The organism is Paenibacillus endophyticus, from assembly GCF_014192395.1.
GTDB lineage: Bacteria > Bacillota > Bacilli > Paenibacillales > Paenibacillaceae > Pristimantibacillus > Pristimantibacillus endophyticus.
The window spans coordinates 57,672-115,342 of the sequence record NZ_JACHXW010000021.1 but is presented as its reverse complement, the minus strand read 5'-3'; the positions used below and the strand labels follow the sequence as shown (position 1 = coordinate 115,342).

The following is a 57,671-nucleotide window of genomic DNA, read 5'->3' as shown; positions in this document are numbered from 1 at the left end:
TCACTTCTTCGTACCAAGACTTCGAATTTACATCCTCTTTCGTATACTTCAACAGTGCGCCGGTAGAGATACGATTTCCTTCGAAATCGTAAATCGTCAATTCCCTGACGGATTGGGTCGGCCCTATGGCTGCTACCATAATCTCGCTCAACTCCTTAATGTCCGCAATTTGATCGGCCGAATAAGAGGCTGGCTCCGTCATATCCCGACTTCCCGACAGCTGCAAGAGACGATCCTTGATGAGATTCGAATAAGCAACACTGAGCGTCACATCATCTATCTTCTGTATTTCGAGATCTAATTTATTCGACAAGCTAAGGGAGAGCTCATTAATAGACATCAGCGAACGTAGCGTAATCTGCTTTGATTCATAGAAAAAGAAAGCGCCTACATAAATAGCAGTTACAAGTACGATGATGAGGGCATATGTCATGTATAGCTGGTATCGAATAGAGCCTGTCAGTTTCCAGATCATAAGTCACCCAATCTCCAGTGGAATTACTTCCATATTAACATGGCAGATAATCGAATGACGACTGCTGTCGGAATTGTGCTAAGGAATGTTCGTTTCCATCCAGAGTTCAGCGAAAGTGCAACGCTAGCCCAACCCCCTGGCTAGCGTTACTCCTGCTATTTTCGTTTAAAAAGCAATCTCATGTTTTTTCCCAACATAATTAACTGGTTTGTCAGCAAGCGTTATGGAATGCCCATCGGCACCCGGTTCATGCAGAAGAATGGTTATGTCTAATTGAATAGGCATACCCGGATAGCTGCCCTTCCGGTCTCCAAGCGTGAACATACGCGTCTCTTCGTTCCAATCCATCGAAATGGTAGCGTACTCACCGCTCTCATAGCGGTAGTTGTCACCCTCGTCTTCATAATAGTCAAATGATGCGCTTTGGCCTCCATAGATGCGGACATACAGTCGCCCGTCCGAACGATCGTCAGCAAATTGCATTCCATTCTTCATCGGAAGAATGGAGCCTGACCGAACGAATAACGGAATACGTTCCAAGGGTGCCTCAGCTTCCAGAGTCTGGCCGCCTTCATAGACACGGTTCTCCCAAAAGTCGATCCACTTACTCCCTAGAGGCAAATAAACGCTTCTCGTCTTAAGCGATCCTTCAATGGGCTTAGAGTTGACATCATAGTACATAGGCCGAGTGACGGGATTAACGAGCAGAGCAGGACCAAACATAAATTGATCGTCAACATCGTATGTGGCGGCATCCATCCGGAAATCAAACGGCAGCGCTCGCATTATCGTGTAATCGTCCCGATAAATACGGGAGACTAAGGAGTACATATAAGGCATCAGTTTATAGCGCAGCTCAAGGAACGTCAAGAGCGCATCGTGGAAAGGCTCTCCAGGATTCCCAAATTGCCAAATTTCCCGCGGCGTATCCGTGCCGTGGGAACGGAACATCGGCAGGAATGCGGCATACTGGAACCACCGGACATAAAGTTCTCTATAACCGAGATCATTGACGCCATCGTCATAATCCCCGCTCCAAAACCATAGATCAGGCTTATTTTGAACGAAAAACCCTCCGATATCCAGAGTCCAATAGGGAGAACCCGTCGCGCAGAAATTTAGGCCGTCCGGAATTTGCTTGCGCATTGTATCCCAGTTCGCCGAGATGTCGCCGGACCAAGTGACAGTTCCATAACGATGCTGCCCGGCATACGCGGAACGTGTCAAATTAACAACTCGCTTATCTTCCGACTCCGCCCGCTGGCCTTCATAGATACCTTGGGAATGCAGCAGCGAATACGCGTTGATTAGTTCTGGATCCAGATACAACTTAGCCTCATCCGAATTAATAATCATGCGCTCCTCAGGTCCCGGCTTGACAGCTCCTTTCCAGTCAGCCTCAAACGGTTCCGTGCAATCGCACCACCAGGCATCAACGCCATTCGAAAATAAACCTTCGTTTGCCTGCTTCCAATAGATTCTCCTCGCCTTTTCCTGGAATGCGTCATAGGTGGCGCGATTGCCTAGAAGCCCGTCATGCTGCAGCATCTCCTTATGATTATCGCTTTCCGGATTCATAATGGGCCAAATCGATACCATGAGACGTGAATTCATCGCGTGCAATTGCTCCGTCATGGCAACAGGCTCTGGGAACCTGTCCGGATCCAGCGTCTTTTGGCCCCAAAGTTCCCCCGTCCAAGATTTCCAATCCAGGACAATGCAATCGAGCGGCAAGCGTCTTTCCCGATATTCCCGGACGGTGGCCACCAATTCCTCTTGCGAGGTATATCTCTCCTTGGACTGTACATATCCGAGCGCCCACTTGGGAAGCATCGGCGCTTTCCCGGTCAGGAAACGAACGCCGCTCACGATCTCATCCATTTCCGGGCCGCAGATGAAATAATAGTCAAGTTCATCATCAACCTCGGAAGACAGATAGGAGCCGAACGCGTCATCATGGAACATGATCAGTGAGTAACTATCGAGGAAAATACCGTACCCTCTCGTCGAAACTAGAATGGGTACAACTGCTTTCATATTCTGTTGATACAAATATTGATGCTGACCTCGCAAATTAAACATGCCTTCCTCGTGAGAGCCCAATCCGTACAACGCTTCTCCATCCGCCCATTCGAATTCAAGCTTCGTGCGGTATGCCTTGCGATCGAACGTCTTCCGGATATTCTCAGCTCTAACCCTCAGTCCGTCTGCTCCCTGCCCTGTATCCAAATTCGACGACTCGTCGAACACTGACTTGAAGACGTCTACCGACTCCAGCGTCTTACCGCCTCGCGCAGGCTCACTCGTCAACAAGCAGCCGCCCGCGTCGTAATAAGAAAATGAACCTGATTGTTTATTTATTCGAATATTCAGCTGAGCCGTAAGAAAAACAAGCTCATCTCCACGATCCTCCAGATTGTAAGAGGTTTCGGCATCCGGCTCCCCCACTACCGCCATGCTTGCTTTGGTGCTGAAATCTGCTTCCTTCGTATACTGAATTCGAATGACTTTGTCGTTGTATGGCATGATCCTCATTCTTCCGTCACCCATTTCAATTACCAGAGCTTCAGGCAACTGCTTGTAATCCAAGATTGGCATTTCAAACCCTCCCGTTATATAATTTCAGACAATTATAATGATATTGATTTTTTGAATTAACTTCTAACTCAATTTTGCTTATAATTGACTCAATATTGATATGGAGGCGATTTACTTTGCTGGAATACCGTCTTTTGGAAAAAGTGCCGCACGGCTCCTCAGGCTTTCCTTTCGCCGTCTATAACGTGGATTACTGTTTGGGTAATCAGCAAATCCTTCCGATGCATTGGCACAAAGAGATTGAACTGATTCATATAAGAGCGGGACAAGCCGTTTTCTCCGTGAATCATTCCGAGATTCCCGTGCAAGCTGGAGATTGCCTAATCATTAATTCGGGAGAGCCCCACAGCGGCTATAGCGATGCCGAAACGGGTTGCTCCTATACAGCCATCGTATTCAAGCTGTCTTGGCTATCCGCCCTACATCCCGATTTATGTCAGGAGCAGTACTTGAATCCGCTTCTTAGGGGGGAGATGCTGTTCCCTCCACTGCTATCGGGACAACGAGCTCAGGATCGACCCGTGATCAATAAAATTGAAGATCTGCTTATGGAATACCATAACGGGCATGACGGATTTCAGCTTTGCGTAAAGGGGCGGCTTTATATGCTTCTCGCGGCTCTCTACCCGAAATTGATTCCAAAACACCTTTACGAACGCTCCAATCCGTTAAACGCGCACAAGTGGAAGAATATGCTTCAAGTGTTGGAGTACATCGACGAAAACTACAAGTCTCCGCTCACGCTCAACGACCTGACGGCCATCGGCTCCATATCGTCGTCCCATCTGTGTCGGTTATTCAAAGAACTGACAGACATGAGGCCTATGGAATACATTAATCTGCTCCGCGTCAACAGTGCCGCGCTCATGATACAATCCGGCTCCTGCAGCATGTTAGAAGCAGCGCTCGAGAACGGCTTTCAGCATCTGAGCTATTTCTCAAAACAATTTAGGAAATATAAAGGGATCTCTCCGTCGAGATTCAAACGACTGAAAGGGAACGCTACTTCCCCGTACTGACTGCATGAGTGGGAGCATCAAACGCTGTCAATTGACTTAAGCAGCTATCCCAATTCTCTTTTGCTCAGCAAGCCTTCAATCTCAGTGGGGGATCTAGCCCTGCTAAAAGTATAAGTTCTGAAGACTTTATCCGGCTTTTACTCCTATTCCTTATTATCCGTTATTATCCGTACCCTGATTGGTTGTACCTAATACCTAGCTACAAATAATTTCGTCCCTCTGAAAACATTAATAAACCTATATATAAATACTAAAAAGCCAGTCAGATCAGAGAACTGATCTAACTGGCTCGAAAATAAAGTCTCATTCTTCGTAACTATTACTCCCACACAAATCGTCCAAAATCCCACTAAATCTTATAAGCCTTCATCGCCTTGCGAAGCTCCTTAAACGTAGGTCGCTTGCCGTACATCAGTACACCTGTGCGATAAATTTTCGCCGAAACCCATACCGATGCGTAAATCGTTACGAGCAGCAGCCCGATCGAGCCCAGCACCTGCCACATTGGCGGATCGGTCAAGCCCAATCTTAGCAGCATAACGAATGGCGAGAAGAATGGAATGAACGACGAAATCTTAACCAGCATGCTGTCCGGACTTGAGATACTGAAGATGGCGATGTAGAAGCCAGCCAGCGAGAGCATCGTGATGGGCAATACCGCTTGACCCAGATCCTCGGTGCGGCTGACGATTGAACCTACCGCAGCGAACAAGGTTGCAAACAGGAAGTAACCTGTCAAATAGAACAGGACGGAATACATGAGAAGCATCGGATCGATCTGAGACAGATCGATATTGAATTTCACAAGCATTTCGTTATTGTGCGGCAATTTTATATTAATGATGATAACAAGTACATAAACCGTGATTTGGATCAATCCGACTAAAAACATGCCGACGATTTTGCCGAACATTTGCTTAAGCGGGGAAACGCTTGTAATGAGCAGCTCCATTACGCGCGAGCTTTTTTCTGCCGTAATCTCAGATGCAATCATTTGACCCGTAATCATAATGGCCATGAACAATAGAATGACGATAAAGTACACAAGTCCCATATTAACGGCTTGCTCTTCCGGCGTTTTGCCTTCACCGAGGTTGCCTGCGCCTTCCGTAGCCGAGATCTGCACCGATGCAATTTCAATCGGCGCATTCAACAACGCCAACTGCTCGGAGCTCAAACCTGCATCCTTTAGGACGGTTCCCTGGCGAATGACTTGCAAGCCATTTTGGATAGAGCTCGTAAGCTCGAATGCAAGCATTTTTTCGGATTTATATGTCATTTCCGGGAAACCGCTATCTGTCATTTCACCAAAAGCTAGATAGCCTTTAATGTCTTTATCCGTAATAGCCTGCTTCAGCTGCTTCTCATTCTCGGCTTCTGAGCCTTTGTCTTCATAAGATACCAGCTTTACGCCTGGCTTCTCCTGTGCTTCGAAATAAGCTTTGAGCTGGTCGCCTGTCGCCGAGCCTTCTGATTGCGCCGATTGAACATAACCGATGCTCGTGACCTTATCGCCGCTGTTGAATTGCGAGAATATATAAGGCAGGTTAATACCGATCGTAATAATGAGAGCAATGATAAGCGTTGTAATCAAAAATGCTTTGCCTCTGAATTTATTCTTTAACGTAAAGCCAACTACGGTCCAAAAACTATTCATGGCTGTCACCACCTACTGTTTTAATGAAAATTTCGTTTAATGTCGGTTCTTTGATCTCAAACCTCGAAATATTTGTTTGTTTGAGCGCATGATGGAGGATGTCCATGCCTGCCGCTTCGCTTGCGATGCCTACCTCGTAGCCATTCTCATGGCGAGTCACCTGCGTAACTCCCTTCAGGCTCTCAAGCCCGGACACTTCCTTATCAGTGCTAAGAATAACGCGCTCTTTAGGAAACTGTTTTTTGATGTCTTTCAAATTGCCTTTCAGCACGACATTTGAACGGTGCAGGATCGTAATATTTCGGCACAGCTCCTCTACATGCTCCATCCGATGCGTCGAGAACAAGATGCTGCTGCCTGAATCCCGCAGCTCTTTGACCGTCGATTTCAACAATTCCACGTTGACCGGATCGAGACCGCTGAAGGCTTCGTCCAAAATGACAATTTTCGGAGAGTGGATAACGCTTGCGATGAATCCAATCTTCTGCTGATTTCCTTTAGACAGCTCCTCGACCCGTTTGTTGTAATACTCGGGTACATCAAAGCGATCTAACCATTTCTTCAAGCTTTGATCGGCATCCTTCTTGGACATGCCCCGCAGCTGACCCAAGTAGATTAGCTGGTCGCTAATGCGCACCTTTGGATACAAGCCTCTCTCCTCCGGCAAGTAGCCTAGATTGCGAAGCTGCTCCTTGCTGTAGGCTTTCCCGTTGTACAGGATATTTCCTTCGTCCGGGTAAATTAGGCCAAGCACCATCCGCATCGTAGTCGTCTTGCCGGCTCCGTTCGCGCCAAGCAAGCCATAGATTTCTCCTTCGCTTACCTCGAAGCTGATTCCGTTGACGGCTGTTTTATCCCCGTATTGTTTGACGACTTTTTCTACTCTTAATGGATGCATTGTATTGTTCCTCCTCTATTAGTTCCTTCTTGAATGCAATCGGTCCTGCTGCAGTAACGCGCTCATGATTTCATCAAGCTCCAGCGCCTGTCTGCTGACAATCTGGTATCCCTCTGCGGCGCACCATTCCTCTGCTTCGGCAGCTTTGTTCGTCGTAATCCGGAAGGTTGTCGCCCCAGCATGCTCGACTCCGCATTGTCCAGGCAGCTCGGCTGCTTTCTTCGCCGTTAGCTCCGCCCCGCTAACGAACAACGTGAACCAGCTGCTGAACAGCTCATCCTTCTCATACATCCCAAGCACCCTGCCCTGCGCCATAAAAACAATGTAATCGGCAAGCCGCTTTACTTCTTCAATGATATGGGAAGTCATCAGAATCGTACGATCTCCTCGATCCATGTAACGGTGAAGCACCTCAATCATCGTTTTCCAGGCAAGCGGATCAAGTCCTGACGAAGGCTCATCCAGAAGGAGCAGCTCCGGTCCATGCGCCAGCGCCAGCGCAAATTCGAATTTGCGCCGCATTCCTTTTGACATTTTGCCTAGCATAAGATGATCCTCCACCTCAAGGATATGCAGCAGCTCCCGGTAACGATTAATATCCCAGTCATCGTACCAGAACCGGTGAAACTCCGCTTTGGCGGCACCAATCATATTGTTCTCATGGGAGGAGGATTGATCATGCAAGTATCCGATCCGTTTCTTCAGCTCAGTGTCCATTCCTTGATTGACATTGCAGCCAAGCAGCTCGATTGTCCCTTTATCCGCTTTATCCAGATCAAGCATCAGTCGGAACGTCGAGCTTTTGCCGCAGCCATTTGGTCCAACAATAGCTGTAATATATCCTTTTGGAATACTCATATGAAGCGGACCAAGCTTGAAATTCGAACGGCTCTGCTCTACGCCGTCTAGTTGAATAGCCAACGTCTCGTTCATCATCATGTCCCTCCGTTAATCATAATGTTTCGACAAAGCTTCCTGGAATATCGCCTTCAGCTCTTCCTCCGTACACTGCACGCGCTTTGCGGCAACGACAGCCTGCTCCAATGCCTCAACGACTGCAGCAAGCCGGTGCCGGTCTCTCTCTTGATCGCCTACCTGCGCTACGTAGGTCCCCGTCCCTTGCCTCGTCCGAAGCAAGCCTTCAGCTTCCAAATCGTTATATACGCGCTTCACTGTAATAACACTGCATTTGACTGTTTGCGCAAGCTCTCGTATGGACGGAAGCAGCATCCCTTCCGCCAACTGACCGCTGACAATTAAAGCTCTTAGTTGAACTTCAATTTGATGGTAAAGCGGCTCAGCACTTTGTTCATTGATCTGTATCGGCAGCCGCATAAACCTCACCTTCTTCCATTCCCAATTAACTATGCCCGATAGCTACGGCTCTCCAGTCGATTCTCAATCCGATTGACCCCAATCAATATGGCTGCCACACAAACGACAAGGGCTATGATCGGCAACCACCAGCTTCCGTCCTCAATTGCGTGTAGGGAAGAAGCAACCATAGTCCCGCCATTAAATGTAGCAAAGCATACGGTGACGATCAGCAGTAAGGCGATATAAATGAGATTGGAGAAAAAATAGATTTTACCCGAATGACCGATCTCCCAGTATACATAGATAATGGCTATTGTAAGCGAGTAACCGAACCAAAACACTGCGTATTGAATAAAGGTTACAACCGATAGATCCGCTCCCATGCTTCGCACTAGTACGAACTGCAAAATAAAATAGACGAGATGGGCACAGAACAGAACGACGCTCAACTGTATAATTCGGCCAAGTGCGATTTGCCTCGATGAGATCGGCAATATGCGCCATAATGCCATTTTTCTTGTATACGAATCTTCTTTCCAGTAACGCATCATCGTTTGATTAATAACAAAACCAAGAATAGGCAAGAAAGTAAGATATAAAAAGTCCGTCGCCCAATTCATCATTTGGTTGCTATCTCCAATAAGAACGCTATTCATCATTGGAACCGTAAATAACAATAAGTATCCGACAAACAATAACGTGAACAGGCTCTTCCATCCATCTCTCGCAAGCTCATGCTTCGCCAAATACCATGCGCCTTTCCATAATCCCATAGCACTCGCTCCCTTCAATGCTTACTCTCTATACTGTATATATCCTTATACACAGTATATTCACTGTATACACAGTTGTCAACCCTTACCATAAAAAAGAAACGGCTTCGCCGTCCTCTGCTAGAGGATGGTATCCGTTTTTCTCGTAGACATAGAAGATTACTTTATCGCCTGAAACGCATAAGTCTTAGCTTAAAAAAAAGAGCTATGCACTCGAAAGATTGCTCTTTCGCATGCATAGCTTCTAAGGTGTATCCATTCATGCTTATCCAAAAATCGCATCAATAACCGGCTTCGTATGGCCGCCTGGGTACATGAGATACAGCAACACATAAACCATTGTGCCTGTAATCGCAGTAACAAACCAAATCATCGATGTTACCTTGCCCCACTTGCGATGCTTCGCAAACTTTTTCTTATAACCAAGCGTTAGCGTCGTAATGCCGAATACGGCAGCTACCGTAGCAAGGACGATATGGAATAAAAGGAAAACGAGGTAATAAGGCTTCAAGCCGTCTGGCCCGCCCCATGATGTATTGCCGACGAATATCGTCCGCGACACATACACGATGAAGAAGATCGTAGCAGATACCGCTGCATAGAACATCACCTTCTGATGCTCTTCCAGCCTGCGCTTAATTGCAAGACTCCAGCCTACCCCTACTAGAACGGCACTCAGCACGATGAAGAAGGTACTGATCGTCGGCATAATATTATAACTGTTCAACGTTACCCCACCTATGATTAACAAAATGATAAGTACGTCCTAAGCCGTACCGGTATTCGTATTCGGCATATCATCTTCTGTATGCTCACGTTTAAACCATTGCTTGAAAATATAGACGAGGATTACCCCGTACATAATTTCCTGTACGAACTTCATCACAATACCGCCAAGCTGTTGGTCCTCAACGACATCCATCAAATTGAAAAATTGCGGTCCGCTAAAGCTGTCCAGCAGCCTCGTCGGGTCACCCGACACGCAATATCCCATCGCGGTTACCCAAACATTAGGATCGCTATAGATCGCATACATAGACGTTTTGGCGAAAATAATAAGTGCGCAGGCCGGTGTAAGCAGCATGCCGTTCGCGAATACATACGCCATCCGCTTCAAATCGGTCAGTCTAGCCCACTCCGGAACTGGAACTGTAATCTGCCACCACATCATAAAGGACGTGATTAGGAGAATCAAATAATAAAGACGATGCACGGCGAAGTGCGTCATCACATAGTCATGGACAACAGGGACATGATAAACAGAGAACAACACATTAAATAACACAAGACACATAATCGGATGCATCATAAAGCTTAATTTCCGCCAGAAAGGAGCGGAAAACATTTTGACCCACAAAAAGCTTGGTATTCCTAGCAGAACGAGCGGTGGAACGACTAAATAGGAAACAGACATATTGATCATATGAAACGTAAACATGAGATGGCCTAATAGATTAAAAGGACCACCGTGGACCAAATATAACATAACGGCAGCCGAAACAAACATCGTTCTCTGCATTGCTGTCGCAGCAGGTGCTTGCGGAGCATGCTTCTCGCGCCATGGACCGATCAAATAGAAATATAGAATGACAATGGCAGCCATTCCGAATAGAAACATCGGGGTCCACAATTCCTCGAAGCGGAAATATTGTAAGCCAAGCATCGTGGAAGCTCCTTTCAATTACGCTAGCCTTTTTTTAGAAAAGAGGAGGGACCCAAGCCTCGGGACCCTCCTCTCCTCCATCAAAACAATGTATTACCACCAAGCCCAATATTCAGCCATGATTACACATGTGAATACGATGAAGACGCCTGTCAGAATGCCGATAATGGCGAATGTATGACCGCGATCCTTCATATGCATCCAGAATGCCATCTGAACGAATACTTGAAGAACGGCTAAACCAATCAAAATAATGTAAATAAAGTCTTTGTTGATCTCGCCGCTGATTACAGTCGCGAATGCGATAAACGTAAGCAGGACTGAGAAAATAAACGCGATGATATGCTTCTTAGGTCCTTCGACCTTATGACGCTTGGGGCTTTCCTCTGTGGCTGTTTGATTGCTTGCCATGGAATTAAACCACCTTTCCCATCAAGTAAACGACGGTGAAAATGAACACCCATACAACGTCGATAAAGTGCCAATACATACCGGCTACATATACCTTAGGTGCGGTAACGACAGTCAAGCCTTTTCTTGCAAGCTGAATGATAATTAACGTAATCCAGCAGATACCGAACGCAACGTGCGCGCCGTGGAATCCTACAAGCGTGTAGAAGGAAGAACTGAACGCGCTTGTCGTAAAGCCATGGCCTTCATGCACGTAATGCACGAACTCATAAATTTCAAGTCCAAGGAAGGCTGCGCCTAGCACTACGGTAATAATGAGCCAGTTAATGAGCGCCTTCACTCTATTCGTATGCAAAGCATGAACAGCGAATACGCTCGTTAAGCTGGAAGTCAGCAACAAGGCTGTTGCAAGCGCAACTAGCGGAAGCTGAAACAGCTCATGTGCTGGCGGTCCGTCAAGCACTTGGTGGCGGAGTGCAAGGAACGCTGAGAACAGCGTTCCGAACAATACCGTTTCTCCACCAAGGAAAAGCCAGAAACCTAATACTTTATTGCGTCCCTCGAGGGTCGCCTTTTCGGGCTCATGAGGCAATTGCCCCTCTACATGCGAATGCGCGCTCATGCTTTCCCCCCCAAATCTCTAAGGATTTCTTCTTCTTCAATGTGGAAGCCGTGATCATCGATTACTGAACGAAGGAACATGCAGCCAAACACGATCAGCAAACCGACAATTCCTACTGCGTAGCCTGTTTTGAATGAACCGAACAGGTTGCCCCAGTCGTGGGAGTACATGAATCCAAGTCCTGCAATAAACAATCCCAGACCCATGAAGAAAGGCAGGATCGAAGGCGATGGCATATGGATTGGACCAATTGGTTCCGCAGGCGTCATGCCTTTATGTCCATCTGTTTTTTCTTTCCAGTAAGCATCGTAACCGCGTACCAGCGGAGTTTGTGCAAAGTTATACTCTGGTGGCGGGGACGGAATTGTCCACTCAAGCGTACGGCCATCTTCCCACGGATCTGCTGGTGCGTTTTGCGGCTTGAAGGCCGTAATGACAACGTTGAGCAGGAAGAAAATTGTGCCGAAGCCCATCAAGAATGCGCCGACTGTACTAATCATATTCATTTCATTAAAGCCGAGACCGTCCAAGTATGTCCAAATACGACGCGGCATACCGAGCAAGCCAAGGAAATGCTGAATGAAGAATGTTAAATGGAAACCGATAAAGAAAGTCCAGAACGTCAGCTTGCCAAGTCCTTCATTAAGAACGCGTCCGAACATTTTTGGCCACCAGTAGTGAAGGCCAGAGAAAATACCAAGAATCAATCCGCCTACGATAACGTAGTGGAAATGCGCTACGACAAAGTAGGAATCATGATACTGGAAGTCTGCAGGGGCTGCTGCAAGCATAACGCCTGTAACGCCGCCCATAACGAAGGTTGGGATGAAACCGACTGCGAACAAATTCGCAGTAGTGAATTTAATGGAGCCTCCCCACATCGTAAACAGCCAGTTGAAAATTTTGATACCTGTCGGTACCGCGATTAGCATCGTTGCAATGGAGAACAGCGCATTCGCAACCGGTCCAAGACCAACTGTGAACATGTGATGCGCCCAAACCATGAAGCCCAAGAAGCCGATCAGGATTGTAGCGAATACCATCGAGCTGTAACCGAACAAACGCTTGCGTGAGAACGTGCTTATTACCTCGGAAATAACGCCGAAGGCCGGCAGGATGAGGATATAAACCTCAGGATGCCCGAATATCCAGAAAATATGCTCCCAGAGAACTGCGTTGCCGCCGCCCGAAGGATCAAAGAAGTTTGCGTCGAACAATCTGTCGAACATCAATGCCGCAAGACCAACTGCAAGAGCAGGGAATGCGAACAGGATAAGCGCAGACGTAATGAATGCTGTCCAAGTAAACATCGGCATCCGCATAAATGTCATGCCTGGAGCACGCATGTTAATAATTGTTACGAGGAAGTTAATACCCCCGATTAGCGTACCGATACCGGCAATCTGCAAACCGAGTACATAATAATCGACACCATGGTCGCCGCTGTAGGTGGTGCCAGCAAGCGGAGCATAGGATGTCCAGCCTGCATCAGGAGCGCCGCCAGTGAACCAGCTTACGTTAAGCAGCACGCCGCCGAACAAGAATGTCCAGAAGCCGAGTGAGTTAACGAAAGGGAACGCAACGTCGCGCGCGCCGATCTGAAGCGGTACGACCGCGTTCATTAAGGCGAACAAGAGCGGCATGGCCGCAAGGAAGATCATTGTTGTACCGTGCATCGTAAGCAGCTCGTTGTATGTATCCGCGCTAACGAAGTTATTAAGCGGCTTCCATAATTGAACCCGGATCAAGATCGCTTCCAAACCGCCGACAAGGAAGAAAAAACCGCCGGCGATCATATACAATATTCCGATTTTTTTATGGTCAACCGTAGTCAGCCAGTCCATCAGACCGCTGTAACGCTTGACCGTATGCGTATGCGCATGAGCCAAAGTAGGTACCTCCTTCAATCACCGATAAATTATTGTTCGTAGTTAAGCTTCAGTTCTGATAAATATTTAGCAATACCTTCAAGTTCTTGGTCAGTTAGATCAATTTTACCCATTTGGTTCCCCGGTTTAATCTCATCCGGATTTTTGATCCAACGGTGCAGGTTGTCATAAACTGAACCTTCATTGGAATATTGCGGATCATCGGTGTTGACAAGGATACCTCCGACAGTCTCACGGCTACCGATACCTGTTAGGTTAGGATAAGCCGGTCCGCCAAGATCGCCAACTGCGTGGCATGACAGACATTTGCTTTCAAAAGCTTTTGCGATTTCAGGATCGCTTGGCAAAGCTACAGGCTCTTGAAGCGCTGCTACCCAGCGATCAAAGGAGGACTCGTCCACCGATTTGACCTTAAAGTCCATCAATCCGTGGGAAGGTCCGCAAAGCTCGGCGCATTTCCCTAAGTAAACGCCTTCTTTTGGTGCCGAGAAGTACATTGCATTTACGTTAGCACCTGGGTTTGTATCGATTTTACCAGCAAGCGATGGAATCCAAAACGAGTGAAGCACGTCTGCGGATTTCGCTTGAACCGATATCGTTTTCCCTTTTGGAATAATAAGTTCCTGCGCTGTTTTAATACCGTAATCAGGGTATTCAAATTCCCACCAGTATTGGTGTGAAGTTACGATAACCTGAACCGCTTCTGGATCTTTACTGTAATCTTTGGCTAAGTTAAACACGGATTGTACGGTCGGTACACCCAAAATGATAAGCATGATGATCGGAATAACTGTCCAAATGATCTCAAGCTTATGATTCCCTTCCACTTGCTTAGGAATCGTGTTGTCTCCCCGACGCCTGCGAAACCGAATAATAACATACAAGGAAATCCCGAATACGGCAACAATCACGATTAACATGATTCCAATTGCCAGCTTCATTAGTCCGAATTGCTCTTCCGCTACAGGTCCCTGAGGATTCAGCGTCGACAAATCGCTCCGCCCGCAAGCCGCTAGCACCAATACCATCATGGCCATAAGCGGCGCAAGCCGTTTTACAAATCGCCACCGTTTCATCATTAATCAACCCCACTTTTGACGTTTTCGCAGCTGCCTGATTTTCACGTGGCATGCGGCTGGCTGCGTGTTTCACAGATGTTATTACAACTCCTGCAACTTAAATCACTTTATTAAATATAAAGTTGAAGCCCCTATTTGTCAATGTTCCACAGAGAGTTCACAAATTGTTCTCAAAGCTGTCAAAAACGCATCAATTCAACGTTTTTTCCTTTGCATGATCGTTGTGTTCAGCCCCTCTGCATGGCTTTCTCTCTATCCTACATTGTGCACCAAACCCATGGTCAATTATGTATGCTCCCGCAAACGTATATTTACGCTCCCTCGGCAGAAGCTAATGCTATTATCGTATGAATGGGGGTCCACTTGAAATGGTGAAAAGAATAGCCTCATTATTACTGTCCGCCGTACTCTTAGCGGCTGCGACAGGCTGCAACTACGAAGAGCTTGCCCAGCATAGCGACACCGATTACGGAAGCCGACAAGCAGGCGATCCCAAGATGCTGAGCGGGAGAGCTTACGGACCAGTGTCTGGAAACAAGCATCAGCATGATAATTCCTTTTTCGAATACAGCTCCGTCATCTCGCGAAAAGTTACTGATCTTAACGGCATCGCCTCCGCAATCGTTATGCTTACCGATAAAAACGCATACGTAGGCCTCATGCTGGATTGGACAGCAGTTGGCACGCGCAATTCCGGCGGCAGAAGCGAGCAGGACAACACCGGCACTAACGAAGGGGTATATAATCATGATACTGGAAGTCCTTACGGCAACAGCCGCGCGCTTGTTTCCCCTTACAATTCCTATTTCTCAGTGAATGATATTAACAACCTGTCGGATGAGCTCAAGCAGACTGTTGCGCTCCGGGTACGCGAGCTTGCGCCCGCCGTGCAGGAGGTTCATATTTCCGCGAATATGGAATTCATGAATTATTTCAATGAGTTTGCCAAAGAAGCATGGGGCGGAAGGTCGCTCATGCCTTGGATTGATCAGTTCAATACGGTCGTGAAATACCATTTTGCTGGCGGAAAAGAAATGCCTGCTCCGATTACGCAGCCCGGCACCTACAGTCCATCTGAGTCCCAAATGGACCAATAAAAAAATCTCTTCTATTATATATAGCAAAAAAGGCTCTTCTGGCGAAGAGCCTTTTTTTGCTATCCATTGTTGGCGCAGCCGCTTATCCAATTAACGAGCTGGCGCGAAGTCTTTTACCTCTGCCAGAATGTTCTCGACCTGGGCAAGCAGCTCATCGGTCAATACAAGATCAACCGCCTTTATATTTTCTACAATTTGCGCTGGACGGCTGGAGCCTATGATCGCCGAGCTGATGTTAGGCTGGCGAAGCACCCATGCAAGCGCAAGCTGAGATAAAGTAGCATCTACTGTTCCAGCTAGCTGCTCCAGCTTCTGAGTTACCTGAAGCACATCCTCACGCAGGTAGCTGTTAATGACGCCATTCGTCTTCTCATTGGCGGCTCGGCTGCCGGCTGGTGCAGCTTGTCCCGGTTTATATTTGCCGGTCAATACGCCTTGAGCGAGCGGAGAGAAGACGACTTGCCCCATGCCTGCTTGCTCGCTAGCCTGAACAACGCCTTGCTCGATATATCGCTCGAACATGTTGTATATGGGCTGATTAGAGATCAAAGGGCGAAGATTAAGCTCTTTGCTTATTCGCGATGCATCCGTAATTTGTTCAGCCGACCATTCGCTAATGCCTGTATAAAGAACTTTACCCTGCGCTGTCAAATCATCAAGTGCGCGCAGCGTTTCCTCGACTGGCGTGTCCGAATCAAAACGATGGCATTGATAGAGATCAATATAATCGGTGCCCAATCTCTTCAAGCTTGCTTCGCATTGCTCCATAATATGTTTTCTAGACAAGCCCCGGTCATTCGGTCCGGAACCCATCGGGAAAAACAGCTTGGTTGCGAGCACGTAGCTGCTGCGCGTATAGGCTCTCAAAGCTCCGCCCATTACTTTCTCTGCTTCACCATTATTGTAAGCGTTAGCAGTATCGAAAAAATTAATGCCAAGCTCGTAAGCTTTATGAATGCATGCTTGTGCCGTTTCTGCTTCCGTTGCGGTTCCGTAAGTCAACCAGCTGCCAAGTCCAAGCTCACTCACTTTAAGACCGCTATTGCCTAGCTTCCTATATTTCATCGCCAACACTCCTCTTCTACTCTTCCAGTCACTCTCAAGTAGTAGTCTATAGCAGTTTGTGTTTTAATGTAAGTAGTGAATGTTTTTTCATTTTATTATCTTTAGTATATATACTATACTTGTTTTTAGTAATGAGCGAAAAGGGGTATGAGGTTATGAGCGTACACAATTACATCCCGAAAGAGCCGGTAAGCATTGAATGCAATATCGAGAAAACGTTGGATGTTATCGGAGGCAAGTGGGCATTTCTTGTGCTGAGGGAGTTGTTTTGCGGAACCAAACGATTCGGAGAAATCCAAAAGCTTATTCCTGCCGTAAGCCCTCGCGCCCTGACAAGCACGCTTCGCCATTTAGAGGACAAAGGCGTGCTTGAACGCAAGGTTTTTCCTACGGTACCTGTCACTGTTGAATATACGTTAACGCCCAAAGGCGAGGATCTCCATCACATCCTGAAAGAAATGAAGCTGTGGTCGGCTAGATGGACGTAGCCTACCGTTTCAAGGCTTGGTCTGAAAGCGTTTTAACGCTCGTTTGAAACCGATCAATTGCCGTTTGGTATACTCGTCTATCACTTTCATTCTGGGACAATCGTTCGAGGCGGAGCAGCTCCGCCTCGAATTGCTCCACCAGCATCGCAACGCGCTCCCTCGGCTTGGATGAAGGGCTTGTCGGCTGCTTCCCCTCTTCCCCCGTCTGAAGAAACAGCTCATCGTTGCTGTCAATCTGCGCCAGGAATATATCTTTTTCCTGGAGATTTCTTTTCTTCAGCTCATGAAGCAGCCATTGCCGGTCATGTCCCAGCTGCTCCAGAATTTCATCCTGAATATCTCCGTCCATCATAACCGTCTGCGCTTCCCGCTCGTGAGCAACTTTCCAGCCAAGAAGATCCGGCGTAATGGGCTGATATTCCTTCTTAAGCAGCACATTGACCTCGCCGCTCGACTCCATGACGGCAAACTCAACATCCGCAACGCGATAGACATCCTTCTTTCGCAGCTGCTCGAGCATTTCATCTATGGTCAGCCGTTCCTTGTGCAAATTCTTTTTGAGCATTTGGCCGTCCTTAATGAGCACGGTTCCTTTGCCGTCGACAAAATCACGGATCCGTTTGCTTTTCATTGTCACGAACTCCATGGCAACCGAGACGCTTACCCATACCGCTAGCGATACCATGCCCAAATACCATAAATTATCGAGATCAAGCGACACATACGCGGCTATGTTGCCAATAGATATGCCCGTTATGTACTCGAACAACGATAGCTGTGATATTTGGCGCTTCCCGAGCGCTTTAGTCAGCGCAAATAAGATGACGATGGCAGCCAATGTACGAATAACAATCTCCAACCAACTTGGCATGTCTATTCCCCCTTCCATTCCTAGAGTGTCCAGAATAGCCAAAGTCATTCGTTTTTAAACGAACAGTTGCATTTCGTGATTCGATGTAGTATGATATAAGGAATGTATAATATTTAACCCCAGCAAATCCCCAGTAAGATTCAATGTTTTCCTCAGATTTTGATTTCTTTGCTGTTAATCCCAAACCTGTTTCGTGATGTATTTCTGATTCACACTGGCGCGGTCACTGGAGCCGCGAGGACGGAAGAGAGGTAGGGCTTTCGTTGTTTTAGAATGCGAGTTTTAGACAACTTGGTACACATGCTGTTTGCTGTTAACAAGGGGATTCCATACGGCCTTTCATGCTAGCAAAGGTCCGGTTAAATATACGATACAACCAAGGGCTGTCCAGCTTGCGCATTTATGCGTCAGCTGGACAGCCCTATCCAATTTCCAAGCCTTTATTCGTTCGGACAGCCGCTTGCCGCCAAATGGCCCGATCTGTTTATTTTGGTATCCAAATAACGCTCGTTATGCTCAGACCGGTCTCCCCAAAGCGGAATCCGATCTGTCACATCAAGTCCTGCAGCCTGCAAGGCATCCAGCTTTTTCGGGTTATTCGTTATTAGCGCAACAGGCTTGGCACGCAGTGCCTTCAATACGCGAATCGCGTCACCATAGTTCCGCGCATCATCCGCAAAGCCAAGCTCTACATTCGCTTCTACCGTATCGTAGCCTTGCTCTTGCAGCAAATACGCCATCGCCTTGCTGAACAATCCGATTCCTCTGCCCTCATGATTGGCCAAATAAAACAAAGCCCCTGCGCCCTTCTCCGCAATCATGCGCATCGACTCATGCAGCTGATAGCCGCAATCGCAGCGCTTGCTCCCAAATATATCACCCGTATGGCAAATGCTGTGCATGCGGATCCATGCTTCCTCGGCTTGTTCGAAATCACCATACACAAGCACGCTTGATTGCTGCATCTCCGCAAGATTGCTGGCAGAGAGCTTCTGCACGATTTGCTCCAGATCATCGAGCTTTTCTTTGCAATTCAGCCAGCAATACCAATCGAATAACGCCTCCCCTTCGCCAAGCTTGACCGGCAGCTGGATCGGGCCCACCAAATAAATGATACCTTTTTCGCTCTCAATGACTTTTATTTTATGATCCACGATGGAGACCGCTTCTGTTTGCATGTCGATGTGCTCCTGACTTGTTTATAATAGTTGTTTGGACTATTATGTTCGGCAGGGATAAAGGCTATCCTTAGGCTGCGCAACCTCATTAACGGATCATCTTTCCGCACAGGCATCGCTCCAGCAAGAGCAGTCCCATTTAATGGCCTGCCGCTATCCATATCACATCTCATAGAGATGCTTCTCCAGTATTATGGGATTATAGTTCCCCCCACGCTATATCTACGACATGAACCGCTCGCTTTGCACCGCAGGAAGGCTCCACCATATCGGATGTCTGAGAATCGCCCTTCCAAGCTTTGATTTTCCATAGATATATTTGTGCGGTAGCTATTCCTCGTAAATCATTTTTCTCGTCATTCCGCCGTCGATCGTTATATGCGTACCTGTTACGAAGTCATTATGCGGATCGGTCAAATATAGACATGCGCGCGCAATGTCCTCCGGCCTGCCTACACGCTGAGACGGATGCTGTGCGTGATCCTCCTCGCGCAGCTTGCCGTAATCGCCGTTTTCTATCCAGCCGGGACAAATCGCGTTAACGGTGATCCGGTCAGGCCCAAGCGACACAGCCATTGCATGCGTAAGCGACAATATGCCTCCCTTTGATGCGGCGTAAGCTTCGGAATTCGGCTCTGACATCATGGCCCTCGTGGAGGAAATGTTGACGATCGCCCCGCCGCCAGTTGTACGCATAAGCTTCGCCGCTTCCCGAGAGCATACAAACGTCCCGCGCAAATTCGTATTTACAACGCTGTCCCATTCCTCGATATCCAGCTCATAGGGGGATTTCCATATGCCAAAGCCTGCATTATTAATGAGAATGTCCAGTCTGCCTACTAGTGTCTCCACGTCCTTCAGCAGTTTCGCAATTTCCTCGGGCTTGCTCATATCCGCCTGGATGGATAAAGAATGATAACCCGCTTCCTCCAGCAGCAATCCTGTTTTTTCGAGCCCATCTTCATCTCGATCCGCGAGTATAGGCAGCGCTCCCTGCTCCGCGTAAGCTAGCGCCAACGCTCGGCCGATGCCTGCGCCGGCACCCGTGATTAGTACATGTTTATCCTCGTAGTTTAATGTCATTGGAAGACCTCCTCCATCTTTTCTTACTTTGATAAGAGTGTAAATCAAATCATCCCAGAATGGAAATGGCAGGCTGCTAACGATGGGCATTATAACTGTCGTTCATGCTACATTTCGCATAAGGGCAATAGAAACGACTTATCTGCCGCTGCTTTAGATTTGTTGCAAAACGGTGACGAATCGTCAGACTATTTAAACAAAAATCGAAATCATGCATCATTTGCCCTTGTCATCCGTTTCAAAAAAGCATATGATAAAAGCAAGAAAAGGTTGTGAATGTTTTCACATTGTATCGTTGGTTGTGAAAAAATTCACGTTGTAAAGAGCAGCTGTATCGCAGCTCGGCTCTTACACCTACAAATAGGAGGCGTTTTTTATGACAATGAATATAGCAGTAATTGGATGCACTCACGCAGGTACCGCCGCGATTACCCAGATGGCTAAGCTATACCCAGACGCTCGTATTACCGTATACGAACGCAATGATAATATCTCGTTTCTATCGTGCGGAATCGCCCTTCATGTCGGCGGCGTCGTGAAAGACGCCGAAAAGCTGTTCTACGCTTCGCCTGAACAGCTTGCCACGCTTGGCGTCATTACGAAAATGCGCCACGATGTGCTTACCATAGATACCGATGCGAAAGAAATGCAAGTTCGAAACCTCGCAACAGGGGAGGAATTTACGAATACCTACGACAAGCTAGTCGTAACGACCGGCTCGTGGCCGATCATTCCGCAGATGGAAGGCATTGATCTCGAAAATATCGTATTATGCAAAAACTACAGCCATTCGCAAACGATAATCGAGAAAGCTAAAACCGCCAATCGGATTGCCGTCATTGGAGCAGGCTACATCGGTATCGAGCTCGTCGAAGCATTTGAGCAGCTTGGCAAGCAGGTTACTCTGATCGACAATATGGAGCGCATACTCTACAAATACTTGGACCGTGAGTTTACCGACCTGACTCAGGCGGCACTCATCGATAAAGGCATTACCATTGCAACTGGACAGACCGTTACTTCGTTCGAGGGGACTGCTGGACAAGTGACCACCGTTGTAACGGATGCAGGCAGATACGAAGCTGATTTGGTCGTGCTTTGCATCGGATTCCGTCCGAACACCGAGTTGTTGAAGGGTCAAGTCGAAATGCTGCCGAACGGAGCAATCATCGTCGACGACTATATGAGAACGAGCAAGCCGGACGTATTCGCAGCCGGTGACAGCTGCGCCGTTCATTATAATCCGACCGGACAGAATGCTTATATCCCGCTTGCTACCAATGCTGTCCGTATGGGAACGCTCGTTGCACGTAATCTGATGCAGCCAACGGTACGCTATCTCGGAACACAAGGCACATCGGGTATCAAAATCTACGATTACAATATCGCTTCGACTGGCATGACAGAGGTGGCTGCCCTCGCTGCGGGCATGAATGTGAAAAAAGTCACAATCATTGATAACTATCGCCCTGAGTTTATGCCAACCTATGAGCAGTTTACGCTGAAGGTCGTTTACGAGGCAGATAGCGGCCGAATAGTCGGCGCACAGGTACTGTCGAAGATCGATCTGACACAGTCGATCAATACACTCTCGGTTTGCATCCAGAACAACATGACGATGGACGAACTAAGCTTCGTGGATTTCTTCTTCCAGCCGCATTACAATAAGCCATGGAACCTCCTCAACCAAGCAGGACTGCAAGCTGTATAAAACATCCAAGAGAGCAGCGCATTCGTCTTATCAGACGGGCGCTGCTCTCTCTTTCGATCATCCTATAAACTAATGTTGTCCTCGCTTATTCAGCTTCCACCGTGAATGGAACGATAAAGGTTTTCCCGCCGCGCTGGAATTGACCCCATATCTTATAAATACCGGGCTCAGGGAAGCTTGTAGAAAACTGGGCGGTAGGCCCGCTTCCATTATCGTCTGTCGGATGAACATGCAGATAACGGCTGAGATCCTTATTCAGAATGACGACATGCCCGATCGCTCCCAAATAAGGCTCTAAGTCGGTAATCGGCTCCTTCGTTTTCTCATCGCTTAGCGTAAAGGTCAGATCTACGTCCACTCCTGATTTAAAAGTAGACACATCCAGTGTTACCTTAACGCCTTCTAGCGATTTCGCCAGCTCCTCATCCTTCACTACCGGTATTTCCGCTTCCTTGGAGCCTGCTGTTTTTATTGTTGACGTCACCGTCAACTGCGAGGAACCCGTAGGAATAAAATCGGCAAACAGCTTGTACGAACCGCTTTTGGGAAAAGCTGCATGCACCTCAAATTTTCCTTTGCCAACATAGTCGGGATGGATATGCATGAACTCTGACATATCCTCGCTAACGACGATAAGGTGCATCAGCTTCTCATGGTTCACATCGTATTTCTCGATTGGCTTCCCGCCTGAGTCATATAAGAACAATTCAACCTTTGTCTTTTCGCCCAGCTCTGGCCGCTCTGGCGAATACCGCCATTCCAAGCGGACATCTGCGGCCGTTGCTTCCTCATCGCTGGCGCCATGCCCGCTATGCTCGCCCTGATTACCCGCTGTACTTGCATCACCGCTTGCGGAGTGATTGCGATGCTCATCATTTGCTTTCGCTTGATTGCTTGCCGCATGCTGCGCATGCTCATCCTTTGACGCGCTTCCGCAGCCAGTCGCGAGCAAGCCCAGCAGAATAATAGCTGCAGCTGTCGTTCCCTTGCGATATTTGTTGACCGATACCCATTCCTTAGCCATCATCGTCTCTTATCTCATCCTTTGCAGCCTGAGCGCATTCAGAACAACCGATACCGAGCTTAATGCCATCGCTGCTCCTGCCAGCCACGGTGCAAGAAAACCCGCAGCAGCGATCGGTATGCCGATTACATTGTAAGCCAGTGCCCAGAACAGATTTTGTTTAATGTTCGCCATCGTAACCCGGCTCATCCGGATCGCGTCCGCTATGCTGTTCAAATCGCCGCGCATCAGCGTAATATCTGCAGCCTCGATCGCTACATCGGTTCCGCCGCCGATTGCCATGCCGATATCAGCGGCCACCAATGCGGGAGCGTCATTCATGCCATCGCCAACCATTGCAACCTTGCGGCCCTCTGCCTGCAGCTCCTGTACCGCCTTTGCTTTCTGCTCCGGCAATACCTCGGCTACGACCCGCTCGATGCCTACTTCTCTAGCAATCGCCTGCGCGGTTCGAGCATTGTCTCCGGTCAGCATAATGACTTCAAGCCCCATTGCCTTCATGCGGGCAACCGCTTCTGCGGATGTATCCTTCACCGTATCCGCTACCGCAGCAAGCCCTGCATACAAACCATTCACGGCGATGAGCATAACCGTCTTGCCCTCCGATTCCAGCCTCTGCTGTTCTGCCTCAATAGCCTTGATGTCAACGCCATGCTTCTCCATCAGCCTTTTCGTACCGATCAGCAGCCGTTCACCCTCTACCACTGCCTCAATGCCGAAGCCTGGAACCGCTTCGAACTGCTCCGCTTCCGGCAGTTCGATCGAACGTCTTTTAATTCCTGCGACAAGCGCCTCGGCAACCGGATGCTCGGAGCTTTTCTCCGCGGATCCAACCCAGCTAAGCAGCCGCGCCTCGTCATAACCCGCTGCCACGCGAATATCGGTTAATTCCGGTTTTCCCTTTGTTACGGTTCCCGTCTTGTCGAGGACGACCGTGTCGATCCGATGGGTGCTCTCCAGATGCTCTCCGCCTTTGAATAAGACGCCCAGCTCGGCGGCCCGGCCCGATCCTGCCATAATGGAAGTCGGTGTCGCAAGTCCCAGCGCACAGGGACACGCAATAACGAGCACCGCGATTGCTTTCTCCAGCGCGTTGCCCAGATCTCCCGGTTCGATGATCACATACCATACCCCAAAAGCAATGACCGCCAATACCGTCACAATCGGAACGAATATGCCGGAAATTCGATCGGCTACCCGCTGAATAGGCGCCTTCGAGCCTTGTGCATCCTCGACAACCCGAATGATTTGCGCAAGCGCCGTCTCCTTGCCTACCTTAGTCGCTTGCATCCGCAGCGCACCATTTTTATTGATTGTCGCGCCGATTAGTTCATCCCCTTGACGCTTGTCGATTGGCATGCTTTCGCCAGTTAGCATCGATTCGTCAACCGTCGAGGCGCCATCCAGCACGATACCGTCAACCGGAACTTTTTCGCCCGGCTTTACTAGCAGTATATCCCCCGCGATAACCTCCGTAGTCGGGATGCGGTATTCAACGCCTTCCCGGACAACGAGGGCCATTGGCGCCTGCAGCCCCATCAGCGTCTTGATCGCTTCGGAGGATCTGCCTTTCGCTAGTGCCTCAAGCAGCTTCCCAAGTACAATGAGTGTGATTAATACTGCGCTTGTCTCATAATAAAGCTCTGCCTCATGAGCGCCGTGACCGGCTGGGTTCAAGGTTCGCAGCGTTTCGTACAAACTGTAGAAGAACGCCGCAGACGTTCCGAGCGCAACGAGCACGTCCATGTTGGCAGAGCCGCTGCGCAGCGCCTTGTATGCTCCTACATAGAAAGGCCAGCCTATAATAAACTGGACAGGCGCAGCAAGCCCCAGCTGGAACCAAGCATTCATGAACAGCATGGGTACGGGCAAGAAGCTTGTTAAAGAGAAGTGGCCCGCCATCGCCCATAGCAGCGGCAATGATAGAAGCACGGCAATACTAAGTCGAAGCTGCTGTTTTCTAATCTCTTGCTTCTTGTAATCTGCCGCGGTGTCAACAGAATCATCCGTTTGTTTAATCGTTCCATAACCCAAGTCGATAATTTTCTGCTCCAGCTTGGCATCGTCGGTTATCAGTGGATCATAATGTACGGATGCACGCTCAAGCGCCAGATTGACGTTTGCTTCGACGCCTTCCATCCGGTTGAGACCTTTCTCGATTCGATTGGCGCAGGCTGCGCATGTCATTCCTGTTATTTGTATAGTCGTTTGTTTATTCATCCTTGGTCACCCGCTGACAATATACCCCATTGGGGTATATGATTTTGTAAAAAAAGAGAGGCTTCACTCAGCCTCTACATACCATATAATGTGCTTATGCCTTACACGACGTCGTAGCCTTGATCCTCAATCGCTGCTTTTACAGCTTCAATCGTTACTTTGCCTTCATCGTATTCCACAGACACCTTCTTGCTTGCCAAGTCGACCTTGCCAACAGCTCCCGTTTGGCCTACTGCTTTCTCTACCGCGCTGACACAGTGTCCGCATGTCATTCCCTCTACCTTCAATACTGCATTTGCCATCCTATATTTCCCCTCTCTTATTTCATTAGTTTGTTAACCGTAATCAGAAGCTCGTCAATGACTTCGCTCTCGCCCGCTTGAATGCGTTCCACAACACAGCTTTTCAAATGGCCTTCAAGCAGCAGCTTGCCTACGCTGTTCAATGCCGATTGCGCGGCAGCGATCTGATTCAGCACGTCGTCGCAATACGTATCCTTCTCGATCATCGCCTTGACCCCGCGTATTTGCCCTTCAATGCGATTCAGGCGTTTCGTTAAATTATCCTTCGTCTGCTCCGAGTGATGGCTCTTCCGCGGTGCTGCCGGATCGTGGCATGCTGTACCGGCATGCTCATGAACCTCTTGACCTGAAATGCTATTGTTCATCCTACATACCTCCATGGGGTATCTGTTTCTGAACTTAGAATAGCATACCCCCAAGGGGTATGTAAACCCCTTTTTATATTTTGTTTTTAGATTAATGAACAGAAGCTTTAATTGTAGGAAACAATATGCTACGATCCTCGTAAACACAACTGTAAAAAATGACTAATCGGAGGAAAGACAACTATGGATTATTATGCTCATGTCAAATGGTTTACAGACGTCATCGCCGAGAAAGAATCGATCGCCGCCGTCCTTTCTCCATTCTTCATGACGCTTGCTGTATTCGTTGCGGTGCTGCTTGCCGTCCTAACCCAGCTGCTGCCGGCGCTATCCAAATCCAAGCTGTCCACCCGTATTGACAGCGAGCTCGATAAGCTAAGAAAATACTCCATGTTCATCCTGAAATACGGAACAGCCGCATCACTGCTTATCCAAGCAGCTTCCGGCACGCTTTTCGCACTCGAGTTCGAGCTGACGGGCGGCTGGCAAACCTTTCTCATGTGGACCGCGATTGTACTGCTGCTTATACCGCATCATTATGCAACGAAGATTGGCGCGCTCGCCATGCTTGTATTATTCATTGATACAGGCATAGAAGCTGGGCTATTCCACATGCTGGATTACGGATTCTATCTGGCTATTATCGGCGTACTCCTTCTGGAGAGAACCAAGGAGTCAAGATGGGGTTTCCCTTTGCTATACTTGGGAACAGGTCTTTCGCTTTGCTGGGTAGCGGTGGAGAAATGGATCTATCCCACTATGGCGGAAGATATTATTGTCAACCACCAGGTACCCACCTTCGGCTTTGAACCCGCCGTATTCATTGTCATGGCCGGCTTCATTGAATTTGTAGTCGGTTACTTGCTTGTCGTGGGCATATTGAACCGTCTGCTGTCCGTCGTATTGACGCTTATCTTCATCTCTACTACGATGCTGTTTGGCATGATGGAGCTTGCGGGGCATTACATGATCCATATCGTACTCATCCTGTTTATTATTGAGGGAGCCAGCTTCTACAAGCCGCCTGTCTCCATGCATCGCACGGTAGTCGACCAGATGGTATTCGTCTCGCTTAACTTTATTTTTGTACTCGCGACTTTCGTGCTCATTTATTACCGCTTCGCCTAGGTTTGTCCAACAAAGTGAGGAGGAACTCCTATCCCTAACATTATTAATTTTGCCCACCGCGGCGCAAGCGGCTGCTGCCCCGAGAATACGCTTGCCGCCTTTCAGAAGGCACTTGAACTTGGCGCTACAGGTATTGAAACCGACGTTCAATTGACCAAAGACGGACGCATAGTCGTCATCCATGATGAATCCTTGGCACGCACCGCAGGGCTGAACAAACTCGTGAAGGATACCGATTATGACGAGCTTGCTTCGCTGGATGCCGGAAGCTGGTTCGCGCCAGCATTCCAATCGGAGCGCATTCCGACGTTGGAGCAGCTGCTTGATTTGCTGCAGCAAGCGGAAGCCATTCTCAACATTGAACTGAAAAACGGCATCTTCCCCTATGCTGGAATGGAAGAAAAGGTCATTGCTCTCGTTCGCGCCTACCGCATGGAGGAACGCGTCATTATCTCAAGCTTCAACCATTATTCGCTTGTGCGTTGCAAGCAGCTTGCGCCTGAGATCCGTACTGGCGTGTTGTATATGGAGGGTCTTTACCGCCCTTGGGAATATGCAGCTTCGCTGCAGGCAGAAGCCCTTCATGCCTACAAATATGCCGTAACGCCCGAATGGATAGCAGAAGCAGCCGCGCACGGCATCGCCTACCACCCCTTTACCGTCAATGATACGGCAGAGATGGAACAGCTAATCAATGCTGGCGCTGCCGGCATCATAACCGATTTCCCTGATCGTCTAACCGAGGTGCTGACAAGGAGAGGGGCGTAAGCGGAATGAAAAAAACATGGCTGCTCGGGTTTGGTTTTTTCAGCATCAGCATTACATGGGCTCTTTATAACGCATTTGTTCCGTTCTTTTTGGATAAGTTTCTTACGAGCACCTTTCTCATTGGCTTCATGATGACGATCGACAACTATTTTGCCTTGTTTCTGCAGCCATGGATCGGCAAGCGCAGCGACCATACGAAAAGCACCCTAGGCAAACGAATGCCTTATCTGCTCATCGGCATGCCGCTTGCTGCACTATTCGGCGCGCTTATTCCTTGGCATACCAGCTTGCTTACATTGGTGCTGTTCATGGTGCTCATGAACTTATCCATGAGCCTCTACCGCTCTCCGACCGTCGCTCTGATGCCGGACATTACGCCTGGAAGCAAGCGAACGCAAGCGAACGGAGTCATTAACTTCATGGGAGGGATCGGTTCCATACTCGCTTTCGGCGGCGGGGCCATCCTCTATGAGAAACATCACTCCCTCCCGTTCCTAACGGCTTCCATACTGACGCTGATTTGTCTTTGCATTCTCCTCCTGTCGATCAAAGAGAGGAGAGACGCTGTCTCTGATGTTCCTTTGGAAAAACAAGAGAAAATTTCGTTTAAAAGCCAATTAAACCGTCCGACGCTTTTTCTATTGGGAGCGATTTTCTTCTGGTTTCTGTCCTATCAAGGGGTTGAAGCCTTGTTCACCTTATATGGGAAAAATCATCTTAACCTAACGGAGGGGCAGTCTTCATTCTCTCTAGCCTTTTTCTCGCTCGCATTTGTACTTGCCGCTATTCCAAGCGGGCTCCTAGGAAGCCGCTTTGGCAAAAAAAGAATCATTTCCATTGGCGTTATTGGCCTCATCGTCATTTTTGCCGCGATTTCGTTCGTGGATGCGCTGCTCCCCCTTCGCTTGCTGCTGCTCGCCGGCGGCATTTGCTGGGCAATGATCAACATCAATTCCTATCCGTTTATCATTTCGCTTGGGAAAGAGAAAAGCATCGGCACGCGTACCGGCATCTATTATTTGATTTCATCGCTCGCGGCTATCGCTTCTCCTCCGCTGATGGGCGGTCTAATTGATTTAATGGGCTACTCGATCTTATTTTATTTCTCTTCAGGAGGAATGGTTATTGCCCTTCTCTTCCTGCTGGGAGTGAAGGATAAGGGACTGGCAAGAACCGCCGATGACACGTCAGCTGCTTCAAGCTTGTGATTCGACAAGAAGAAACGGCTTCGCCGTCCTCGCAAAAGGAGGGTATCCGCTTCTCGCTACTTTATCGCGTGATACTTATAAAGTCTTATATTCGAACAAAAAAGTCCGGCTTGGCATCGCTTTGGCGACGCAGCCGGACTTTTTATTTAGCCAACGTTAGTGGATACTGCCTTTGCTGAACCCGCCGCCCATCACGTCGGATACATGCTCAATGGCGATAAACGCATTCTCATCAATGGATTGCACAATCGCTTTGAGCTTAGCCAGCTCGAGACGGGAAACGACGCAATAGATCATTTGTGTCTCATCCTTCGAATAGCCGCCGCGCGCTTGAATCAGTGTCGTGCTCCGTCCCAATCGATCAATAATGGCCTGCGATACTTCTTCGTATTCCGCCGAAATAATCGTAACCGATTTGGACTCATCAAGACCTTCTACAACGATGTCAATCAACTTGATAGCGATATAGTATGTAAACATGGAATACATGGCCGAATCCCATTCAAACACAAAGCCTGCCACTACGAAAATGACAACATTGAAAATCATAATAATTTGTCCTACGGGCATGCGCATCTTTTTGGATATGAGAATCGAAACGATTTCCACGCCGTCGAGCGATCCGCCGAACCGAATGGCAAGACCTACGCCAGCGCCGAGGATTAGCCCGCCGAACAATACCGCCAGCAGCTTCTCTTCCGTAAAGGCGTCCACATGGTGCAGAAGCGATGTGGTCACCGACATTACGATAATGCCGTATAGCGTTGAGATCGCAAATGTTTTGCCGATTTGCTTATAACCGAGGATGAGAAACGGTACGTTTACGATAAACAAGTAAACGCCCAGGGGCAGTGGCGTCAAATGAGCAAGCATGATCGAAATACCAGCAATACCGCCATCGATCACGTTGTTCGGTACGAGGAACAATTCCAAGGCTACGCCCATTAGAACTGATCCAATCGTTATAAATATAAACCGCTTGAAAATTTCTAAAAATGATAACCCCTTATGTACCTTTGCCAACAGTTCAACCTCCGTCTTTTCAACATTCTATCCTTTGACTTTAGCACAAAAATAGGATTTTTTCAAAAAGGAATCGATTTTGTTTCATGCAAGCGCCGCATATCCAACACCTGAATCCGCCACAATAAGGACATGTCAATCATAGAAAAAGGAGGCTTTCCATGAAACTGCCAGTCCTCGTCATCGTCTACGCAATCGCGAATTTTCTATACGATTATATGATGAACCTGCTTGATGGCATGACCTACAGCGAGGCATGGCTCAGCCTTGGCACGTATTTCATTATGCTGAGCAGCACGGAGTATATCGTTCTATTAACTGCCCTGCTCATTCTAATTGTCAGCATGTTCGCCCCGAGCATCAAGCAGCTGCTCGCTTCTTCCGCATCCATGCAACGATTAACAGCACAATGGGGATCGCCGTCTGGAAAGGAAACGCCACGTAAGGATTAATCACATATCCTTCAATATAATTCTCCACTGCATTCTCCGCAATCATGATCGAGGAGAAAAAGACAATCATGCCTATCGGGACAACAATCTGCCGGATACCCTTCAAATTCCACAAATCCGATACTGCCGCAACGGCAGCGTAGAAGTACACAACGGCTTTGAAAAAATAACTAATGACCAGCGTCGATAAGGATATGCCGTCCGTTTTCTGAATGAAGTCGCCTATATTGATTTTGGATGTGGTGGCAAGCAGCGGGATCGTTGAACGGCTAAGCAGGTCCGGTCCCAGCACGGCCGTGTTGAGCGCCATGGTATAACTAAGCACAAAACCGGAGAAAACTGCCGCAAGAGCAGCTATTCTTACGACAGGCCGGGTGCTTGCTGCTTGCACATTAGGGAAAAACATAAGGACGACAACCAGCTCGGCATAGGGCAAAAAATAAGTTAGCGGTATCGTATTTATGACCGTCTTCCATCCATTCTCGAGAATCGGGAGCAAGTTCTTCACATCGATGATGCCTGAAAAAACGACGAATAAGTTGCCGATGACGCCTAGTATGGCCATGACGATCAGAAAGGTCACAATTGTACGCGACATCGCTTCAATCCCCTGGTAAACGATATACATCAATGCAATCCCCATCAACGCAAGCAAAGCAATGAGTGGCGTTTCGTCATACACTGCAATAGACATGACATTGCCTATCCCACGGAAATTGCGGACTGCTTGATACATGAAGTGGACGCTGTAAATAAAAACAAGCGGCTTCCCTAGGTATGGCCCGACTATTTTGGGAATAAAGGTGGTTAAGGTATCCTTGGGATAGAGGGTATAGAGCTTTCCGTACACGAACAGGATGCAGAGACCCGGAACGAGACCGAGTAGAATAGCGAGCCAAGTGTCCTGCTTGGCGTTGCCGCCAATGCCTAGCGCTATTACCCCTCCCAATTCGAACATGACCATGACGCTGAACAATTGAAGCTTGCTCATTTTACCTGTTTCCATAAGCAATCACCTTTGATCGTTTATTTCGATATATTGCTCAAATAGGATTTATTCCGCAAGCCTTGATGACGGATCTCAGTATGTACGGTTACCGTTATCTCACTATCCGCAAATACGTTATTCCAATCGTCCTTCCGCTTATTCCATTGTTTTGGATGTTCGCGCCTGAGCATTTGCCCTAAACCGAGCATATCGCACTTTTCCGACTGAGCCTGCTTGATCGCTGCTTCCGCCTCATCGCGAATGGTTTCGGCCCATTCCTTCTCCATGCTATCTATGCCGCCGGGTTTCGTCATATCAAAGGGAACCTGGAGCTCCGTAATGAAGCCTTCTGCATCGATATGAAAGTGAAAGCGCAGCTGACCATTAGCGAACTGTGTCTTCACCTTCGTTTTCCCCCTGCTTACCTCGATGCTGACGGACTTTGGTTTGCCCATAGCATCAATCGTCATGACGGAGCTTTCCATTTTGTTCCGTGCCCAGATTACGCCTCGCGCTAATCGCCCGTCCAGCCATTTTTTGAGCTTCCCCTCCTGCATGACCGCCATGCCGCTAATGTTCAGAATGGCTGCCGGGTTCGTCTGCTCCACATTCTCTTTCTTTGCCGACATTCCCTTATCCCCTGCGAGCTTAACGCCGCTTATAAGGAGCACATTCTCTTCCGACACCATCATGTTAATGACATCATCAATATATACGGTGAAATTTTCCGACCATAGGCGCGAGCTGTGCATCATCTTCCCCATAACGGCATTAGCTGGAAGCTTCTCCAACGGGGTGAGCGTTCGAACCGCCTGCTCCGCATCACCTCCACGCGCTATCAGCACCATAGCCGTTAGCCGCGTTTCGCGAGACCGGTCAAAGAAATCGAAGATTTCCTGCATGCCTGACTTCGCAAGCGACTCGCCAATGACAACAAGACGGATATGCGCAAAAAACAGCTGTCGCGGCACCGAGCGGGATGTTTTCCTTATCGCTTCATAAATAGAGCTTCCCGTTCCGCTATAAACCATGACCGGAGCGCCATATGTGCTGCCGCCTGCAACGATTCCCGGCGCCACCTGCCCTGAATTCGCGATTTGAAAGGATACTTTATATTTGTTCCCGGGTGCTTTGTCGATGCCGAGCGCCATAACGATAGCAAGCTGCTTAGGCTCCCTGCTGTTCCAGCAGCCTGTCATCGGCAATGCAGCAACCATCAAAATCAGCATGTATACGAGTCTGTTCCTCATGCTCATCCTTTTCCTTGTCCACGCTTGAATTGGAATGTAAAATACGGCAAACCGATCGATTTCAGGCTGGACAAATGGGCCGTCAGAATAAATAAGCCGATCAATATGCCAAACAAGCCGAAAACGCTAGACAGAATCATAAGGACAAATCGAAGGATGCGTACGGATATGGCGATGTTGAACGCCGGTGCAGTAAAGCTAGCAATGCCCGTCGCGGCCACGATAATGACCATTGCCGCAGATACGATTCCGGCCTGTACAGCTGCTTGTCCCAATATTAAGGCCCCTACAATAGAAACAGCTTGTCCAACCGCCCTAGGCATTCGAACGCCCGCTTCCCTCATCAGCTCGAAGCTCAGCTCCATAAGCAGTGCTTCAATAATAACCGGGAATGGAACGCCTTCCCGCTGTGCGACCAGACTGATAAGCAGCGGAGTCGGAATCATTTCCTGGTGAAACGTCATCGCAGCAATATATAAAGCTGGGAGCAGCAGTGAAATCAGATAACCTACATAACGTAAAAGCCGAATGAGAACGCCGATATCGGATAGCTGGTAAAAATCTTCGACCGATTGGAAAAACTGAAAAAAAGTAACGGGGGCCATGAGCACGAATGGCGTCCCGTCAACAATAATAGCTATTCGACCATCCATCAGATGGCCGACAACGCTGTCTGGTCGTTCGGTATTGTAAAGCGTCGGGAACGGTGTCAGCTTCTTATCCTGCAAATGCTTCTCAATTGTGCCGGATTCCAGAATGCCATCCTCGCGAATCTCATGCAATCGTCTGCGGAGCTCTTCTACGATACTCTCGTCAGCAATGCCATGTACGTACATCATTGCAACATCCGTCTCCGTTATTTGGCCGATCGAAAACATTTCAAGCCACAGGCTTTCGTTTTTAACACGGCGCCTTACTAAGGAAACATTCGTGCTCAGCGATTCCGTAAAGCTGTCCTTTGGTCCCCTGATCGTAACCTGCGTCGTAGGCTCCGTAATGGTGCGCCATTCCATGCCCTGAGCGAATACAATAATCGCTTCGCTACTTCCTTCGAGAAATATAATCATGTCTCCCGAAACGACCGCTCGAATAACTGCTTTCCAGTTTGACGATTTAGCTGCGCTGCCTACTAGCGAAGCTTGCAGCATCAGCCAATGCAATCGGTTGTGGTGCTCCTTTTGCTCCGGGGCAAAGAGCCTGTTCTCATCAAACATATGGGCGATTGCATCATCGATGGCTTGGCGATTGGAGAGGTTGGCGTTGTATGCGACAGCTGCCGTTAAGCATGGTTCCTTGTCCCTAACATAGTGCCGGATCACATAATCAGGGCTTTGACCCGTTGCCTGCTGCAATCGATCGATATTGAGCTTCAGCCTCTTGTCCAACTGATCCGTTTCTCCTGCCGGTCGATCAACGATGTTCTTTTCCATTCCATCACCCCATGAGTGAGTATTCCCGGGAATAAATGGGAGTATGCGCATTTTCTCATCATTAGCCAAGCACTATGGCACAAGCGTAAACGGCTGAAGCCGTCCTCTGGCGGTTAAGCTTACGTTTCGCGTAGAAATATAGAGAAAAGAAATGATATACTTTCCTATATATTAAAAAAGCCGCCCTTGGCGACTTCTCGCCCTGGGCAGCTTCTTCATACTAGCTTGACCGTTTATTAATCCACGTAACCGGCAAGTCCCTTGTCCATCAGATATTCCATTTCCGTATCCAGAATGGATTCCACAACAAGCTCATTCGACTTCACGTCCGGACGGCTTAGCACATAATCAACCAGCTCGTCGCCGTCAATTTCCACCTCGCCGTTTTTGTCTTCCTTTGCATTGTTGATGAACGCTGCCTCATGCTTCAATACCAGCTTGATCAACTGCTCATCTGCGTTTGTTACGCTCGCTATATGCTTCACAAGCTCTTGCTCATTTAATTGCTCACTCATCGTTTGTCATCTCCTAATCGTTGCACTCGTCTCATTGTACCACAATCAATTCTTCAATATGAGCATGGGAAGCTAAGCGTTTTGTAAAAATGTATTGCCGTGCAGCTCATAGTAGAGTCCTCTTCGGGCAAGCAGCTCCTCATGATTGCCGCGCTCTGCGATTTGGCCGTCTTTAATAAAGAGAATCTGGTTCGCATGCCGAATCGTGCTTAGACGATGGGCAATCACGAAGCTGGTCCGTCCCTTGAGCAGCTTCTTCATGGCTTCTTGAATTTGCAGCTCGGCAAGCGTATCCACACTGCTCGTCGCTTCGTCCAAGATAAGGAGCGCGGGATCGCCCAATATGGCGCGCGCAATCGTGATCAGCTGGCGCTGACCATGGCTTACATTGCCTCCCTCTGCTGTAAGTTCCGTGTCGTAGCCATGCGGCAGCTTGGCAATAAAGCTATCCGCATTCGCTTGCAAAGCCGCTGCTTCGACCTCTTCGTCAGTCGCATCCAGCCGACCGTAGCGGATATTCTCGCGAATAGTGCCTGTGAACAGATGTGCATCCTGGAGAACGATCCCCAGCTGACTTCTTAAGCTATTTTTGTCCACCTCGCGAATATCCTCGTTATCAATCAAGATTTGACCGCTCTTGATCTCGAAGAATCGTCCGATGAGATTAATGATCGTTGTCTTTCCTGCTCCTGTCGGGCCTACCAACGCAATCGTCTCTCCAGGCTTTGCCGTAAAGCTAATGTTCTGCAGCGCAGCCGTTCCATCCTTGTATTCGAACCGCACATCGCGGAACTCTACCTTACCTGCAATGGTACCCATCACGGCAGCTTTGCCTTCCGCTTCGTATTCCGACGGCGTCTCCATCATTTCGAATACGCGCTCGGCTCCCGCAATCCCCGACTGAATTAAATTATATTGGTTGGCGACTTCATTAAGAGGGCCGCTAAATTGCCTCGAATAACCGAGAAAGCTAATAATCACGCCGACGGTTGCCTGATCATGAACGGCAAGCCAGCCTCCGACGCCTGCTATGATCAAGTAGCTGATATGGCCGAACATATTCATGAACGGTCCCATCGTGCCCGAGTAGATTTGCGCTTTGATCCCGACCTTCTTCAGCTTTGCATTGGCAGCTGCGAACTGCTCGGCCATCCGTTCCTCCTGATGGAACAGCGCTACGACCTTCTGACCGGACACCGTCTCCTCAATAAAGCTGTTAAGACCGCCCAGCTCCTGCTGTTGTCCTTTGAACTGCCGCTTCGTCACCTTCGCGATCTTTTTCGATACAAATACGATAACCGGAATGACGATAAGCGCTACCAGTGTAAGCCAGCCGTTTAACAGGAGCATCATCGTGAAAGAACCGATGAGCATAATGACGCTCGAAATAATTTGGATCAAGCTTTGATTAAGCGTATTCGTTACATTATCGATATCGTTCGTTGTGCGGCTCATCAGCTCACCGTGGTTCCTGCTGGCGAAGAAAGGGATAGGCAGCTTCTGCACGTGGCTGAATAGATCTTTGCGCAAGCTCCATACCGTTCGCTGCGATACCTCTGCCAAGAAATAGGCCTGCAGCCAGCCGACCAAGCTTCCTCCCGCATATACCGCGAGCATGAGCAAGCATAGCTGCAGGAGACCCTCGTATTGCTTCGCAACAATATAATCATCGAGTGCCATTCCAAGCAAATAAGGACCCGCCAGCGTAAGCCCTGCCGCCGCTATCGTTAGAATAATAACTGTAATCAGCTTAGCGCGTTGATGAAGCAAATAATGACCGATTTTTTTCAGTGTTGCCCAAGTATGATTCATGCGTTAAGCTCCTTGCTGCGATAGCGCCATTTGTTGATATAGCTTGCTTGTGCGAAGCAGCTCCATATGCGTGCCCATCGCTGTGATACGGCCTTCCTCAAGCACGATAATTCGGTCGGCTTGTTGAACGGAAGCAATTCGTTGACCGATTATGAGACAGGTGCTGCTCTCCATAATGGTCTGAAGCGATTTGCGGATCAGCGAATCGGTATGGAGATCGACTGCGCTCGTACAGTCATCTAGAATGACAATCTTGGGCTTGAGCAATAAGGTTCTAGCGATGGACAAACGCTGCTTCTGACCTCCGGAGAGGTTGACGCCGCGCTGTCCAAGCTCCGTATCGTAGCCGTTCTCCAGCTTCATGATGAATGAATGCGCTTCGGCGGCTTTCGCAGCAGCTTCCATTTCCTGTTGGCTGGCATCCGGCATCCCGAAGCAAATATTTTCTCGAATCGTGCCGCTGAAGAGATGCGCCTGCTGGAACACCATGCCGATTTGCCCCCGAAGCTCCTCCGGAGCAATCTCGCCAATTGGGCGCGAATCGATACGAACGACGCCTTTAGTCGGGGCGTAGAAGGCTGGAATTAAACTGACAAGCGTTGATTTCCCCGCTCCGTTCACGCCTACAATGCCAATCGTCTCACCGGGCTCTGCCGTGAAATCAATATCGTGAAGCACGGCTTGCTCTGCGTGCCCGTCGTAGGTGAAACTGACTTGCTCGAACGAGATTCGCCCCTCACTGATCGGCTCAGCCAGGTTGTCCAAGTCCCCTCGTACACGCTGCTGTTCCCCAGCCAATTCCAATATTTCATTGATTCGGTCAGCAGACGCCTTGGCACGGGAAATCGCCATCAGCTGGTTGCCAAGACCCAAGGTTGAGAACAAAAGCTGGGTGATATACGTTAGAAAAGCGGCTAGACTGCCTACCGATAAGGCCCCTTGCTCAGATAAAATACCGCCGTACCATAACGCAGCTACAATGCTAAAGTTTAGAATAATGGACATAAGCGGCGTATTGAGCGCCACGATACGGGCCGCCTTCAAGCTCGCATGGAGCAAATTCGAGTTCGTTGTTTGAAAGCGCTGCTCTTCGTAATCTGAGCGAACAAATGCTTTGACCACACGGATGCCGGCTAAGTTTTCCTGCATTACGGTATTCACCTGATCGAGACGCTGCTGCATCGCAGCGAATAACGGAACCGTAATCCGGGTCGTAATGACAAGGAAAGCAGCGAGTAAAGGAATCATGGCAAGAAGTATAATCGACAGGCGCGGGCTGATTGTAAATGCCATAATCATGCTGCCGGCAATCATGAACGTATCCCGTGCGAATACGCGCAGAAGCAGCAGAACGAGGTTCTGAATTTGCGTAATATCGCCAGTCAGGCGCGTTACGATCGAGCCGGAGCCGAAGCGGTCAAGCGAGCGCAGCGATAGGGACTGAATCTTTTGAAACAGCTCCTGGCGCAAATCCGCCCCGAAGTTTTGAGAAGCGATGGTCGCAAACACCGTACAGCCTACGCCGGCAATTAAGCCGATTAGTGCCGCAATCAGCATCTTAGGGGCCGTGCTCGTAATCGCTCCAAGATGACCTGCAATTATGCCATCATTGACGATTGCCGCCATAAATCTTGGCTGCAGCAAATCCATGCATACTTCAAGCAGCATGAATAATGGCGCCAGCACGGCAGGCCATTTGTATTTTTTTAGAAATCTAGCAAGCTTTAGCACCTTTGCACCTCAATCTCTTGTTGTTTGGTGAAACCGCCAAGAAGAAACGGCTTCGCCGTCCTCTGCAAGAGGATGGTATCCGTTTCTCGTAGAAATAGAAGAATACTTTATCGCGTGTAACAATAAAGCCTTATATTTAAATAAAGAGGGCAGCGCCTCACGCACCCTCTTGCTCGTTTCATTATAGCATCCTTGAACGATCCGGTACGCGAAAAATATAGGAGCTAGGCTCGTTTTTTCTTGGCAAAGCTGGTAGAATGAAAGGAATTAAAAGCTGTGCGTGACTGGCGGAGCATGGGGAACCATGAGGAAGCGCATAGATAATCGGCCGTACGCCTGGGCAAAGGTAAGGGGACATTCCCCTTGCCTTTTTACGTTTTCTGACCACTATTCGAAGGAGCTGGCGAAGAAGATGACAAACCCACTGATACTAGACGGAACGCGCGTTGCAGAGGCAATCAAAGAAGAATTAAAAGCTAGGATACACACGCTTGAATCACAAGGTATCGTGCCATGCCTGGCGACGATACTTGTCGGGGACGATCCCGCTTCCGAAACCTACGTCCGAATGAAAGGCAACGCCTGCAAGCGGCTCGGCATCGAATCCAAACGCATTCATCTGGATAAGTCGACCTCGACTGAGCAGCTGGTCGAGGTGATCGCTCAGCTCAATGCTGACCCGCTTGTTCACGGCATCCTGCTGCAGCATCCCGTACCGCATCAAATCGATGAGCGCGCAGCCTTCGAAGCCATTAGCATCCATAAGGATGTAGACGGCGTAACGGCGCTCGGATTTGCCCAGAATGCCTTCGGCTACGCAGATTATCCGTCCTGCACGCCAGCTGCCATTATAGCCATCCTTGATTATTATCAGATTCCGATTGCGGGCAAGCATGCTGTCGTCATCGGACGCAGCCCCATTCTCGGAAAGCCGGTATCGCTTATGCTGCTAAACCGGGACGCGACCGTGACAATCTGCCATTCCAAAACAGAAAACGTGGCCGAGATGCTGAAGCATGCCGACATCGTAATCGCAGCGGTCGGTAAACCAAAGTTCATCCAAGGCGAATGGTTGCGCAAAGGCGCTGTCGTACTCGATGCCGGCTACAATCCCGGTAACGTCGGCGACGTCGATTACGATGCATGTCTTGCAGGAGCTAGCGCAATTACCCCAGTACCCGCTGGCGTTGGTCCCGTTACGATCGCGATGCTGCTGAAGCATACGGTTGACGCAGCGACAAGATTATTAAGGCATTAGCCGCTAAGAGGCTTCTCTAGCTGAGAAGGCTTCTTTTAATCTCGTTCACGAGTAATTTTTTCTCGGATTCAGATATCCCGTCCGCACTAAGCTTGCGTGCTGCAATGAGAGCAATCCATGGCTCAATATGCGCATATCCGATACCAGACAGCTTCTCGTATTCCTCCATGAATAGGCGAATGCGATTCACCCTCGCCGCATCCAGCATGATGCTTGCTTCACTCGGCTGCTGCGGGGGGGCAATATCGAATCATAATGATATATTCGGCCAAGTCCGTTAGCTCAAAAAGGCTGGTGTTCTATATGGAAGTCTATTGAGTGTTATGCTAAATTTCTCCTTAGCGCAGCAAGCGTTTCGCCTTAGATTTATAAAAATCAGCGATTATGCAAATCAGAATGCTAATCACGCCACAGATGATATAGGTATTTAACCATATAGACACTCTTGCCATTGTTTAAGTTGCGATTTCGGATATTTTATCCAATTTTGTATTCAAAAGCATCTGTTTCACTATTTTATCCGTACCTATGCATACAAAACCATTTCATCCTTGCTCTCTCTAAATATGACGCGCAACTTAAGCATAAATAAGGACGTAAACACATTTGTGCTTACGCCCTAATTCATTTACACTCTTCGATTAGAATGGCCTTTCAATCCGTTTTGCCCTGAATGATCCCATTTTCTTAAATGTAGCTTCGAGTATCATTATTCCTGCCAAATTTATAGACGGCTATTAAAGTGAAGACCACAGAAAAAGCAATCAAAATGATTAGGTTCAAGGATAATTCACCAAAGGATCCCCCCTGCTGTAGATCGCTGAAGGTATCCAGCAGCCAATACTGAGGAAGAAAGCGCGCGAGCTGCTGCATGGTTTCCGGCATTAGCACAAGCGGGAACATACAACCGGATAATAAGCTGGTAGGAATGAGGATCATATTCTGCATGCCGCTGGCGGTTGAAGAGCTGCTGGAAAACGCCACGATGACAAGTGATAATCCGATTGCCACCAGCGCAAATAACACAAGAATCAGGAACATGCTCCAATAAGGAATACCCGGATCAACATGAAAGATAGTCATCATGATCAACAGTGTCACTGCAATCTGAAGCATCATCATAGTCAAATTAACGATGATATTAGACAAGACATAGGTTCTTGGGGAAATCGGTGAGGATAGAAGGCGATAATAGGTTCTATTCTCTCTTTCCTTGATGAGTATGCCGGATAAATTAGAAGCGGACACCAGCATGAGGATAAGCAAGTAACCTATCGATTGATTGGTTTTGTTGAAATTGACCGATTGATCCTCCACTTTTTTGCCTGCTAGTTCGAATCCCGGCTTTTGAAATTTGTCATAAAGGGCAATAAACTTAGCCTCATCTCCTTGAGCTGCCCTGCCGACCGAAACCATATTATTGATGTGCTGATCCAAGGTTGCCGTTACCTGTCCGGTAACCTGGGCACCCTTAATCGATACGATCTTAACATCCGCGGGTTTGTGAGCAATCAAGCTCTGTGCGAAACCTGTGGGAAAAATAATGGCTGCATCCAGCTCGCCGGAAGCAATTCGCCCCTTTATCTCGTTCTCCTCAAGCTCAATGACAAGCATGGAATCTTGTTTGCCCACCGAATCCATCATGCGTTTTGTAATCGCCTGGCCCCCATCATGATTAACAATGCCCATTTTCAACTCGGAATCTCCCGTTCCTCCTTGGACTAGCGTCGCGAGCAGAATGCCCATAACAGGAAAGACAAAGTATATAAATAGATTCAAATAATTTTTAAAGGTGGACATAAACGTTTTCCGTATCAGCCATAAAGTGTCTCTCATCCTTACAACCCCTCCCTTCTGCGCATCATCGTTAATGCGATACCAAGCAGGACGACCGCGAAGCCGATATTCAACAGCATGGCGTTAATTGTTGCTGACATATTGTCTGCATAGATTAGTTCAAGAAGTGCAGCATTGGACCATTGCAGCGGAGAAAGAGAACTGAGCGCTCCCATGAATCCAGTAGCCTCCTCAACCGGGAAGTATGAACCCCCGAGAAATGCGGCCAATTGGATAATAATCATAACAACAGTACCTGAAGCATTGCCCTTAATGATATAACTGAGCCCGAGTCCCAAGCTCACAGCGAAAATAATTTCAGTAAAGAGTATTAGAAATGCGAGGCCCAAATTTTCTCCCCAGTAGGCATTAAACACATATTTACTAATAAGCACTACGATAATTGTTAGAATTGCATTCAGCACAACAAGCCCTGCTAATTTACCCGTGAAAATTTCGATTTTCGTCACTGGTGAAGCAAGCAATCGGACAGCAGTGTTCCTTTTGCGTTCACCATCAATTAATTGTGCGGCCGTCAAGGCGCTATATAAAATAATCATTGTCGTAATCGCTACTGCGAAATAGTCCATCGCACCCGGTTTCCTTGTCGCATTCAGCGACTCTTCTACCACGTAGCTTTCACTGCCGTTTCCGCTCATGATCGCATCTGCTTGCTCCGAGTCGGTACCTGCTACTACAGCTGCCAATCGGTACCGATCTGCGAACGCTGTGAGCACACTCTTAGCAATGCCGCTTTCAATTAAGCTCTGACTGCTGCTGTAATACTCCAGTCCACTGTCCGTGATCTCGGCATAACCCACATAACGGTTATTTTTCACTTCCGTTTTCCCGTCCGTCTTCTCGTCTGCCTTCTCAAGCTTAATGCCTGCTTGACGCATCTGCCCCGTGAAATCATCCCAATAACGGGAGAAATCACTCGCCGAGCTATTATTCTTGTAAAGCACATTTATCTCTCCGACCGATAAACTGCCGTTAAATGCGCCCGTAAGAGCCGTTCCCAAAATAAGCATCGTTACTAGCGGCGACACCAGCAAAAACAACAGCATCTTGGGGTCACGGATAACCTTTAGCTCTTTGAGCATGATTCTGAATACGTTCATATCCACTTCGCCACCTTATCCCTACGTTCTTATTGGTCCCGCAGGCTTCTGCCTGTCAATGTCAGGAACACTGTTTCCAAGCTAGGCTCATTTTCTTCCACTGCACGGATTTCCAGATCGTCCGCCATTAACTGCTGAATAATTCGGTTCAAATTATTAATCTCGGAATCAGAGGTGACTTTAACGATTCGATCCTCCACTTCCACCCGGTTTACGCCCGCTATTGCCTCCAGCTTGCTCTTATTCAGATTTTCCGCCGAACGCACCTCAATACTGATATTTTTTTGATTCGTAATGATGGCTTTCAATTGGCCTTTCGTTCCTTCCGCAATAATCTTGCCGTGGTCGATAATAGCGATTCTTGTGCATATCTCCTCGACCTCTTCCATATAATGGCTCGTGTAAATGATCGTACAGCCCAGTTCATTCAATTTCTTCACGGAACCAAGAATGTAATTGCGAGATTGCGGGTCGATCCCCACCGTTGGTTCATCCATAATAAGCAGCTTTGGCCGATGGGCGATTGCACAGGCTATATTCAATCTTCGCTTCATGCCGCCTGAGAAGTTTTTGGGATAGCTTTTGTGTTTATCGCCAAGACCTACGAATGCTAGTGCTTCAATCACCCGCTCCTTTAGCTCCGCCCCTCTGAGTCCGTATAATCCGGCAAAAAAACGAACGTTTTCGTAAGCGGTCATATCCTCATAAATAGCCATTTCCTGCGGCACAATCCCGATGTTCATCTTTGCAAATTTGCTATGCTTCGCAATATTTTTGCCAAGAACTTCGATTTCGCCCTTGGTAACCCGGAGCAATGAGGCAATCATATTGATGGCCGTGCTCTTGCCTGCTCCATTCGCGCCTAGAAATCCGAAAATCTCTCCTTCTTTTACAGACATCGTGATATTGTCCACCGCTATAAAATCTCCGAATTTCTTTGAAAGCTGCTTTACTTCAAGTACGTTCATTTCATCACACTCCCGTTTCGTCTTGCTAATAATGCAATTGTAATAAAAAAGGATGCCCCTGTGACAGTGCACAAGTTCATCCTTTACCCCTGAGAATCTTCCTATGTCATGATCGTAAATCTCATCTTATCCGTGAGGAATTAACGTTGTGACACTGAATCCTCTCGATCCATCGACAATAATCGTACCATTTACGCTTGCTGCCCGTTCTTCCATTCCGATTATCCCAAGGCCCTTAATCACCTTCTGCGCCCCCTGGCCGTTGTCCGATACTTCGACCTTGATCAAGGTTCTCAGCACTTGGATATGAATAGAAACGACGGTAGCATTCGAATATTTCATGGCATTGGTCAAAGCTTCTTGGGTGTTCTCCTGAATGACCTTCCACTGGATCGGAGTCATACTGTCGACATTCCCTTCATGAGTGAGAGAAGTCCGCACCGTTTGTTTCGCTGAGAATTCATCAATGAATAACTTCATCCGATTTATCCCCAGCTGCTCTGTCGGCGGCTTCATATTCTTAAGCACAAGACGAATCGTCTCGATCCCGTCCTTGGAGATGTGAATAGCATTCTGCAGCAGCTCAGCCGATTTGTCCGGATTCGAAGTGAACAATCGTTTCGAGGCTTCCATTTGGATCAATGCGCCCGTCATCGAGTGTCCGATCTTATCATGGATTTCCTGCGACAGTCGGTTTCGCTCCTCCAGCTTAATCGTATAATCAGATTGTCTGATATATTCTTTATTCTCATTCAGACTTTTAGTCAACTGCTGGATATGCTCATGCCTATTTTCTAAATCTGCTCTGAGGTCAGTCATTCTGCTTATGTATGTGTGAAGCAAGAGGTTATAGAGGAAACTAAGCAACGCAACGAGTCCGTATGTAACCAGGATTGATTGCGCATATTGAGATATCAAGACGAGCGGAGCCAGCATAAGCAATACAATCAGTCCATGTTTGCGTAGATAGATAGCGAATAGCTCGTAAATGTTCAGAGGAAGCAGGAGCATAAACAGCGGATGGATATAGGAGGAGGATACTGCAATCGCCAGCATGGCTAGCAGCAGCACGATCGACTTGCTGCTAGCCTTTTTCACAATATGAATGGAAATATTCAAACATAAATAGATAAGGATCGACAGCATATACCATGTTGAAATCAAATCCACCGATTCGTAAGATTGAATGGCTACATAGCTTAAGAGGACTGCTTTAATACCCATGGTCCAGATCTCTACAGGGGTACCTCTCTCTCTCATTTAGTCCACTTCCCCGGTTAGAAAATAAATCGCGATTTGTGTACGATGCGTTAGACTCTTTTTCCCTAAAATAGAAGTAATATGGTTGGCTATCGTACCTTCTGAGATGAACAGCTTTTTCGAAATTTCGCGATTGGAAAGTCCCTTCGCGATGAGGGACATAATGTCATATTCTCTATCGGTGAACAAACTTCTATCGATCTTACTGCCTCTGTCCATCTTCTTATCTTTATCCTTATCCGCGAGCAAACTAGATTTGAGCTTGTCCAGCACAGCATCCTGCAGCACATTATGTCCATTATATATCGTGATAATGGCATCCCGAATCCGCTCCGGATCGTTATTCTTCAGCAGATACCCCTTCGCTCCGCTGCTAATCGCATCTAGAATAAATGCTTCGTCATCAAAGGTGGTCAGGATTAGCGCTTTGGTTCCTGTCTGCTCAGCGATCAGCTTGGTCGCCTCCACGCCATTCATATTGGGCATTTGCACATCAAGCAGTGCCACGTCTACTTCGTTCTGCCTGCAGAAATCTACGGCTTCTTGACCATCCTGAACCGATGCCAATACCTCGATTTCATCGAAGGTGGTCAGGATGATCCTCATGCCTTCTCGGACAAAGGGATTATCATCGGCAATAATAACCTTTATTTTCAAGGCTGCTCACTCTCCGTTCACTGCTGTTTAACCGATCTTTCACGCTTAGCTTGAGCTGGAGCATGATTCATGAAATCTCTAATTTTATGTAATTCGGTAATCGAACATGTTCTAACAACAACAACATTTGCATTATATAAACCAACTAAAAACACTGAAGAGCTTAGATTACAAGATATGCTTGTGAACATGATTTCTCCTTATATTGGAGAAGATTTCAATAACTATTATTATCCGGAGGTTTTTGGTCCGTTAGCGTCATAACAATTTCACTGGCCTTATATGCATTTAATGTTATATCAATTACTACAAAAAACCAATATCTTTACCTTATCTCCTCTTTCGCCTTGCAAAAAAAACGAGCGCCTCTGCACGATGGAAGTACGCAACGGGTCATAGCGCTAAAAATTCCATCAACCAGGAGGACGCTCTACTATGAGTTTAAATCGCAGCGAGACAAAATCAACTCATTGAAAAAATAACCCTCATCATCTAGTCGTAGGGATCGGCATCGCACAATGAACTGATGTCGCTCGTGTTGACACACGGCTCCTCCTACTTTCAGCCAACTCGTTATTTCTCCCAAAGCTCGACCAGTCGACCTTCAGGATCTTCAATCCAAATAAACTTCCCAAATTCACTAATCTCTTTTTTCTTTGCAAGAGGTACACCAATATGTTCAAGATGATCAATACACTCGTCTATATTATGTACTTGGAAATTTAACATCACTTGTTGATCTGTTGGAAAATAACTGTCATTCTCGGTAAAGAAAGAAAAGATAGTCTCATTTCCTACTTGAGGTTTTATCACTGTCCCGTTCCAATTTTCTATTTCAATCTTCAGCACTTCACTGTACCATTTTTTTATAGCTTCAAGATTGTTTGTTCTCCAAAATATTCCTCCAAATCCTTTTATCATCGTATCCAGCTCCTTACTGTCATCAAATTTTCAGCAATCCGATTACATAAAACTAAACACACCTTTACAGCTTGCTATTACATTCTGACGTTGTCGCAGAGCATTAGAACATCCGTCACACCCATTTTATTCCACATGTTTCTTATGCTTTCCTGCTTTCGTGAATTTATATGCTTAAAGGTTCACGAAACAATTCAGCCATCCTGTCCGTTAACTTAACAGACGAACCTAGAAAAGCATATGGCCTATGAAGACTTCGTGCAAAATGGAATTTACCCTATATGAACGAACACAGCAGCTCAGAATAAGCTCTGAACTGCTGTTTACATTTCGTTATAGCTTGCAATATAACCTCAAAAGCTCTCTGCAGGCAGTATGAAAGGACTTACCCTTTTACCGATCCAATCATGACGCCTTGCACAAAATGTTTCTGAATAAACGGATAAACGATCAGAATCGGTAGGGTTCCAACCAAGATGACCGCGTATTTGAGCGACTCCAGCACGACGGTACGGCCTCCGACCGAGTTGCTGACGGTCATGTCGCCGACTTGGCCGATCATCACGATGTTGCGAATCATGACCTGCAGCGGGTGCAAGTCTTCGTTCCGCAAGTAGATGAGCGCCGAGAAGAAGTTGCTCCAAATTCCCACGGCATAGAAAAGCCCGATGGTAAGCAATACCGGCTTCGAAAGCGGAAGCACGATGCGCAGCATGATCATCCAATCGGACAGGCCGTCAATCTTGCCGGACTCTTCCAGCTCCCGTGGGATTCCCTGGAAGAAGGTTCGCATTATGATCAAATAATAGGGAGAAACAAGGCCTGGTATCACCATAGCCCATATCGTATCAAGCAGTCCATAGCTGCGGACAACCAAATAGGTAGGGATTAGTCCGCCGGAAAATAACATAGTGAAGACGATAAGCATCATAAACGTTTTGCCGAATACAAGATTCCGGCGCGAGAGCGGATACGCGCCCAGAATGCTGAATAAAAGTGAGCATGTCGTACCTAATACTACATAAATAAGCGTATTCTTATAACCAACCAGAACCCGATTATCATTGAATACGGCGGAGAATGCGTCGAAGTTCAGTCCATTAGGCCATAGCGTGACTTCTCCCGCGATTACCGGCTCCGGATCGCTAAGCGCAATGGCTGCCATGTGCAAGAAGGGGAACAACATCGCGCAAATCATAAGCGCCATTAACAGCACGTTCGCGTAATCAAAGAGAAGGGATAATGCGCTCCTGTTCTTTACCATAAGCTATTCTCCCCTAATCTTCTGCTAATTTTGTTGGTCGTGTAGACAAGCAGGAAGCCAATCACGCCCATAAACAAATCAATGGCCGTTGCATAGCTGAAGCTGCCCTGTAGAATGCCAACGCGGTATACATAGGTGGCGATAACGTCCGCCGTGTCGTACGTAGCGGGATTGTAAAGCAGGAACACTTTCTCGAAGCCGACTTCCAGCATGCCTCCGATTTGAAGGATCAGCAGGATAACGATCGTGGCTGCAATTCCCGGCAATGTCACGTGAAGGGTCTGCTTCCATCTGCCCGCACCGTCCATACGGGCCGCTTCGTACAATTGCGGATCGATTGTCGTAATGGCCGCCAAATACAGGATGGAGCCCCAGCCGACCTGCTGCCAAATTTCCGAGAGGACATAGATCGTGCGGAACCACTCTGCTTCTTGCAGGAAGCTTATAGCCGGAAATCCAAACCATTCGATGATACGGTTGACCCAGCCAGTGCTGGGAGACAGGAGCAGGAGCAGCATGCTCGCGACAACCACATTGGATAAGAAATGCGGCAGGTAGCTTACCGTCTGGACAAGTCGTTTGTATACCGCGTTGCGAAGCTCGTTAAGGAGCAGAGCCAAAATGATCGGCGCGGGAAATCCGAACAAGAGCTTGTATAGCCCCAGCAGAACAGTGTTTTTGATAATGACGAGAGCATCTCGGTTATCGAAAAACTGTTGATAATATTTGAGTCCGACCCATTCGCTTCCGCCTAACCCTTTAAACAGATTGTAATCCATAAAGGAGATGACGATACCGAACATGGGCACATACTTGAACATAATGAAATATAACAAGACCGGTGCGAACATAAGTATGAAAGCCCGGTCCCGCTTCAGTTGCTTGAGGATCGATGGCGAATTCAATACGGCACCCCTTTCGTTGAGAAAAAAGACAGGGCTAGATAAAAACCGTTATCAAGCCCTAGCCGAATTCTGATTACTTGATGTTGTTTTTCAAACGATCCAGCGCAACCTGGTACGTATCGATGATCTTCTGCGCGCCGATCTTGTTCAATTCATCGAGGAACGCATCCCATTGCGACAATGGAGTTTCGCCAATAATAAACTTCGCGACGGACGATTCATAATATTTGTTGAGTTGTTCCTCGATAGCTGTAATGCCGCTTCTCTCTTCGTCCGTCAGAACGGGCGTCAGGTTCATTGTCGGGAATTGATATTTCATCGCCTCCGTAAAAGAATGCTGCTCGTTTTCGTTGCTTAGCGACAGCGAGGCCTCGAAATCGGCAACTCCATACGCGGTCGAGGTCATAATGCCCAGCTCTTTCCGCAGGTCATTCGGCTCTTTGTATTGCGGCAAAAATTTACGTTTGCCGTCTTCGATCGTATACGTCTCCCCTTCTTTGCCCCAGCTGAGGATATCCTTCCCTTTATCGGAATATATGAAGTCGAGAAAACGCAACGTGGCATCCAGGTTTTTCGTTTTGGAGGATACGGCGATGCCGTAGTTTTCATAATCTGCCTTTTGGATATATGCCTTGTCGCCATATCCGAGCGGTGGAGCCATAAACTTCAAGTGGGCACCGTTCTGAAGCTGGCTGTTCATAATTTCGATCTGACCGATATATTGAATCGTCATAAACGTTTTATCCGTAGCGACCTGCTGAGTCCAAGCCTTATAATCCATGGACAGCCAGTCTTGCGGGATAAGCTTCTCTTTGTAGAACTTGTTCAAATATTCGACCATGACCTTAAAGCCGGGGTCGGTTACGCCATACTTGATTTTTCCTGTATCTGGAGCTTCATACATGTACGGATAGACGCCGAACTGAGGGCCGAAAGCAGGTAAGGTTCCGACGCCGTGCCGGAACGTAAACGGATAACTATCCGGGTACAGCTCCTTCAGTTTCTTGGACGTTTCGTATAATTCATCCCATGTTGTTGGCGGTTGAAGATTATGCTTTGCAAAGACGTCGTCCCGATAGAACCAGACCATCAGGTTGCCTGCACCCAATCCGTCGTTAAGCAGATGGTACATTTCTCCGTTGGGCGAAGTCATGCGCTGCGCCACTTCTGGCTTGGAATCCAGGAATTTCTTAACGTTGGGCATCTTGTCCATATGTTCTGATAGATCGAGAAACGCCCCTTGCGGACCATATTTCTGTGCATCGCCAGGGAACACGGTGAACAGGTCGGGCATGTCACCCGAAGCGATCGACAATGCCAGCGATTCCGGTCCCGTCCACGTCTCTTGATCGATGGTGATGTTGGTTTCTTCCTTCACCCATTTCCATACCGCCCAGTCGGGCTTTGGTGGATAAATATCCTTAAAATCGGTCAGCAGCCTTAGTGTAACATCTGGTGCGCTGGCCGTTTCCGTGCTCTCAGGCGAAGCCGAAGGCGTATTGGTCCCCGTCTCGGTTACATTGGTACCTCCATTGTTGGAACATCCCGCAAGCATGGAAGCAATGAGAATGGCTCCGAGCAGACTAAACCTTTTTTTTCTGTTCACTGTGAATACACCGTCCTTTTTTTAATTGATCGTTATGCTCCTTACAAGTCTGATGAATTCATTTTCAACTCAGCCGTCTTGTTTCGGATTACTGCAATCATAAAGCCATGTTCGGCCCTTCGGAAATATACGGAACTGCACGACCTGGTACTCCTTTCAGGTTTTCTTAAAAAACGTTCAATTTCCGCAAAAGCGCCTAACCTTTCGTTGATGCGCGGCAGCTTTTATAGGGATAAAGTGAAACGGCGGTAAGAAAAAGTTGGAACCCCACTCACGGGAAACAACAAACGACAGTCCGGACCCCATAGCCTGAGACCCGTACTGTCATCCGATTAGAGTTCTTTATCTTTGGTTAGCCACTATACTTTCCTGCAAAAGCCAACATACGTTTCAGAACGGTCGCAGCTTCTGCCCTAGTCGTTTGCGCCTTCGGTCGGAAGGCGTTCTTCTTGTCGCCTTCCATCACGCCAGCCGCTGCGGCGGACGCGATATCCTGTCGTGCCCATACGTCAGCTGCATCCAAATCCACGAATGAATGCCCGTTTCCGCCGCCTTCGGAAGATGCGAACGGCTGTCCGGCCAATTGGGCCGCACGTTTCAAGATAACTGCCAATTCCTGTCTGTTAAGCGTGGCATCCGGACGAAACGTCCCGTCCGGATAACCGTTGACCAGACCTGCTTCCGCAGCAGCTTGAACGGCAGTTTCATGCCATTGTCCATTTATATCGGTAAAAAGAAGTTTTAGCTCCGGCCTCGTCCAGAGAAAGAGCACGTACTAACATCGCTGCGAACTCTGCCCTGGTGACCGCCTTGTCCGGTTCAAACCTTTGGTCCGGGGTTCCTTTAACGATGAGCTTGTTGGCCATCGACTCCACCAAGGGCTGGCTCCAATGCCCGTTAAGATCAGTGAAGTGTTTGTCCAGCCTTATTAAGGAGTAAGCGCTATTCCCTTTTCTGTACAGCTCGGCGACGTACTTACCGTTTACCACGCGAAACGCTGTTGGCACCGGCAACAGCTCGCCTGTCGCTTCATTCCAATAAACGCCAACCATATTTTCGGGCTCAACGTCGAAATCAAGCTCGAAAGTTCGCGGCACATAACCTGCGAATTTCGTTAATGGCACTTTATCGCCATTCGGCGTTTCTGCGAAGACTTCAAAATCAATCGGCTTAATCAACAGAGTCGTACCGAGCTTAGCCGCCTCCTGCTCCGCCTTGTTGACCAGTTCTTCATTTGCTTCAGTTATGTTGATCGTGAGGACAGCTTCGTCTGCCTGTTCTCCCAATGCATGGCGTAATGCAGCCGAAGATAATTCACTAAGCGGGAAGGAATACGTAGCCTTACCTACGACCACAACCATCACGGCGGAAGTATTTTGCGAACTCCATGATTGGAGCAGCTCCAATGGAGCCTGAACGCGATCCACTGCAGGGATGACGATTCGACCTGAGCGGACCTGAGAGCCGCCCATCTCTTCCGTAACAATTGTCGTTCCGAAATCGCTGTTGCCGCTGTTGCCGCTGTTGCCGTTGTTTCCGCTGTTTCCGCTGTTTCCGCTGTTTCCGCTGTTTCCGTTGTTTCCGTTGTTTCCGTTGTTTCCGTTGTTTCCGTTGTTTCCGTTGTTTCCGTTGTTTCCGTTGTTGCCCGCAGTAATCGTCAGTTGAACGGTTTGTTGAATCGTGTGAATGGTACTGACTAATCCGGTAGTCGTTTTTTTTATGCTTTTGACGCTTATCAGCTTAATAGAAGCGCTGCCGGAAGTACTGGATTTCAGCTTAAAACGGCTTAACGCTTGCGTTCCGTTTTCCCCGTCGGCATTTCCCGACTTCGTCGATCCGTACCGAATCGTATTCCCTTTAACAACCGGAGCTACGGACAAACCGCCAGGCAGCAGGTCCTCCGCGTCCACCAACGTCATTCCTTGCGGCAATTCCAGCGTAACGTCATAAGCATACATTTCGCTTAAGCCTGATCCTTCTATCGTGACATGGAATTGTTCAATTGCCTTAACGGTCGATACATCCGATTTCATCGTAAAGGCGCTTGATTGATCTTCCGCCGCGACGTTGTCCAATCCATTATGGAACCATAGCAAACTTCCTGCCAGCAGAAGCGCAGTTCCCAACCGAATCCAAGTTTTGCTCAAAATATCACTCCTCCGACTTCTATTTCAATGCCAGCAATGGAAGGAATACCGGCAGCTCGGAACCGCCGGCTGTGCTTCTTTTCCTATTACCCTATAATCCGGCTAGCGATAAACGCCACATCCTCAATATCGACAACGCCATCTCCATTCAGATCCGCCTTCTTGGCCTGAACCCAATTCGGGCTATCCGAATCCTTGCCGTAATGCGTCGCGATGTTCATGAAGTCCGCAATATTAAACTGCTGGTCCGCGTTCGTATCGCCAGTCGTTGCCGTAATTCTGTATGCTTCAAACTCCGCGATCGCCGCGGCCAGAAGATTCTGAGCCGACTGGATTTGAGTATGGGAAGCGTCCGTTTGTTGGAAGACGGCCTTGGCCGCGTTAATCGCTGCCGTCAGTGCCGACTTGAGACCATTCAGCGCCGAGCTGAAGAACGTACCGACGGAAGTTCCCGCGACGGCTTGGTCTCGAGTCGATTCCGCTTGCGAGATGAGAGCCCCCAATGCCGCATTATTCGTAATCTGAACCTGAGCGGCGGAATTAGCCAGCGTCATGAGCTCTCCCGATTCCGAGGACGTCGTAACGGCCGAGGTCGCGAAGCCGGACGTGCCTGAAGGCGCTTCTGGTTTCACTTGGAATAGTAACGCCAAAAAGTCGTCGTCAGTCGGCAACGTTCCAGTTCCGGTCCTCGCAGCCAATATGCGAAGTGTCCCGGCTTCCATATTGTTGGACACGCTAACAATCTGTTGTTCATATTTTTTGGCATATCCCGTGTAAGTGAACTTGGCTGGATCATAGGACAACGTAAGATCAACACCGGCCGCCAGAGCAGATCCCCTCAGCGCGAGCCCGATCTCCAGCGGCTGCTCTTGACTTACGGCAGCGGTGCTTGGCGTCAGCTTAAGGCTCGATTCTTCGGCTGCTCCTTTTTTGACCAACCCGACCCAATCCAAATTCATCGGACCTTGCACGTTCCACATTCTGAGCTGAACCTGTCCTGCGGGCAGAGACGCGCCTGATTGAACGGTCAGCGCTTTCCAATACTCCGGCATCGTTCCCCAGTCGAGCGTTTTCTCCGCTTCCGCCGTATAGAACTGATTGCCCAGCTGTATCAGCCTAGTCGGAGCTCCGGCAATGTCTTCCCAAGCGACATACTTAAACACGATGTCGTAAGTGCCCGCCTCCGGAACATTCAGATTCCACGTAATATTTTGGCCTATCGTAGCCCAGTTGCTGACGCCTTGGCCACCCGACATCCAAGGCCTGGTACTGTACACACTGGTCGCGCCGCCATCGGTATGAATGAAGCTTTCGGCTTCTTGGAACACCGTCAAGCTTTCCTTGACGGTATCAAAGTCCGACGTAGCTTCCGCCAACGTTAACGCTCCCGTACCTGCATTGCGAAGCTTCAAGGTCCCAGTCACTTCGGGGAGAATAAACCGCGCGTTCGCTCCCAAATAAACGACCGGCTGAGCCATGCCGACTTTGTCGAAGTAGAGACCCGGCGGCGCTTCGATGACCTCGTAAAGTCCTGCCGCATTGGTCAGGCCACCCCACGCGGCCGTACCGCCAAGTCCATCGCCATAGGTAGACAAGCTTACCGTCGACTCTACACCGTTCACTTCAATAGAATAAGAGATCGGAGCAAGCGGAGCCGGCGCGGGGATATCGCTTAGAAGGAGCTTGTGCTGGCCCGGCTCGACATTCAGCTTTAATAGGTTACCTGCAGTATCCCAATGAACGCCGCGGCTGTTAACGGCATCCGCAATGCTGCCGCCTTCGGGAAGGCTGCGATACTCTTCGTCGAGCACGGTCGTTACGCTGGTCTTATGCAGGCTGATCTCAGCGCCTTGCGTTCCCGTAATCGAAAGCTCGTCGCCGGAGAGTGCGATAGTTGCCTGCTGCGTGCTGCTAATTCTCTCCACTCCGTCCATCGTCAAATGCGTTCCGCCGACCAGAAGAATAGAATCTCCTTTGACGGTAGCGGCAATACCGTCGAACTGAATATCTCCGGTATCGACTGATCCGCTTTGCGCGGTGCGCACATAAACGTCCGTTCCGTCCACGAAGCTCAGCTTACGGTACGTGCCGTGATCCTCGGAGACAATGTTCTGCGGCGTTGTACCCACCTCATAAGGAACATAGGTGGACACGATCGTCGCTTGTTCCGTTTTCGGAGTCACGAATCCGCCATGCTGCCTTTTTACAGTAGCCCATTGAGAGGTTTCGAGCGGCGGCTGTTCGACGCCGTTCGCGTCCAGATACTTGTCGGTTACGGGGATCTCCGTTAATCCCGGATAATAAAGCTTCACATCCAAGGCCGCTTTGTTCTTGACAATCGTGGCGGAGGATTGTTCCGCATCCAGCGTCAATTGTTTATCGGCGTGGAGCCAGTACTCGAAGCTGGAGCCCCCTTGTGCCCTCGCGTCCAAATTGTCCACGATTACAAAGGCGCCAGGCTTCACGTAGATGACGCTTCTCTGCGCCAAATCGAGACCGCTGGTGTTGGCGTCGGTGTTGTAGGCCCCAGTGGCGTCGCCGACGGCGGCGTCGAAGTCCTTATTCGTCGCGAAGCCCGTAATTCGACCCGAAGCGTTCATATCGAAATTTTTCTGACCTTTTTTGTTGTCGTAAGTGATCGCGTTTTTGGCAAACGTAAGTCTGGCGTAATTCAAATTATGTGGGCTGTTGTATGCATCGTAGAACCCGCCGTCAACGGTAAGGTCCTCTCCGAAAGCTTTAATGACGATAGCGTTCTGATCAGCATGCGTGTGATTATAGCTGCCGTATTTGCTAGATTTGAAATACATGGAAATTCGTTTTGTATCGAGTAAATTGGAATGCATGGAAACAAGGCCGACCTGATCGAAGTATTTTGCCGTCGGAAGCTCTACAGGAGGACGCGCCGGCAAGCTGCTGTCTTCATACAGGTAAGTAAAATAGTTGCCATAGCTGTAATTGTGCTGCTGCGCATACCACTGCGCCACCTCGTTCTGCTGCATCATGGCGTTACGGGTCGAACTTCCATGGACATAGCTGCGATCAATGCCGTAGCCGCCGGAGCCCTCGGTATTATTCCCGAGTTGACCGGTGGTCTGGCCGAATGGCAGATTGTATAGCGGGAACAAATATTCGTTGCGGTTATACGCCTTGTCATAAATGCTGAAGCCCGTTGCGGCATAAAGCGTGTCCAGGAACTGTTTTCCGCTTATCGTCGACCATTGCCAATAGCCGACGCCGTTGCCCCAGCCGCCGTCTTCGCCGCCCCAAGTAGGCGACAAGTTAATGTAAGCCGGGACGATCAGTTTAAACCATTCCCGCGCATCCTCGGCAACGACCGTCCCGTTCACGCTGATTTCGTCATGCAGCAAGGATGTTGCAATTATCCCCAAGTAGCCGAACACAGTCCAGCCATGCGAATCGTAAGGCATGCTGGAGATCGGTCTGCTATCGTACAAGACGTCGTCTGCAATGATTTTGGCGCGTTCATGTACCATGGTCAACACGGTTTCCCGCTCCGCCGGGCTAAGCAGATCATAGATCCAGTCGTAGGCTATCGCGCCTTTTAATACGATCTCCCTGTGAACCTGGTCATTGCCTCCTTGATTGTTGTGATATTGAGTCGGACCTTCGTCCGTCCTCCACGACGAGATATGCAACAATCGTCTTTTGGCGAATTCGCCGTAAGCTGGATCCTCGGTAATTAAGTAGACGAAGGCTGCGTTGATCAAGGGTTCCGTTACTGCCGTCGTTTGAGATAATACATTGGGACTGTTGTTAGGATGCATGACAGGCTCGCCGGGCATCGCCTCCGGATTCGTTACCTCGTTCTCCACTCTCGTTTTTACATAGCCTTTAATGGCATCGAATGTTTTTTTGCCGTCCCCGTCTTTCCTGGCTTGAAAATCTTCCAGTCCATCCGGAGTTGTCAAAATGCGGGGATGCTCGTTCGGCACAGCCGCCAGCAGAACCGACACGGGAGGTACCGGGAACGGTACGTTAACTGCGTCGATCCGGAACTTCAGCACCTCGCTCCACTTGGACCAACCTTCCTGTTTATGGTACCGTACTCTCCAGTAATAGGACTGGCCGCCTGCGAAGGTATGAGTAAAGTTGTAGTAGTTGCTCGCGATATCGTTCTTCTGGTATGCAATGGACTCGAAACTGCTGTCATTCGCCACCTGTAATTCGTAGAAATCGGCACCTTCAATAAACGGCCATCCGAAATCCGGAGGATTCTGAGTCGTTACGAGATGGTTAAATGGATGGAAGCTTCTTGTCGTTGCCGGATTCAGCCCAATCGGCCACTCTAGCGAGCCGACTGGCGGCGGAGTAGGCGATGGAGCAACGGTCGACGTTGGTTCAGGCGACGAATGGCTTGTTGTCAACGTCGCCTGATCGAAATAAAGGCCGGCTGTCCCTGAACCGGTTGTCGTAAGCTCTACCTGGATCTCCGTTGTTCCTGCCGGCGGTTCCGCTGTTAGCGTCAACATTTCGAAGCCGTCCGCTCCTGTTGTTGCCGCTTCCGCGAATTGCGTTCCCGTTGAATTAATAAAGTGCATGAGCAAACTTCCGCTGCCTGAGACCGCTTTCGCTCGGACGGCAGCCGTATACGAATGGCCGGATACGACAGGGACCAACGAGCTCTTAACGCCGTAAGCATCCGTCGTTGACTGATCAAGGATACGAAGAGACTTGCTTCCGTGGGCCAGATGCCCCGCATCTGTTACGGCTGTGATACTGGATGTCACGCCATGATCAATTGCTGTCCAGCCATTCGGTCTCGTACCCGTCGTCACTTCGAAGCTTGGATTGAGCAGCAGTTCGGTTGTTTTGAACGATGCGTCATCCACATAGATCGTGCCGGTATTGAAAAAGCTCGGTACGACAATAATCATTTGAATAGTGACGGTGTCCGCAGGAGGCGTTTCGCTAAGCTGAAGCGTTTGCCATTGCGGCTCCGTGCCGCTGCTGTTTTTAACGACTTGCGTAGAGCTGCCGTCCGCCTTGAAATAGCGGATAAACATGCCCACCCCGCCCTCTTCGACCCTTACTTTAACACTGGCGTTATAGGCTGTCCCGGGTGAATAAGGCATCCTAATGCTGTGCACGCCTGCTGCATAGCTGGCATTGCTATCCGTAAGCTTGATGCTGTATGTTCCTTCCGCCGTCTGGTCCGTGACCGACTCCACGGCCACGCCTTCCGGATTATGAGTCGCATACTTGGACCAGCCTACCGGCATACCGCTGGACACCTCCTCAAAGCCGGGATTCACAAGCAGCTCCGGCCCCAAGACGGACTCATCTACAGCTGCGCTTGCCAGTTGAAAAGAGAATAAGTTCAGAATCAAGCCAAGACCCATAACGCCTACCAAAACCGATGAGATTTTACGCTTCCACATACGATTAACCAAATTCGTTTACCTCCCGTATTTGAAATGAAAAACAGCGAAAAACAAGCTACGCAATCTCACCCCCAATGACAACGCGATTACAGAACATGCCTCGCCAAGGGATATGTATCCGCTTTCATTTCTAGCTAACCTCGGCTATTGCCATCGTAGAGCATCGCATCGTTTTGAGTAAATCAACGTTACTGATAAACCTTCAACTACTTT

The 57,671-nt window shown here is 48.5% G+C and carries 50 protein-coding genes and 1 riboswitch (1 of these 51 only partly in view); of the genes, 9 read left to right on the top strand and 41 right to left on the bottom strand.

The window, feature by feature from the left end; all coding sequences use genetic code 11:
* Positions 1-475: the 5' end (the start) of a cache domain-containing sensor histidine kinase gene (locus FHS16_RS25605; RefSeq protein ID WP_183569523.1), read on the bottom strand. Its footprint begins 1,346 nt before the window's first position; 475 of the gene's 1,821 nt are visible here — the first part of the coding sequence; the start codon lies at positions 473-475; its stop codon lies beyond the left edge, outside the window.
* A gap of 165 nt (positions 476-640) precedes the next feature.
* Entirely contained in the window at positions 641-3,073 is a 2,433-nt protein-coding gene (locus FHS16_RS25600; protein WP_183569521.1) for a glycoside hydrolase family 31 protein, read from the bottom strand.
* Positions 3,074-3,189: 116 nt separating this feature from the next.
* On the opposite strand from FHS16_RS25600, the gene FHS16_RS25595 reads away from it, so the two are divergent.
* A complete protein-coding gene (locus FHS16_RS25595) occupies positions 3,190-4,092 on the top strand; it encodes an AraC family transcriptional regulator (protein WP_183569519.1) in 903 nt (300 codons plus the stop codon).
* A gap of 349 nt (positions 4,093-4,441) precedes the next feature.
* Here the strand turns inward: FHS16_RS25595 and FHS16_RS25590 are convergent, their stop codons facing one another.
* From FHS16_RS25590 to coxB, 11 genes are all read right to left on the bottom strand, one after another.
* Complete coding sequence (locus FHS16_RS25590; RefSeq protein WP_183569517.1) at positions 4,442-5,749, bottom strand: ABC transporter permease; 1,308 nt, start codon at positions 5,747-5,749, stop codon at positions 4,442-4,444.
* Complete coding sequence (locus FHS16_RS25585) at positions 5,742-6,647, bottom strand: ABC transporter ATP-binding protein (RefSeq protein ID WP_183569515.1); 906 nt, start codon at positions 6,645-6,647, stop codon at positions 5,742-5,744. The genes FHS16_RS25590 and FHS16_RS25585 overlap by 8 nt, the downstream gene beginning before the upstream one ends.
* Before the next feature lie 18 nt (positions 6,648-6,665).
* Positions 6,666-7,583 carry an ABC transporter ATP-binding protein gene (locus tag FHS16_RS25580; protein ID WP_246431960.1) on the bottom strand — a complete coding sequence of 306 codons (918 nt, stop codon included), beginning with the start codon at positions 7,581-7,583 and terminating at the stop codon, positions 6,666-6,668.
* Between the two features lie 12 nt (positions 7,584-7,595).
* Positions 7,596-7,982: a GntR family transcriptional regulator gene (locus tag FHS16_RS25575; protein ID WP_183569514.1), complete on the bottom strand. Its 387-nt coding sequence runs from the start codon at positions 7,980-7,982 to the stop codon at positions 7,596-7,598.
* 29 nt (positions 7,983-8,011) lie between these two features.
* Positions 8,012-8,737, bottom strand: coding sequence for a hypothetical protein (locus tag FHS16_RS25570; protein WP_183569512.1), 726 nt, complete (start codon positions 8,735-8,737; stop codon positions 8,012-8,014).
* 265 nt (positions 8,738-9,002) lie between these two features.
* Positions 9,003-9,446 (bottom strand): DUF420 domain-containing protein, encoded by a 444-nt coding sequence (locus tag FHS16_RS25565; RefSeq protein WP_376769705.1) that lies wholly within the window; start codon positions 9,444-9,446, stop codon positions 9,003-9,005.
* A 57-nt stretch (positions 9,447-9,503) separates the two neighbouring features.
* Complete coding sequence (gene ctaG, locus FHS16_RS25560; RefSeq protein WP_183569508.1) at positions 9,504-10,400, bottom strand: cytochrome c oxidase assembly factor CtaG; 897 nt, start codon at positions 10,398-10,400, stop codon at positions 9,504-9,506.
* A 93-nt stretch (positions 10,401-10,493) separates the two neighbouring features.
* Positions 10,494-10,811, bottom strand: a complete 318-nt coding sequence (locus FHS16_RS25555; protein ID WP_141499947.1) for a cytochrome C oxidase subunit IV family protein — start codon at positions 10,809-10,811, stop codon at positions 10,494-10,496.
* A gap of 4 nt (positions 10,812-10,815) precedes the next feature.
* Positions 10,816-11,433: a cytochrome (ubi)quinol oxidase subunit III gene (locus tag FHS16_RS25550; protein WP_183569506.1), complete on the bottom strand. Its 618-nt coding sequence runs from the start codon at positions 11,431-11,433 to the stop codon at positions 10,816-10,818.
* Positions 11,430-13,277 carry a cytochrome c oxidase subunit I gene (gene ctaD, locus FHS16_RS25545; RefSeq protein ID WP_183569553.1) on the bottom strand — a complete coding sequence of 616 codons (1,848 nt, stop codon included), beginning with the start codon at positions 13,275-13,277 and terminating at the stop codon, positions 11,430-11,432. Before ctaD ends, FHS16_RS25550 begins: the two co-directional genes overlap by 4 nt.
* A gap of 74 nt (positions 13,278-13,351) precedes the next feature.
* Positions 13,352-14,401 carry a cytochrome c oxidase subunit II gene (gene coxB / locus FHS16_RS25540; protein ID WP_183569504.1) on the bottom strand — a complete coding sequence of 350 codons (1,050 nt, stop codon included), beginning with the start codon at positions 14,399-14,401 and terminating at the stop codon, positions 13,352-13,354.
* 368 nt (positions 14,402-14,769) lie between these two features.
* Here coxB and FHS16_RS25535 point away from each other — a divergent pair, with 368 nt between their 5' ends.
* Entirely contained in the window at positions 14,770-15,498 is a 729-nt protein-coding gene (locus tag FHS16_RS25535) for a hypothetical protein (RefSeq protein WP_183569502.1), read from the top strand.
* A gap of 90 nt (positions 15,499-15,588) precedes the next feature.
* Here the strand turns inward: FHS16_RS25535 and FHS16_RS25530 are convergent, their stop codons facing one another.
* Entirely contained in the window at positions 15,589-16,563 is a 975-nt protein-coding gene (locus FHS16_RS25530; protein ID WP_183569500.1) for an aldo/keto reductase family protein, read from the bottom strand.
* A gap of 155 nt (positions 16,564-16,718) precedes the next feature.
* Here FHS16_RS25530 and FHS16_RS25525 point away from each other — a divergent pair, with 155 nt between their 5' ends.
* Positions 16,719-17,051, top strand: coding sequence for a winged helix-turn-helix transcriptional regulator (locus FHS16_RS25525; RefSeq protein WP_183569498.1), 333 nt, complete (start codon positions 16,719-16,721; stop codon positions 17,049-17,051).
* A 1-nt stretch (position 17,052) separates the two neighbouring features.
* On the opposite strand, the gene FHS16_RS25520 is transcribed toward FHS16_RS25525, so the two are convergent.
* The 3 genes from FHS16_RS25520 to FHS16_RS25510 all read right to left on the bottom strand — a co-directional run bounded on the left by FHS16_RS25520 (position 17,053) and on the right by FHS16_RS25510 (position 20,183).
* Positions 17,053-17,922 (bottom strand): DUF421 domain-containing protein, encoded by an 870-nt coding sequence (locus FHS16_RS25520; protein WP_183569496.1) that lies wholly within the window; start codon positions 17,920-17,922, stop codon positions 17,053-17,055.
* 440 nt (positions 17,923-18,362) lie between these two features.
* Positions 18,363-19,100 carry a GTP cyclohydrolase II gene (locus FHS16_RS25515; protein WP_183569494.1) on the bottom strand — a complete coding sequence of 246 codons (738 nt, stop codon included), beginning with the start codon at positions 19,098-19,100 and terminating at the stop codon, positions 18,363-18,365.
* A 330-nt stretch (positions 19,101-19,430) separates the two neighbouring features.
* Positions 19,431-20,183 (bottom strand): SDR family NAD(P)-dependent oxidoreductase, encoded by a 753-nt coding sequence (locus FHS16_RS25510; protein ID WP_183569492.1) that lies wholly within the window; start codon positions 20,181-20,183, stop codon positions 19,431-19,433.
* Between the two features lie 382 nt (positions 20,184-20,565).
* Here FHS16_RS25510 and FHS16_RS25505 point away from each other — a divergent pair, with 382 nt between their 5' ends.
* Positions 20,566-21,894: an FAD-dependent oxidoreductase gene (locus FHS16_RS25505; protein WP_183569552.1), complete on the top strand. Its 1,329-nt coding sequence runs from the start codon at positions 20,566-20,568 to the stop codon at positions 21,892-21,894.
* Positions 21,895-21,979: 85 nt separating this feature from the next.
* Here FHS16_RS25505 and FHS16_RS25500 read toward each other — a convergent pair whose 3' ends face one another.
* The 4 genes from FHS16_RS25500 to FHS16_RS25485 all read right to left on the bottom strand — a co-directional run bounded on the left by FHS16_RS25500 (position 21,980) and on the right by FHS16_RS25485 (position 25,805).
* Positions 21,980-22,921, bottom strand: coding sequence for a DUF8832 domain-containing protein (locus tag FHS16_RS25500; protein ID WP_246431959.1), 942 nt, complete (start codon positions 22,919-22,921; stop codon positions 21,980-21,982).
* A gap of 6 nt (positions 22,922-22,927) precedes the next feature.
* The gene (locus FHS16_RS25495) at positions 22,928-25,138 is read right to left on the bottom strand and encodes a heavy metal translocating P-type ATPase (RefSeq protein WP_183569490.1); all 2,211 of its coding nucleotides are present in this window, start codon (positions 25,136-25,138) and stop codon (positions 22,928-22,930) included.
* Positions 25,139-25,239: 101 nt separating this feature from the next.
* Entirely contained in the window at positions 25,240-25,440 is a 201-nt protein-coding gene (locus tag FHS16_RS25490; protein ID WP_183569488.1) for a copper ion binding protein, read from the bottom strand.
* A 17-nt stretch (positions 25,441-25,457) separates the two neighbouring features.
* The gene (locus FHS16_RS25485; protein WP_183569486.1) at positions 25,458-25,805 is read right to left on the bottom strand and encodes a metal-sensitive transcriptional regulator; all 348 of its coding nucleotides are present in this window, start codon (positions 25,803-25,805) and stop codon (positions 25,458-25,460) included.
* Between the two features lie 183 nt (positions 25,806-25,988).
* Here FHS16_RS25485 and FHS16_RS25480 point away from each other — a divergent pair, with 183 nt between their 5' ends.
* From FHS16_RS25480 to FHS16_RS25470, 3 genes are read left to right on the top strand one after another with little or no spacing between them, the layout of a single operon-like run.
* A complete protein-coding gene (locus tag FHS16_RS25480) occupies positions 25,989-26,933 on the top strand; it encodes a DoxX family membrane protein (RefSeq protein WP_183569478.1) in 945 nt (314 codons plus the stop codon).
* Between the two features lie 30 nt (positions 26,934-26,963).
* The gene (locus FHS16_RS25475) at positions 26,964-27,701 is read left to right on the top strand and encodes a glycerophosphodiester phosphodiesterase (protein ID WP_183569548.1); all 738 of its coding nucleotides are present in this window, start codon (positions 26,964-26,966) and stop codon (positions 27,699-27,701) included.
* Positions 27,702-27,706: 5 nt separating this feature from the next.
* Complete coding sequence (locus FHS16_RS25470) at positions 27,707-28,909, top strand: SLC45 family MFS transporter (RefSeq protein WP_183569476.1); 1,203 nt, start codon at positions 27,707-27,709, stop codon at positions 28,907-28,909.
* Positions 28,910-29,065: 156 nt separating this feature from the next.
* Here FHS16_RS25470 and FHS16_RS25465 read toward each other — a convergent pair whose 3' ends face one another.
* On the bottom strand, positions 29,066-29,932 hold the full coding sequence (locus FHS16_RS25465) for a YitT family protein (protein ID WP_183569474.1): 867 nt from the start codon (positions 29,930-29,932) through the stop codon (positions 29,066-29,068).
* A 161-nt stretch (positions 29,933-30,093) separates the two neighbouring features.
* On the opposite strand from FHS16_RS25465, the gene FHS16_RS25460 reads away from it, so the two are divergent.
* The gene (locus FHS16_RS25460) at positions 30,094-30,384 is read left to right on the top strand and encodes a YczF family membrane protein (RefSeq protein ID WP_183569472.1); all 291 of its coding nucleotides are present in this window, start codon (positions 30,094-30,096) and stop codon (positions 30,382-30,384) included.
* Here FHS16_RS25460 and FHS16_RS25455 read toward each other — a convergent pair.
* The 6 genes from FHS16_RS25455 to FHS16_RS25430 all read right to left on the bottom strand — a co-directional run bounded on the left by FHS16_RS25455 (position 30,293) and on the right by FHS16_RS25430 (position 38,110).
* Positions 30,293-31,390 carry a GerAB/ArcD/ProY family transporter gene (locus FHS16_RS25455; protein WP_183569470.1) on the bottom strand — a complete coding sequence of 366 codons (1,098 nt, stop codon included), beginning with the start codon at positions 31,388-31,390 and terminating at the stop codon, positions 30,293-30,295. The two genes, FHS16_RS25460 and FHS16_RS25455, sit on opposite strands and share 92 nt — an antisense overlap.
* A 20-nt stretch (positions 31,391-31,410) precedes the next feature.
* Positions 31,411-32,622: a Ger(x)C family spore germination protein gene (locus tag FHS16_RS25450; protein ID WP_183569468.1), complete on the bottom strand. Its 1,212-nt coding sequence runs from the start codon at positions 32,620-32,622 to the stop codon at positions 31,411-31,413.
* A gap of 2 nt (positions 32,623-32,624) precedes the next feature.
* A complete protein-coding gene (locus tag FHS16_RS25445; protein ID WP_183569466.1) occupies positions 32,625-34,052 on the bottom strand; it encodes a spore germination protein in 1,428 nt (475 codons plus the stop codon).
* Between the two features lie 236 nt (positions 34,053-34,288).
* Entirely contained in the window at positions 34,289-34,567 is a 279-nt protein-coding gene (locus FHS16_RS25440) for a hypothetical protein (RefSeq protein WP_183569464.1), read from the bottom strand.
* Positions 34,568-34,639: 72 nt separating this feature from the next.
* The gene (locus FHS16_RS25435) at positions 34,640-36,379 is read right to left on the bottom strand and encodes an ABC transporter ATP-binding protein (RefSeq protein WP_183569462.1); all 1,740 of its coding nucleotides are present in this window, start codon (positions 36,377-36,379) and stop codon (positions 34,640-34,642) included.
* A 3-nt stretch (positions 36,380-36,382) separates the two neighbouring features.
* Positions 36,383-38,110, bottom strand: a complete 1,728-nt coding sequence (locus FHS16_RS25430; protein WP_183569460.1) for an ABC transporter ATP-binding protein — start codon at positions 38,108-38,110, stop codon at positions 36,383-36,385.
* A 270-nt stretch (positions 38,111-38,380) separates the two neighbouring features.
* A riboswitch (ZMP/ZTP riboswitch) is annotated at positions 38,381-38,459 on the top strand.
* A gap of 63 nt (positions 38,460-38,522) precedes the next feature.
* On the opposite strand from FHS16_RS25430, the gene FHS16_RS25425 reads away from it, so the two are divergent.
* On the top strand, positions 38,523-39,368 hold the full coding sequence (locus FHS16_RS25425) for a bifunctional 5,10-methylenetetrahydrofolate dehydrogenase/5,10-methenyltetrahydrofolate cyclohydrolase (RefSeq protein WP_183569458.1): 846 nt from the start codon (positions 38,523-38,525) through the stop codon (positions 39,366-39,368).
* A 16-nt stretch (positions 39,369-39,384) separates the two neighbouring features.
* Here FHS16_RS25425 and FHS16_RS25420 read toward each other — a convergent pair whose 3' ends face one another.
* The 13 genes from FHS16_RS25420 to FHS16_RS25360 form a co-directional block, all read right to left on the bottom strand.
* Positions 39,385-39,558, bottom strand: coding sequence for a hypothetical protein (locus tag FHS16_RS25420; protein ID WP_183569456.1), 174 nt, complete (start codon positions 39,556-39,558; stop codon positions 39,385-39,387).
* Positions 39,559-40,055: 497 nt separating this feature from the next.
* The gene (locus tag FHS16_RS25415) at positions 40,056-41,204 is read right to left on the bottom strand and encodes an ABC transporter permease (protein ID WP_183569454.1); all 1,149 of its coding nucleotides are present in this window, start codon (positions 41,202-41,204) and stop codon (positions 40,056-40,058) included.
* Between the two features lie 2 nt (positions 41,205-41,206).
* A complete protein-coding gene (locus FHS16_RS25410) occupies positions 41,207-42,325 on the bottom strand; it encodes an ABC transporter permease (RefSeq protein ID WP_183569451.1) in 1,119 nt (372 codons plus the stop codon).
* Between the two features lie 29 nt (positions 42,326-42,354).
* On the bottom strand, positions 42,355-43,293 hold the full coding sequence (locus FHS16_RS25405) for an ABC transporter ATP-binding protein (protein WP_183569449.1): 939 nt from the start codon (positions 43,291-43,293) through the stop codon (positions 42,355-42,357).
* A 126-nt stretch (positions 43,294-43,419) separates the two neighbouring features.
* The gene (locus FHS16_RS25400; protein ID WP_183569447.1) at positions 43,420-44,553 is read right to left on the bottom strand and encodes a sensor histidine kinase; all 1,134 of its coding nucleotides are present in this window, start codon (positions 44,551-44,553) and stop codon (positions 43,420-43,422) included.
* Complete coding sequence (locus FHS16_RS25395) at positions 44,554-45,210, bottom strand: response regulator transcription factor (RefSeq protein ID WP_183569444.1); 657 nt, start codon at positions 45,208-45,210, stop codon at positions 44,554-44,556. It lies immediately after the preceding gene.
* A gap of 573 nt (positions 45,211-45,783) precedes the next feature.
* Positions 45,784-46,131 (bottom strand): VOC family protein, encoded by a 348-nt coding sequence (locus FHS16_RS25390; protein WP_183569442.1) that lies wholly within the window; start codon positions 46,129-46,131, stop codon positions 45,784-45,786.
* 385 nt (positions 46,132-46,516) lie between these two features.
* Entirely contained in the window at positions 46,517-47,395 is an 879-nt protein-coding gene (locus FHS16_RS25385; protein ID WP_183569440.1) for a carbohydrate ABC transporter permease, read from the bottom strand.
* Positions 47,389-48,246, bottom strand: a complete 858-nt coding sequence (locus FHS16_RS25380; RefSeq protein WP_183569546.1) for an ABC transporter permease — start codon at positions 48,244-48,246, stop codon at positions 47,389-47,391. Before FHS16_RS25380 ends, FHS16_RS25385 begins: the two co-directional genes overlap by 7 nt.
* Before the next feature lie 127 nt (positions 48,247-48,373).
* Positions 48,374-49,906: an extracellular solute-binding protein gene (locus FHS16_RS25375; protein WP_183569438.1), complete on the bottom strand. Its 1,533-nt coding sequence runs from the start codon at positions 49,904-49,906 to the stop codon at positions 48,374-48,376.
* Positions 49,907-50,258: 352 nt separating this feature from the next.
* Entirely contained in the window at positions 50,259-50,678 is a 420-nt protein-coding gene (locus tag FHS16_RS25370) for an S-layer homology domain-containing protein (RefSeq protein WP_183569436.1), read from the bottom strand.
* A complete protein-coding gene (locus FHS16_RS25365) occupies positions 50,611-52,053 on the bottom strand; it encodes an S-layer homology domain-containing protein (protein ID WP_183569434.1) in 1,443 nt (480 codons plus the stop codon). The genes FHS16_RS25370 and FHS16_RS25365 overlap by 68 nt, the downstream gene beginning before the upstream one ends.
* 86 nt (positions 52,054-52,139) lie before the next feature.
* Entirely contained in the window at positions 52,140-57,467 is a 5,328-nt protein-coding gene (locus FHS16_RS25360; protein WP_183569432.1) for a DUF4962 domain-containing protein, read from the bottom strand.
* Positions 57,468-57,671 lie beyond the last annotated feature (204 nt).

Bases quoted from the DNA above. Each gene is read 5' to 3' on its own strand.
- FHS16_RS25600 (WP_183569521.1), bottom strand. From the start codon at position 3,073: ATGCCAATCTTGGATTACAAGCAGTTGCCTGAAGCTCTGGTAATTGAA.
- FHS16_RS25590 (WP_183569517.1), bottom strand. From the start codon at position 5,749: ATGAATAGTTTTTGGACCGTAGTTGGCTTTACGTTAAAGAATAAATTC.
- FHS16_RS25585 (WP_183569515.1), bottom strand. From the start codon at position 6,647: ATGCATCCATTAAGAGTAGAAAAAGTCGTCAAACAATACGGGGATAAA.
- FHS16_RS25580 (WP_246431960.1), bottom strand. From the start codon at position 7,583: ATGATGAACGAGACGTTGGCTATTCAACTAGACGGCGTAGAGCAGAGC.
- FHS16_RS25575 (WP_183569514.1), bottom strand. From the start codon at position 7,982: ATGCGGCTGCCGATACAGATCAATGAACAAAGTGCTGAGCCGCTTTAC.
- FHS16_RS25570 (WP_183569512.1), bottom strand. From the start codon at position 8,737: ATGGGATTATGGAAAGGCGCATGGTATTTGGCGAAGCATGAGCTTGCG.
- FHS16_RS25565 (WP_376769705.1), bottom strand. From the start codon at position 9,446: ATGCCGACGATCAGTACCTTCTTCATCGTGCTGAGTGCCGTTCTAGTA.
- ctaG (WP_183569508.1), bottom strand. From the start codon at position 10,400: ATGCTTGGCTTACAATATTTCCGCTTCGAGGAATTGTGGACCCCGATG.
- FHS16_RS25555 (WP_141499947.1), bottom strand. From the start codon at position 10,811: ATGGCAAGCAATCAAACAGCCACAGAGGAAAGCCCCAAGCGTCATAAG.
- FHS16_RS25550 (WP_183569506.1), bottom strand. From the start codon at position 11,433: ATGAGCGCGCATTCGCATGTAGAGGGGCAATTGCCTCATGAGCCCGAA.
- ctaD (WP_183569553.1), bottom strand. From the start codon at position 13,277: ATGGACTGGCTGACTACGGTTGACCATAAAAAAATCGGAATATTGTAT.
- coxB (WP_183569504.1), bottom strand. From the start codon at position 14,401: ATGATGAAACGGTGGCGATTTGTAAAACGGCTTGCGCCGCTTATGGCC.
- FHS16_RS25535 (WP_183569502.1), top strand. From the start codon at position 14,770: ATGGTGAAAAGAATAGCCTCATTATTACTGTCCGCCGTACTCTTAGCG.
- FHS16_RS25530 (WP_183569500.1), bottom strand. From the start codon at position 16,563: ATGAAATATAGGAAGCTAGGCAATAGCGGTCTTAAAGTGAGTGAGCTT.
- FHS16_RS25525 (WP_183569498.1), top strand. From the start codon at position 16,719: ATGAGCGTACACAATTACATCCCGAAAGAGCCGGTAAGCATTGAATGC.
- FHS16_RS25520 (WP_183569496.1), bottom strand. From the start codon at position 17,922: ATGCCAAGTTGGTTGGAGATTGTTATTCGTACATTGGCTGCCATCGTC.
- FHS16_RS25515 (WP_183569494.1), bottom strand. From the start codon at position 19,100: ATGCAAACAGAAGCGGTCTCCATCGTGGATCATAAAATAAAAGTCATT.
- FHS16_RS25510 (WP_183569492.1), bottom strand. From the start codon at position 20,183: ATGACATTAAACTACGAGGATAAACATGTACTAATCACGGGTGCCGGC.
- FHS16_RS25505 (WP_183569552.1), top strand. From the start codon at position 20,566: ATGAATATAGCAGTAATTGGATGCACTCACGCAGGTACCGCCGCGATT.
- FHS16_RS25500 (WP_246431959.1), bottom strand. From the start codon at position 22,921: ATGATGGCTAAGGAATGGGTATCGGTCAACAAATATCGCAAGGGAACG.
- FHS16_RS25495 (WP_183569490.1), bottom strand. From the start codon at position 25,138: ATGAATAAACAAACGACTATACAAATAACAGGAATGACATGCGCAGCC.
- FHS16_RS25490 (WP_183569488.1), bottom strand. From the start codon at position 25,440: ATGGCAAATGCAGTATTGAAGGTAGAGGGAATGACATGCGGACACTGT.
- FHS16_RS25485 (WP_183569486.1), bottom strand. From the start codon at position 25,805: ATGAACAATAGCATTTCAGGTCAAGAGGTTCATGAGCATGCCGGTACA.
- FHS16_RS25480 (WP_183569478.1), top strand. From the start codon at position 25,989: ATGGATTATTATGCTCATGTCAAATGGTTTACAGACGTCATCGCCGAG.
- FHS16_RS25470 (WP_183569476.1), top strand. From the start codon at position 27,707: ATGAAAAAAACATGGCTGCTCGGGTTTGGTTTTTTCAGCATCAGCATT.
- FHS16_RS25460 (WP_183569472.1), top strand. From the start codon at position 30,094: ATGAAACTGCCAGTCCTCGTCATCGTCTACGCAATCGCGAATTTTCTA.
- FHS16_RS25455 (WP_183569470.1), bottom strand. From the start codon at position 31,390: ATGGAAACAGGTAAAATGAGCAAGCTTCAATTGTTCAGCGTCATGGTC.
- FHS16_RS25450 (WP_183569468.1), bottom strand. From the start codon at position 32,622: ATGAGGAACAGACTCGTATACATGCTGATTTTGATGGTTGCTGCATTG.
- FHS16_RS25445 (WP_183569466.1), bottom strand. From the start codon at position 34,052: ATGGAAAAGAACATCGTTGATCGACCGGCAGGAGAAACGGATCAGTTG.
- FHS16_RS25440 (WP_183569464.1), bottom strand. From the start codon at position 34,567: ATGAGTGAGCAATTAAATGAGCAAGAGCTTGTGAAGCATATAGCGAGC.
- FHS16_RS25435 (WP_183569462.1), bottom strand. From the start codon at position 36,379: ATGAATCATACTTGGGCAACACTGAAAAAAATCGGTCATTATTTGCTT.
- FHS16_RS25425 (WP_183569458.1), top strand. From the start codon at position 38,523: ATGACAAACCCACTGATACTAGACGGAACGCGCGTTGCAGAGGCAATC.
- FHS16_RS25415 (WP_183569454.1), bottom strand. From the start codon at position 41,204: ATGAGAGACACTTTATGGCTGATACGGAAAACGTTTATGTCCACCTTT.
- FHS16_RS25410 (WP_183569451.1), bottom strand. From the start codon at position 42,325: ATGAACGTATTCAGAATCATGCTCAAAGAGCTAAAGGTTATCCGTGAC.
- FHS16_RS25405 (WP_183569449.1), bottom strand. From the start codon at position 43,293: ATGAACGTACTTGAAGTAAAGCAGCTTTCAAAGAAATTCGGAGATTTT.
- FHS16_RS25400 (WP_183569447.1), bottom strand. From the start codon at position 44,553: ATGAGAGAGAGAGGTACCCCTGTAGAGATCTGGACCATGGGTATTAAA.
- FHS16_RS25390 (WP_183569442.1), bottom strand. From the start codon at position 46,131: ATGATAAAAGGATTTGGAGGAATATTTTGGAGAACAAACAATCTTGAA.
- FHS16_RS25385 (WP_183569440.1), bottom strand. From the start codon at position 47,395: ATGGTAAAGAACAGGAGCGCATTATCCCTTCTCTTTGATTACGCGAAC.
- FHS16_RS25380 (WP_183569546.1), bottom strand. From the start codon at position 48,246: ATGTTCGCACCGGTCTTGTTATATTTCATTATGTTCAAGTATGTGCCC.